This is a genomic window from Caproiciproducens lactatisolvens (genome assembly GCF_052443335.1).
Lineage (GTDB): Bacteria > Bacillota > Clostridia > Oscillospirales > Acutalibacteraceae > Caproiciproducens.
This window is the reverse complement of record NZ_CP195750.1, coordinates 980,418-1,036,073: the sequence shown is the minus strand read 5'-3', so window position 1 is coordinate 1,036,073 and position 55,656 is coordinate 980,418. Positions and strand designations below refer to the sequence as shown.

Annotated in this window: 60 protein-coding genes and 1 riboswitch (2 of these 61 running past the window's edge); of the genes, 14 read left to right on the top strand and 46 right to left on the bottom strand. The window is 53.7% G+C overall.

Annotated elements, in window-relative coordinates; all coding sequences use genetic code 11:
* On the top strand, positions 1-2,227 hold the 3' portion of the coding sequence (locus tag ACRQV7_RS05040; protein ID WP_444659687.1) for a transglutaminaseTgpA domain-containing protein. The gene continues 329 nt to the left of window position 1, outside the view; 2,227 of the gene's 2,556 nt are visible here — the last part of the coding sequence; the start codon falls outside the window, past its left edge; it ends in the stop codon at positions 2,225-2,227.
* A gap of 207 nt (positions 2,228-2,434) precedes the next feature.
* Here ACRQV7_RS05040 and htpG read toward each other — a convergent pair whose 3' ends face one another.
* The 39 genes from htpG to ACRQV7_RS04845 all read right to left on the bottom strand — a co-directional run bounded on the left by htpG (position 2,435) and on the right by ACRQV7_RS04845 (position 38,578).
* Complete coding sequence (gene htpG / locus ACRQV7_RS05035) at positions 2,435-4,318, bottom strand: molecular chaperone HtpG (protein ID WP_444659686.1); 1,884 nt, start codon at positions 4,316-4,318, stop codon at positions 2,435-2,437.
* 123 nt (positions 4,319-4,441) lie between these two features.
* Entirely contained in the window at positions 4,442-5,617 is a 1,176-nt protein-coding gene (locus ACRQV7_RS05030) for a cation diffusion facilitator family transporter (protein ID WP_444659685.1), read from the bottom strand.
* 2 nt (positions 5,618-5,619) lie between these two features.
* Complete coding sequence (locus tag ACRQV7_RS05025; protein ID WP_444659684.1) at positions 5,620-6,150, bottom strand: FumA C-terminus/TtdB family hydratase beta subunit; 531 nt, start codon at positions 6,148-6,150, stop codon at positions 5,620-5,622.
* Positions 6,151-6,242: 92 nt separating this feature from the next.
* A complete protein-coding gene (locus ACRQV7_RS05020) occupies positions 6,243-7,166 on the bottom strand; it encodes a magnesium transporter CorA family protein (protein ID WP_038323337.1) in 924 nt (307 codons plus the stop codon).
* Positions 7,167-7,472: 306 nt separating this feature from the next.
* Positions 7,473-8,564, bottom strand: coding sequence for a cell division protein FtsZ (ftsZ, locus tag ACRQV7_RS05015; RefSeq protein WP_444659683.1), 1,092 nt, complete (start codon positions 8,562-8,564; stop codon positions 7,473-7,475).
* Between the two features lie 174 nt (positions 8,565-8,738).
* Entirely contained in the window at positions 8,739-9,695 is a 957-nt protein-coding gene (locus ACRQV7_RS05010) for a cell division protein FtsQ/DivIB (RefSeq protein ID WP_444659682.1), read from the bottom strand.
* 23 nt (positions 9,696-9,718) lie between these two features.
* A complete protein-coding gene (gene murA, locus ACRQV7_RS05005; protein ID WP_444659681.1) occupies positions 9,719-10,972 on the bottom strand; it encodes a UDP-N-acetylglucosamine 1-carboxyvinyltransferase in 1,254 nt (417 codons plus the stop codon).
* 65 nt (positions 10,973-11,037) lie between these two features.
* Positions 11,038-12,159 (bottom strand): undecaprenyldiphospho-muramoylpentapeptide beta-N-acetylglucosaminyltransferase, encoded by a 1,122-nt coding sequence (gene murG, locus ACRQV7_RS05000; RefSeq protein WP_444659680.1) that lies wholly within the window; start codon positions 12,157-12,159, stop codon positions 11,038-11,040.
* Between the two features lie 38 nt (positions 12,160-12,197).
* Complete coding sequence (gene ftsW / locus ACRQV7_RS04995) at positions 12,198-13,301, bottom strand: putative lipid II flippase FtsW (protein WP_275713212.1); 1,104 nt, start codon at positions 13,299-13,301, stop codon at positions 12,198-12,200.
* Positions 13,302-13,537: 236 nt separating this feature from the next.
* A complete protein-coding gene (gene mraY / locus ACRQV7_RS04990; RefSeq protein WP_444659679.1) occupies positions 13,538-14,545 on the bottom strand; it encodes a phospho-N-acetylmuramoyl-pentapeptide-transferase in 1,008 nt (335 codons plus the stop codon).
* An 81-nt stretch (positions 14,546-14,626) separates the two neighbouring features.
* Entirely contained in the window at positions 14,627-15,127 is a 501-nt protein-coding gene (locus ACRQV7_RS04985) for a hypothetical protein (RefSeq protein ID WP_275712818.1), read from the bottom strand.
* Positions 15,128-15,153: 26 nt separating this feature from the next.
* Positions 15,154-17,373 (bottom strand): penicillin-binding transpeptidase domain-containing protein, encoded by a 2,220-nt coding sequence (locus tag ACRQV7_RS04980; protein WP_444659678.1) that lies wholly within the window; start codon positions 17,371-17,373, stop codon positions 15,154-15,156.
* A gap of 131 nt (positions 17,374-17,504) precedes the next feature.
* Positions 17,505-18,002 carry a hypothetical protein gene (locus tag ACRQV7_RS04975; RefSeq protein ID WP_275712820.1) on the bottom strand — a complete coding sequence of 166 codons (498 nt, stop codon included), beginning with the start codon at positions 18,000-18,002 and terminating at the stop codon, positions 17,505-17,507.
* Between the two features lie 41 nt (positions 18,003-18,043).
* The gene (gene rsmH, locus ACRQV7_RS04970) at positions 18,044-18,970 is read right to left on the bottom strand and encodes a 16S rRNA (cytosine(1402)-N(4))-methyltransferase RsmH (protein ID WP_444659677.1); all 927 of its coding nucleotides are present in this window, start codon (positions 18,968-18,970) and stop codon (positions 18,044-18,046) included.
* 15 nt (positions 18,971-18,985) lie between these two features.
* Positions 18,986-19,405: a division/cell wall cluster transcriptional repressor MraZ gene (gene mraZ, locus ACRQV7_RS04965; protein ID WP_275712823.1), complete on the bottom strand. Its 420-nt coding sequence runs from the start codon at positions 19,403-19,405 to the stop codon at positions 18,986-18,988.
* Between the two features lie 237 nt (positions 19,406-19,642).
* On the bottom strand, positions 19,643-20,116 hold the full coding sequence (locus tag ACRQV7_RS04960) for an ATP synthase F0 subunit B (protein WP_141827642.1): 474 nt from the start codon (positions 20,114-20,116) through the stop codon (positions 19,643-19,645).
* Positions 20,109-20,609, bottom strand: coding sequence for a pantetheine-phosphate adenylyltransferase (gene coaD, locus ACRQV7_RS04955; protein ID WP_275712826.1), 501 nt, complete (start codon positions 20,607-20,609; stop codon positions 20,109-20,111). Before coaD ends, ACRQV7_RS04960 begins: the two co-directional genes overlap by 8 nt.
* Positions 20,606-21,157, bottom strand: coding sequence for a 16S rRNA (guanine(966)-N(2))-methyltransferase RsmD (rsmD, locus tag ACRQV7_RS04950; RefSeq protein WP_444659676.1), 552 nt, complete (start codon positions 21,155-21,157; stop codon positions 20,606-20,608). The genes coaD and rsmD overlap by 4 nt, the downstream gene beginning before the upstream one ends.
* A 68-nt stretch (positions 21,158-21,225) precedes the next feature.
* Positions 21,226-23,082: an excinuclease ABC subunit UvrC gene (uvrC, locus tag ACRQV7_RS04945; protein WP_444659675.1), complete on the bottom strand. Its 1,857-nt coding sequence runs from the start codon at positions 23,080-23,082 to the stop codon at positions 21,226-21,228.
* A 95-nt stretch (positions 23,083-23,177) separates the two neighbouring features.
* Positions 23,178-23,441, bottom strand: a complete 264-nt coding sequence (locus tag ACRQV7_RS04940) for an HPr family phosphocarrier protein (RefSeq protein WP_038323319.1) — start codon at positions 23,439-23,441, stop codon at positions 23,178-23,180.
* A gap of 251 nt (positions 23,442-23,692) precedes the next feature.
* Positions 23,693-24,460 carry a tRNA (guanosine(37)-N1)-methyltransferase TrmD gene (trmD, locus tag ACRQV7_RS04935; RefSeq protein WP_444660221.1) on the bottom strand — a complete coding sequence of 256 codons (768 nt, stop codon included), beginning with the start codon at positions 24,458-24,460 and terminating at the stop codon, positions 23,693-23,695.
* Positions 24,450-24,965, bottom strand: a complete 516-nt coding sequence (gene rimM, locus ACRQV7_RS04930) for a ribosome maturation factor RimM (RefSeq protein ID WP_444659674.1) — start codon at positions 24,963-24,965, stop codon at positions 24,450-24,452. Before rimM ends, trmD begins: the two co-directional genes overlap by 11 nt.
* A 206-nt stretch (positions 24,966-25,171) precedes the next feature.
* A complete protein-coding gene (locus tag ACRQV7_RS04925; RefSeq protein ID WP_275712833.1) occupies positions 25,172-25,726 on the bottom strand; it encodes a folate family ECF transporter S component in 555 nt (184 codons plus the stop codon).
* A 65-nt stretch (positions 25,727-25,791) separates the two neighbouring features.
* Positions 25,792-25,888: riboswitch (THF riboswitch) on the bottom strand.
* Positions 25,889-25,978: 90 nt separating this feature from the next.
* The gene (locus ACRQV7_RS04920) at positions 25,979-26,212 is read right to left on the bottom strand and encodes a KH domain-containing protein (RefSeq protein WP_275712834.1); all 234 of its coding nucleotides are present in this window, start codon (positions 26,210-26,212) and stop codon (positions 25,979-25,981) included.
* A gap of 17 nt (positions 26,213-26,229) precedes the next feature.
* Positions 26,230-26,472 carry a 30S ribosomal protein S16 gene (gene rpsP, locus ACRQV7_RS04915; RefSeq protein ID WP_038323312.1) on the bottom strand — a complete coding sequence of 81 codons (243 nt, stop codon included), beginning with the start codon at positions 26,470-26,472 and terminating at the stop codon, positions 26,230-26,232.
* 67 nt (positions 26,473-26,539) lie between these two features.
* Entirely contained in the window at positions 26,540-27,865 is a 1,326-nt protein-coding gene (gene ffh / locus ACRQV7_RS04910) for a signal recognition particle protein (protein ID WP_275712835.1), read from the bottom strand.
* A gap of 15 nt (positions 27,866-27,880) precedes the next feature.
* Complete coding sequence (gene ylxM / locus ACRQV7_RS04905; protein WP_275712836.1) at positions 27,881-28,243, bottom strand: YlxM family DNA-binding protein; 363 nt, start codon at positions 28,241-28,243, stop codon at positions 27,881-27,883.
* Positions 28,244-28,370: 127 nt separating this feature from the next.
* Positions 28,371-28,997: a hypothetical protein gene (locus tag ACRQV7_RS04900; RefSeq protein WP_444659673.1), complete on the bottom strand. Its 627-nt coding sequence runs from the start codon at positions 28,995-28,997 to the stop codon at positions 28,371-28,373.
* A gap of 61 nt (positions 28,998-29,058) precedes the next feature.
* Positions 29,059-29,472 (bottom strand): EamA family transporter, encoded by a 414-nt coding sequence (locus ACRQV7_RS04895; RefSeq protein WP_275712839.1) that lies wholly within the window; start codon positions 29,470-29,472, stop codon positions 29,059-29,061.
* A 22-nt stretch (positions 29,473-29,494) separates the two neighbouring features.
* Positions 29,495-31,861: an endonuclease MutS2 gene (locus ACRQV7_RS04890; protein WP_444660219.1), complete on the bottom strand. Its 2,367-nt coding sequence runs from the start codon at positions 31,859-31,861 to the stop codon at positions 29,495-29,497.
* 214 nt (positions 31,862-32,075) lie between these two features.
* Positions 32,076-32,411, bottom strand: coding sequence for a branched-chain amino acid transporter permease (locus ACRQV7_RS04885; RefSeq protein WP_444659672.1), 336 nt, complete (start codon positions 32,409-32,411; stop codon positions 32,076-32,078).
* Positions 32,408-33,052 carry an AzlC family ABC transporter permease gene (locus ACRQV7_RS04880; protein ID WP_444660217.1) on the bottom strand — a complete coding sequence of 215 codons (645 nt, stop codon included), beginning with the start codon at positions 33,050-33,052 and terminating at the stop codon, positions 32,408-32,410. Before ACRQV7_RS04880 ends, ACRQV7_RS04885 begins: the two co-directional genes overlap by 4 nt.
* A gap of 71 nt (positions 33,053-33,123) precedes the next feature.
* Positions 33,124-33,891, bottom strand: coding sequence for a DNA repair protein RecO (gene recO / locus ACRQV7_RS04875; RefSeq protein ID WP_444659671.1), 768 nt, complete (start codon positions 33,889-33,891; stop codon positions 33,124-33,126).
* A 235-nt stretch (positions 33,892-34,126) separates the two neighbouring features.
* A complete protein-coding gene (era, locus tag ACRQV7_RS04870) occupies positions 34,127-35,050 on the bottom strand; it encodes a GTPase Era (RefSeq protein WP_444659670.1) in 924 nt (307 codons plus the stop codon).
* 12 nt (positions 35,051-35,062) lie between these two features.
* The gene (locus ACRQV7_RS04865) at positions 35,063-35,545 is read right to left on the bottom strand and encodes a diacylglycerol kinase family protein (RefSeq protein ID WP_444659669.1); all 483 of its coding nucleotides are present in this window, start codon (positions 35,543-35,545) and stop codon (positions 35,063-35,065) included.
* 2 nt (positions 35,546-35,547) lie between these two features.
* On the bottom strand, positions 35,548-36,057 hold the full coding sequence (gene ybeY, locus ACRQV7_RS04860) for an rRNA maturation RNase YbeY (protein ID WP_038323234.1): 510 nt from the start codon (positions 36,055-36,057) through the stop codon (positions 35,548-35,550).
* Positions 36,058-36,062: 5 nt separating this feature from the next.
* Complete coding sequence (locus ACRQV7_RS04855; RefSeq protein ID WP_444659668.1) at positions 36,063-37,022, bottom strand: PhoH family protein; 960 nt, start codon at positions 37,020-37,022, stop codon at positions 36,063-36,065.
* Positions 37,023-37,135: 113 nt separating this feature from the next.
* Positions 37,136-38,317, bottom strand: coding sequence for a sporulation protein YqfD (yqfD, locus tag ACRQV7_RS04850; protein WP_444659667.1), 1,182 nt, complete (start codon positions 38,315-38,317; stop codon positions 37,136-37,138).
* A gap of 9 nt (positions 38,318-38,326) precedes the next feature.
* Positions 38,327-38,578: a YabP/YqfC family sporulation protein gene (locus tag ACRQV7_RS04845; protein WP_444659666.1), complete on the bottom strand. Its 252-nt coding sequence runs from the start codon at positions 38,576-38,578 to the stop codon at positions 38,327-38,329.
* A gap of 106 nt (positions 38,579-38,684) precedes the next feature.
* Here ACRQV7_RS04845 and ACRQV7_RS04840 point away from each other — a divergent pair, with 106 nt between their 5' ends.
* Complete coding sequence (locus ACRQV7_RS04840) at positions 38,685-39,746, top strand: nucleoside recognition domain-containing protein (RefSeq protein ID WP_444659665.1); 1,062 nt, start codon at positions 38,685-38,687, stop codon at positions 39,744-39,746.
* A 94-nt stretch (positions 39,747-39,840) separates the two neighbouring features.
* Entirely contained in the window at positions 39,841-40,062 is a 222-nt protein-coding gene (locus ACRQV7_RS04835) for a hypothetical protein (protein ID WP_444659664.1), read from the top strand.
* A 65-nt stretch (positions 40,063-40,127) separates the two neighbouring features.
* Here the strand turns inward: ACRQV7_RS04835 and ACRQV7_RS04830 are convergent, their stop codons facing one another.
* The 3 genes from ACRQV7_RS04830 to ACRQV7_RS04820 all read right to left on the bottom strand — a co-directional run bounded on the left by ACRQV7_RS04830 (position 40,128) and on the right by ACRQV7_RS04820 (position 43,454).
* Positions 40,128-41,402 (bottom strand): MFS transporter, encoded by a 1,275-nt coding sequence (locus ACRQV7_RS04830; RefSeq protein WP_444659663.1) that lies wholly within the window; start codon positions 41,400-41,402, stop codon positions 40,128-40,130.
* Positions 41,392-41,958: a winged helix-turn-helix domain-containing protein gene (locus ACRQV7_RS04825; protein WP_444659662.1), complete on the bottom strand. Its 567-nt coding sequence runs from the start codon at positions 41,956-41,958 to the stop codon at positions 41,392-41,394. The genes ACRQV7_RS04830 and ACRQV7_RS04825 overlap by 11 nt, the downstream gene beginning before the upstream one ends.
* Before the next feature lie 161 nt (positions 41,959-42,119).
* A complete protein-coding gene (locus ACRQV7_RS04820; RefSeq protein ID WP_444659661.1) occupies positions 42,120-43,454 on the bottom strand; it encodes a DEAD/DEAH box helicase in 1,335 nt (444 codons plus the stop codon).
* Between the two features lie 209 nt (positions 43,455-43,663).
* On the opposite strand from ACRQV7_RS04820, the gene ACRQV7_RS04815 reads away from it, so the two are divergent.
* The 3 genes from ACRQV7_RS04815 to ACRQV7_RS04805 all read left to right on the top strand — a co-directional run bounded on the left by ACRQV7_RS04815 (position 43,664) and on the right by ACRQV7_RS04805 (position 45,525).
* Positions 43,664-43,858: a hypothetical protein gene (locus tag ACRQV7_RS04815; protein WP_275712861.1), complete on the top strand. Its 195-nt coding sequence runs from the start codon at positions 43,664-43,666 to the stop codon at positions 43,856-43,858.
* A gap of 27 nt (positions 43,859-43,885) precedes the next feature.
* Entirely contained in the window at positions 43,886-44,074 is a 189-nt protein-coding gene (locus tag ACRQV7_RS04810; RefSeq protein WP_275712862.1) for a hypothetical protein, read from the top strand.
* 587 nt (positions 44,075-44,661) lie between these two features.
* Positions 44,662-45,525, top strand: a complete 864-nt coding sequence (locus tag ACRQV7_RS04805; protein WP_444659660.1) for a patatin-like phospholipase family protein — start codon at positions 44,662-44,664, stop codon at positions 45,523-45,525.
* Positions 45,526-45,604: 79 nt separating this feature from the next.
* Here ACRQV7_RS04805 and ACRQV7_RS04800 read toward each other — a convergent pair whose 3' ends face one another.
* Positions 45,605-46,333: a LytR/AlgR family response regulator transcription factor gene (locus ACRQV7_RS04800; protein WP_275712866.1), complete on the bottom strand. Its 729-nt coding sequence runs from the start codon at positions 46,331-46,333 to the stop codon at positions 45,605-45,607.
* 360 nt (positions 46,334-46,693) lie between these two features.
* Between ACRQV7_RS04800 and ACRQV7_RS04795 the strand changes: the two genes are divergently transcribed.
* The 8 genes from ACRQV7_RS04795 (at position 46,694) to ACRQV7_RS04760 (ending at position 53,235) form a co-directional block, all read left to right on the top strand.
* Positions 46,694-47,932: a BTAD domain-containing putative transcriptional regulator gene (locus ACRQV7_RS04795; RefSeq protein WP_444659659.1), complete on the top strand. Its 1,239-nt coding sequence runs from the start codon at positions 46,694-46,696 to the stop codon at positions 47,930-47,932.
* Between the two features lie 213 nt (positions 47,933-48,145).
* Entirely contained in the window at positions 48,146-48,424 is a 279-nt protein-coding gene (locus ACRQV7_RS04790) for a hypothetical protein (protein ID WP_275712870.1), read from the top strand.
* 31 nt (positions 48,425-48,455) lie between these two features.
* Positions 48,456-48,974, top strand: a complete 519-nt coding sequence (locus ACRQV7_RS04785) for a hypothetical protein (protein WP_444659658.1) — start codon at positions 48,456-48,458, stop codon at positions 48,972-48,974.
* Between the two features lie 27 nt (positions 48,975-49,001).
* Positions 49,002-49,661, top strand: a complete 660-nt coding sequence (locus ACRQV7_RS04780) for a signal peptidase I (RefSeq protein ID WP_444659657.1) — start codon at positions 49,002-49,004, stop codon at positions 49,659-49,661.
* Positions 49,658-50,323, top strand: a complete 666-nt coding sequence (locus ACRQV7_RS04775; RefSeq protein ID WP_444659656.1) for a SipW-dependent-type signal peptide-containing protein — start codon at positions 49,658-49,660, stop codon at positions 50,321-50,323. The genes ACRQV7_RS04780 and ACRQV7_RS04775 overlap by 4 nt, the downstream gene beginning before the upstream one ends.
* A 64-nt stretch (positions 50,324-50,387) precedes the next feature.
* Positions 50,388-51,542 (top strand): TasA family protein, encoded by a 1,155-nt coding sequence (locus ACRQV7_RS04770; protein WP_275712878.1) that lies wholly within the window; start codon positions 50,388-50,390, stop codon positions 51,540-51,542.
* A gap of 110 nt (positions 51,543-51,652) precedes the next feature.
* Positions 51,653-52,339: a TasA family protein gene (locus ACRQV7_RS04765; protein ID WP_275712880.1), complete on the top strand. Its 687-nt coding sequence runs from the start codon at positions 51,653-51,655 to the stop codon at positions 52,337-52,339.
* A gap of 83 nt (positions 52,340-52,422) precedes the next feature.
* Positions 52,423-53,235: a hypothetical protein gene (locus tag ACRQV7_RS04760; protein WP_444659655.1), complete on the top strand. Its 813-nt coding sequence runs from the start codon at positions 52,423-52,425 to the stop codon at positions 53,233-53,235.
* A 171-nt stretch (positions 53,236-53,406) separates the two neighbouring features.
* On the opposite strand, the gene ACRQV7_RS04755 is transcribed toward ACRQV7_RS04760, so the two are convergent.
* The 3 genes from ACRQV7_RS04755 to murQ all read right to left on the bottom strand — a co-directional run.
* The gene (locus tag ACRQV7_RS04755; RefSeq protein ID WP_275712882.1) at positions 53,407-53,664 is read right to left on the bottom strand and encodes an HPr family phosphocarrier protein; all 258 of its coding nucleotides are present in this window, start codon (positions 53,662-53,664) and stop codon (positions 53,407-53,409) included.
* A gap of 68 nt (positions 53,665-53,732) precedes the next feature.
* Positions 53,733-54,797 (bottom strand): MupG family TIM beta-alpha barrel fold protein, encoded by a 1,065-nt coding sequence (locus ACRQV7_RS04750; protein WP_444659654.1) that lies wholly within the window; start codon positions 54,795-54,797, stop codon positions 53,733-53,735.
* Positions 54,794-55,656 carry the 3' portion of an N-acetylmuramic acid 6-phosphate etherase gene (murQ, locus tag ACRQV7_RS04745; protein WP_444659653.1) on the bottom strand. It continues 43 nt past the right edge of the window, so 863 of the gene's 906 nt are visible here — the last part of the coding sequence; its start codon lies off the right edge, out of view — the gene reads right to left on this strand; the stop codon is at positions 54,794-54,796. The genes ACRQV7_RS04750 and murQ overlap by 4 nt, the downstream gene beginning before the upstream one ends.

The window sequence follows — 55,656 nt, the reverse complement described above, 5'->3', positions numbered from 1 at the left end:
CATCACCATCAACCGGATGATGACCGCCTACGCGGAGCATTCCGACTTTGAATTCCCCATCTACCTTGTTTTGGCCCCGGCGGCGCAGTATTCCCAACTATGCACGCTGTTTGTGCTGTTTGTCCTGTTTCCCGTCACGGGCCTGATGAGCAACGCCGTCATCAAACGGAAGAGCTTCTGGCTGGCCTTTCTGTCCACTTTTCCCTTTTTGCTTGCGGCGCTGGCCTTTACGATCACGCCGTATTTCCCCGCCGTGCTTCTGCTGTTTCTCTGCTGGACGCTGCTGATACTGACGCGCCTGTCCGCCGAAAAGAAGAAGGGCTCCGCCAAGGCGAAAGGCTTTTCCGTCAGAAACGACGCGGTATCATCCCGAAGCGGCCTGCTGATGATTCCGGCGGTCCTACTGAGCTTCGCGCTGATTATGAGCACGTTTCCCCCGCAGAGCTACCGGCATCCCGAGGGGGCGGAAAAGCTGCGCACGGAGCTGATCGACACCGCGACGGACGGTACCTTTTTGAACGGCGGCAAAGCCTTTGCCGGAAACGTTTCCCATGTGGACCTGTCCGGCGCCGGGAAAGTGGAATTCACCGGAAAAACCGCCCTGCGCGTCAAGACGGACCGGCCGTATCCCCTCTACCTGAAAAGCTTTGCCGGAAGCGTCTATACCGGCTCAAGCTGGGAGCTGCCGCCGGATTCCGACTACACCGATATCAACCAAAAGCTGGACGGCTTAAACGTTCAGAACCTATCCGGGGCGTACGCCTCCCTGTCCCGCCGCGGGAATACCCCGGACTTTCAGCCGTTTGGGATTCAGGTTCAAAATGTCGCGGCGGCAAAGCAATGCATTTACGCGCCGTACAACCTGACCACTACCCCGCAGCAGATTTCGGGCGTGCGGTTTATCAACGATGCGTTTATCCGCTCCGGCGCTCTTTTCGGCACCGGTCAATACAATTTTTACGCATACGCCCTGTCGGAAGAGGCGACCCGGTCCACTCCGTGGAGTATCCTTTTATCGCTGGCCCCGAATTCCCTGCTCCGGACAAGGGGCGCGGCAGATTATTTAAACGCGCAGAGCAGACTGGACAGTCTGAATTCCACTAATATTGCGGATTATTACAAAAGCACGCTCCCCGACCAACTTCTGAACAGACTGGATGGGGAAACCAAAACCTTTGTCAGCAAAGAGCAGGAGTACCGCCTGTTTCTGTACGACAAATATACGCAGCTGCCGCAGGGTACAAGAGAAGAAATATTGAGCCTGATGAAGCAGGACGAGCGGCTGAACGGATTCTTTGTACAGGACTTAGCGAGTTCCTACTCTTATTCGTCCGTAGACAGCATTGCCAACGCAGTCAAGCGCTATCTGAGCGACCACTGCTACTATACCCTTTCGCCGAAAAAACCGCCGAAGGGCAGGGACTTCGCCGACTATTTCCTGTCGGAAAGCCACGAGGGCTACTGCGTCCATTTTGCCACCGCCGCCGCCGTCATGCTGCGGGCCATGGGTGTTCCGGCCCGCTATGCGGAGGGCTATATCGTCACGACCGGGGACTATCTGAACGCGGGAAGCGACGGCTGGGCGGATATCCCCGACAGCCGGGCGCACGCCTGGGTGGAGCTTTATTCCCCCGGGCTGGGCTGGCAGCCGTTCGACGTCACGCCCGGTTTCAATCCGGCCCGGAATCTGACGCAGGACAACAATCCGGTGAATCAGTCCCCGGTTCTTAGCGCAGAATCCGGCAATCCATCCGCGGAAAGCGCCGTGCAGAGCGAGCCGGAAACCGCTTCCTCCCAGCCCGCGCAAACCGAATCGTCTCCATCCGCGAGCTCCGCCCCCGGCGCGGGGCCGCAGGAAAACCCGGATCTGAGCAATTCCACTTTGCCGCTTGTCCTTATCATTGCTTTGATTGCCCTTCTGCTTGCCTGTACGGCGTTAAAGCGCAGAATCGCATTAGCACACCGTTTGAAATTATTTGAGCACACAGACGTCAACAGGGCCGCAATCGCGGTCTATGCCTATCTCACAAAACTCACGGAATACGGCGGAGAAATCAGTGAGGAAATCGGCGGTCTCGCGCTGAAAGCCCGGTTCAGCCGTCAGGGAATCACGGAGAAGGAACGAAAAAGGATGACGGACTATGCGGAACAAACGGCACGCGAATGCTATGGACGACTGCCGAGGGCAAAGCGCTTCGCATTCAAGTACCTGGACAATTTAATTTAGCCGCGCAAAACGGTCAAAAAGCACCGGGATTGGATGGATATTCCGCTCCCGGTGCTTTCGCTTGTAAAATAATAATTACAGCATTTCCAGTTGATTCTGCAACAAGATTACGTTTCTCCCCCGCCTTCGGCGGGAGAGAAACGTGTTTTGTCCCGCAATCTGATATGGAATTGCTGTAGCTATTTTTGTGATGATATTCGTCGGTGTTTATTTTGTCATCAGGCCGCAGATCTGATTGGAAAACGCGACCGGGTCGTCGATGCTGACGCCCTCGATCAGCAGCGCCTGCGTATACAGCAGGGAGGCGTATTCCTTTAAGGTGTCCTGATCCTTTTCGTAAAGCTCTCGGAGCTTCGCGAAAACCGGATGGTTCGCGTTGATTTCCAGCACCCGCTGCGCCGTGACCTTTTCATCCGTCGGCATGGCGTTGAGCACCTTTTCCATCTCGATGGAGATCGCGCCGTCGGTGGACAGGCATACCGGATGCGTTTTCAGCTTCTGCGACAGGATCACCTGTTTGACCTTGCCGTCAAGAGCATCCTTCATAAAGGTCAGCAGGTCCTTGTTCTCCTCCACCTGCTTTGCGGCTTCCTTCTTTTCCTCCTCGGTTTCCAGCCCCAGGTCGTCGGCGGAAACGGAACGGAACTCCTTGTCATCGTACTTTATCAGCATCCGCAGGGCGAACTCGTCCACATTGTCGGTCAGATAAAGGATTTCATAGCCCTTGTCCTTCAAAGCCTCGGTCTGCGGGAGCATATCCACCTTATCCGTGGTTTCGCCGCAGGCGTAATAAATATATTTCTGGTCCTCCTTCATACGGGAAACGTATTCCTTGAGCGTGACCAGCTTCTTTTCGCCGGAGGAGTAGAACAGCAGCAGGTCCTGCAGGACATCCTTATGCATGCCGTAATCCTGATAAATACCGTACTTCAGCTGCAGGCCGAAATTCTTGAAGAATTCCTCATATTTTTCGCGCTCGTTTTCCAGCATCGTTTCCAGTTCGGACTTGATTTTCTTTTCCAGACGTCCGGCGATGATTTTCAGCTGGCGGTCATGCTGCAGCATTTCGCGGGAAATATTCAGCGAAAGGTCCTGAGAGTCGACAAGGCCGCGTACAAAGCTGAAATAATCCGGCAGCAGGTCCGCGCACCTGTCCATAATCAGCACCCCGTTGGAGTAAAGCTGAAGGCCCTTTTCATAATCGCGGGTGTAGAAATTCATCGGCGCCTTGGCGGGAATGAACATCAGGGCGTTATAGGTTGCGGTGCCCTCGGTGCTGGAATGAATCACCCTGATCGGATTGACGTAGTCCATGAATTTGCTCTTGTAAAATTCATTGTACTCGTCTTCGGTGATCTCATTTTTATTTTTCCGCCAGATGGGGACCATGCTGTTCAGCGTTTCGTTTTCGGTATAGGTTTCGTATTCATCCTTGCTGCCCTCTTTCAGACGGCTTTTTTCTACGTCCATCTTAATGGGGTAGCGGATGTAATCGGAATATTTCTTGACAAGGTTCCGGATGGTATAGGAATCGAGATACTCGTCGTAATTGTTGTCGTCCGTATTCGGCATGATCTTCAGAATGATTTCGGTGCCGTGGCCTTCCTTTTCGCAGGGTTCCATCGTGTAACCCGCAGTGCCGCTGCTTTCCCAGCGGTAAGCCTCTTCCCCGCCGTACGGCTTGCTGACGACGGTTACCTTTTCGCTGACCATGAACGCGGAATAGAAGCCCACCCCGAATTGGCCGATGATTTCAATATCTTCCTTCTGCTCGTTTTCTTTTTTAAAATTCAGAGAGCCGCTCTTGGCAATGGTGCCGAGGTTGTTTTCCAGTTCCTCTTTCGTCATGCCGCAGCCGTTGTCGGTAATGGTCAGCGTGCGGTTTTCTTTATCCGGAATAATCTGAATGCAGAAATCATCCCGGTTCAGTCCGGTGTCGCCGTCGCTCAGCGTCCGGTAATAAAGCTTGTCAATGGCGTCGCTGGCATTGGAAATCAGCTCGCGCATAAAAATTTCGCGATGGGTATAAATGGAATGAATCATCAAATCCAAAAGGCGTTTGGATTCCGCTTTAAACTGTTTTACTGCCATAATCAACCTACCTCTGTCCATCAATTTTAGCACTCTCTTGTTTTAAGTGCTAAAAGTATTTTAATACAAGCCCCTAAAAAATGCAAGTAGGTGAATTGTTAATTTTTTGTTGCGGGCGGCGCATTATGGCTCCGGAACATAGCTGTGGTCGACGGTAAGGACCACAAAATAGGTCGGGTCGAGCTTACTGATCTCCTCCGTAATCCGCCGGGTCAGCTCGCTGTCGCTCATGGGGAACGCGAAGGAAACGCAGACGTCAAAAATCAGGTTGGAGTGGGTGGTGCCCCACACCACACGGAAATCATGCATGCTGATTTCCGGAGAAATCCCTTTGATGATCTCCATAACCTGCTTTTTCAGTTGGTTGGTGCGCTCGTCGTCCGTCACAATCGGGTCAAGGTGGATCACGAGGTGGATTCCCTTCTCGCTGAGAAAATCCCGTTCGATATTGTCGATGATATCATGGCTCACCATGATATCCTGTTCGGCGGAGACCTCGCAGTGAACGGAGGCAAAGCAGCGCATGGGGCCGTAATTGTGGACGTTCAGATCGTGAATCCCCAGAATCCCGTTGTAGCTCATGATTTTGGCGTAGATTTCGTCCACCAGTTCCTTGGTAGGGGCCATCCCCAGAAGCGGATTGCTGGTTTCGACAATCAGCCGGACGCCCGTAATCATGATGAGCAGGGCGACGATCACACCCATGTATCCGTCAAGGTTAAAGCCCGTAAAATAGGTGATGAGGATACCGGCCAGCACGGACAGGGTGGAAAACACGTCGTTCAGGCTGTCCGCCGCGTTGGCGGAAACGGTGGTGGAGCCGATGGTGCTGCCGACCTTTTTATAGAACAGGCACTGCCACAGCTTGATCAAAGCCGACAGAACCAGCACGCCGATGGAAACCAGACTGAATTCGGCGTCCTCCGGGTTCAGAATTTTATCGAAGGAACTCTGAACCAGCTGAAAGCCGACCATCAGAATGGCAAACGACACAATCAGGCCGGAAAGATATTCAATGCGCGCGTGGCCGTACGGATGCTCCTCGTCTGCGGGCTTTCCCGCCATCTTAAAGCCGACCAGAGTAACGATGGCCGAGCCGGAATCCGACAGGTTGTTGATGGCGTCCGCGGTGATCGCGATGCTGTGAAAAAGAATCCCCGTTGTGATCTTCATGAGAAACAGCAGGATATTCGTCACAATCCCGACCGCGCCGGAAAATTTCCCGTAGCGTTCCCGCACCTTGCTGTCATCCGTTTTCTGATAATCCTTCACAAACAAGCGAATTAAAAACTGAAACATAGCTACACCTCAAAAAGGCTGCCTCCACAGCAGTCGATTGCCGTAAACAGCGGAAAATCCTCTATCTGCAGCTCTTTCACGGATTCACAGCCAAGGTCCTCAAACGCAAGGACCTTGACGGAACGGACGCATTTCGCCGCAAGCGCCCCCGCGCCCCCGATCGCGCACAGATACACCGCCTGGTTGCGCCGGATAGCGTCTACTACCTCTGAAGAGCGTCCGCCCTTGCCGATCATGCATTTCAGGCCCAGATCCAGCAGGCGGGGCGCAAACACATCCATGCGCGAGGAAGTGGTCGGCCCGCACGCGCCGATCGGCAGGTGATCCGGCGCGGGTGTCGGTCCGGCGTAATAAATCGCGGCGTTTTTCAGCCCGAACGGGAGCGGCTCCCCCTTGTCAAGCATGGCGAACAGCCGCTTATGCGCGGCGTCGCGCGCCGTGTAGACCGTGCCGCTCAGCAGAATCCTGTCGCCCGCGCGCAGCGTTTTGGCGGCCTGTGCCATATCGTTCGTATGAATTTGCAGTCTGTCCATGCTAACCTCACAACTATCAGAATAGGGAACTGTATTACAGTTCCCTATCAATTTATTTTATTCTCATTTATTATAGCATATACCGGAATCAATTAAAACATATTTTTCTTTCTCAGTATCAAATAGGCAATCCCCATACAGACCAGGGAAAGCGATACCGGGAACCAAAAATTCGTCAGCGGAATCCCGCTCACATTCATGCCGTAAACACCCGAAATAACAGTCGGGATGGAAATCAGGAGGGTAAGGGAAGCCAGAACCTTCATGACGATGTTCAGGTTGTTCGAGATCACGGAAGCAAACGCGTCCATGGTACCGGACAGAATGTTGAGGTGGATATTCGACATTTCGATTGCCTGTTTTACTTCTATCAGCACATCCTCGACCAGATCCTGATCGTCGTCGTAAAGCTTGACGACGCGGCCGCGCATGATTTTTTCAATGGTAATTTCATTTGCTTTGAGCGAAGAAGAAAAATACACCAGGGATTTTTCAATATCCAGAAGCTGGATCAGCTCGGAATTCTTCATGGATTTGCGGAGCTCGCGCTCCACAAAGTTGCTGATCTTATCGATCTGTTTTAAGTATTGCAGATACCGTGACGCGACGCGCAGCATAAAAAGAAGGACAAAGCGGGTTTTCATGTTGGTCTGAACGCCCTTGACAACGTCCTCCGAAAATTCATTGATAATCGGGTTTTCTTTGGTGGAAACGGTGATCACGTTTTTTTCCGTCAGAATAATGCCGACCGGCGTGGTGGTATACGTAATATTTTTACCGGCCTTTTCAATCACCGGGATATCGATGATGATCAGCGTGCTCTCGTCCTCCTTGTCGATATGGGAGGATTCCTCTTCGTCCATGGCCGCGCGGAAGAAATCCGGTTCAATCTGAAAGTCGGCAATCAGACTGTTGATTTCCTCGTCGTCCGGCGCCACGCAGTTAATCCAGCACCCGGGTTCACAGGAAGGAATCGGCGAGATGTGACCGTTGATCGTCTTGTAATAGGATAGCATTGCGCTCATCTCCTTTATGAAATTGAATGAAGTGTCGACTTAAAGGGTCAGGTTTCACAATGCCACCCCCAGTATGTTCAAATTTGGATGTCTTTATTCCAAAAGCTATTATAGCACAATATCAGGAGATTACAAGAGCAATCGGGGTATTTTGAGCAATATTTGTTCAAATCTGTTCTAAAATGCTCTACATGGCTCATTTTGAATGAATTAGGGAAATTCTAACCGGATTTTATCGTGCATTTTTGATAGAAAGCAAAAACGGCGGATACGTTCCCGTATCCGCCGGAAGGCCGCTATGTACTGTTATTTGCGGTTGAAAATCGACATGATGTCGGTGAAGTCCTCGTCGTCGATCGGGGTGGGCTTGCTGACCGGCTTTGCGGGCTCGTCCCGTTTGGCGTCCTGCTCCGGTTTGTCCGAAGGGAAAGCCGTTCCGTTGGTGGTGGCAAAGCCCGTGGCGATGACCGTAACGCTCATTTCGTCGTCCATGTTTTCATCGAACGCCGCACCCCAGATAATGTTGGCGTCCTGATGCGCCTGCTCGGCAATCATGGAGGAGGCTGTCTCAATTTCATCCAGACCGATGTCCGGCGAAGAGGTAATATTGATAATGACGCCCTTGGCGCCGTTGATGGCGGTTTCGAGAAGCGGGCTGGAAATCGCCATATTGGCGGCGGTTTCCGCTTTATCCTTGCCGGAAGCCCTGCCCACGCCCATGTGCGCGTAACCGGCGTCCTTCATGACCGCGGTAACGTCCGCAAAGTCCAGGTTGACAAGACCGGGCAGCTTGATCAGATCCGAAATGCTCTGTACGCCCTGACGGAGAACATCGTCGGCAATGGAGAAAGCGTTGATAAGGGTGATGCGCTGTTCGCTGACCAGCTTCAGTCTTTCGTTCGGGATGACAACAAGGGAGTCCACATGCTCGCGCAGGGCGGTAATTCCGCTTTCGGCCTGCTCCATACGGCGCCGGCCTTCAAAATCAAAGGGTTTGGTCACAATTCCGACGGTCAGCACGCCCATGTCGCGCGCAATCTCCGCGACGATCGGCGCGGCGCCGGTGCCTGTCCCGCCGCCCATACCGGCGGTGATGAAAACCATATCGCTGCCCCTGATGGCGGCCGCGATGGCTTCGCGGCTTTCATCCGCGGCCTTCTGCCCCATTTCCGGCTTGGAACCCGCGCCCTTTCCGTGCGTGACTTTTTCCCCGATCTGTATTTTCTGTGTGGCCTTGGAACGGTAAAGCGCCTGTTTGTCCGTATTTACACTGATAAACTCAACGCCCTGGACACCCATAGTGACCATGCGGTCAATCGCGTTTCCGCCGCCGCCGCCCACACCGATTACTTTAATCTGCACAATGTTGTCAAAGTCATTGTCAATCTCGAAAGACATGTGCTGCATCCCCCTTAATATACGTAATCATTCGCGCCCGGCGGGCTGCCGCGGCTGCAAACATTCTATTTTTTTTATATAATATTAATTTAACACTTATCGGTCACAATTTCAATAAAATTCTATCTTGTTCAGTATAGTATAATTCGCGGATATTAATATTCATAAAAAGAACTATCCGCTGCTATTTTGTGAAGCCTGACTCGCTGCGGAAGAGGACGCGGGAGAGGGAACCGAATAGTTGGGATCAAAGAAGGCGTTGTTGTCTTCCACCGCTACGGAGAGATTCAGCGTGCCCCGTTCGTTGTCCTTGATTTTTCCCGCGTCGAAAATACTTTTTGCAAAACGGATTTTGTAATCAAAATCGGACGGCAGTCCAAGGTTCATAATAATGCGCCCGTCGTAGACAACCTGGATTTTGTATGGATTGCTGAAATCCATCTCCGTAATTTTTTCAAACTTGTTGCCGCTGACCGCGGCGCTGAGGCTCTGAAAGGTCTCTTTCTGAGAAGCGTCCGCGTAAACGACAGCTTTCCCGGCCTCGGCTTTGGAAAGCGAAAGCCCTTTGATGGAGGTGCAGTTTTCCGGCATCTTTTCCGCCAGCTCAAGCACCTTGCCGTTTGCGCCGACCACCGCGTATTTCCCCTTGTACTCGATCGCGCCGGAAACGGCTTCCTCCGTTACTTCGATCACGATCCTGGCAGGAAGGCGCCGGGAAACCTTCGCCGTGCCGATATACGGCAGTTTTTGCTGAATAGCGGCCGCCGCGCTTTTGGTATGGGCAAGGAAAAGATTTTCCCCTTTCCGGATTCCTCCCGCCTGTACAATCGCCTGCGCCGGATAGCGGGAGGTCCCGGCAACCTCTATGGTCTCTATTTTAAACAGGACGGTCAGGGAAACGGCCACCGCCCCCGCAATCACCGTGAGAAACAGGAAAACGTAAAACAGCAGAAGGAACCGCCGCCTGCGCCTTTTGCGGTTATCCGCCCTGCGCTTCGGCGAAGCGTATTTTGCGCCGCCGCGCGCGCCCGCGCCCTGTTCTTCCCATTCGGAGACAGGACGGTATTCCCCGCTTTTCTTGTCGTAGACGCGCGGGACGGCGTCCTTGCTGTTTCTTCGGTTCCTGTCCATTCGTAATTCCTCCGGTAGTGGGATTAAAGTCTTTTAATGTCCGCTCCCAGCATAGCCAGGCTCTTTTCAATGCTCTCGTAGCCGCGGTCCAGATGCTTCAAACCGGAAATCAGCGTGGTGCCCTGCGCCGCAAGCCCCGCTACCACCAGGGCGGCTCCGCCGCGCAGGTCCGCGGCCTCCACCGGCGCGCCGGACAGCCGGCTGACCCCCTCGACGATCGCGACGCGCCCCTCCACCTTGATGTTGGCTCCCAGGCGCATCAGCTCTCCGACATGCTTATAGCGGCTTTCAAAGATATTTTCAACAAAAATACTGGTGCCGTCCGCCAGCGTGGTCATTGCCATCACCGGCGCCTGCGCGTCGGTCGGGAACCCGGGGTAGGGCATCGTCCGGATGCTTTTGACTCTTCCCAGCCGTTTCGGCGCCGTTATTTTAATGTTGCGGCCCAGAATATCGATCTGGCACCCACACTCTTCAAAAGCGGGGATAACGGGTGAAATATGTTCGGGGATAACGCTGGCAATCGTGAGCGTGCTGCCGGTAATCGCAGCCGCCGTCAAATAAGTCGCCGCCGCGATGCGGTCGGGAATCACGCTGTGTTCACACCCGGTCAGGCCCGTGACTCCTTCAATAACGACGGTGCTTTCTCCGGCTCCCTGGATTTTAGCGCCGCAGGAATTCAAAAAATCGGCCAGATCCCAGATTTCGGGTTCGCGCGCCGCGTTGGTAATGACCGTAGTCCCCTTCGCGCGGCTGGCCGCGATGATGATGTTTTCCGTAGCCCCCACGCTTGGAAACGACAGATTGATACAGGCCCCCTGAATCCCGTTCGGCGCGCTGCATTTCAGACAGCCGTGGTCTTCGTTAATGATGACTCCCATTTTCCGCAGCGCCAGAAGGTGCAGGTCAATGGGTCTGGGGCCGAGCTCACAGCCGCCGGGGAAGGAAAGCTCCGCTTTGCCCATCCGGCTGACGATCGCTCCCAAAAAAATAATGGAGGAGCGCATTTCACGCATCAGAAGGTCCGGAATCTCATCTTCGTTTGCACTGCTCGGGTCAATGGTCACGTCGCTGCCGGAGCGTTCCACACGGCAGCCGAGGTACCGCAAAATCTTTAAGGATGTGTCCACATCCGACAAAATAGGACAATTATGTAGTATGCATTGGCCACTACAGAGTAAAGAAGCCGCCATAAGAGGCAATGTGCTGTTTTTTGCACCGTGAATATGGATTTCACCCTGTAATTTATTCGGTCCCTGTATTAAAAGCTCTGACATAACAACACCCCCACATAGTCTAATCACATACTATGCGGTCTTTTGTTCTGCTGTGAATTGCTTTCTCAGGCGCCTGCCAATACCTCTTTCATGATTTTGTAAATTCGTTCATTGGTATCAAGAATCGCCATACTGTGCGCGTTTTCCCCCAGCGACCGGATGGTTTCGGGCTGCCCGAAAAGGTCGTCCACCATTTTGCACAGGGCTGGGCCGGAAAGATCTTTTTCCTCTAAAATAGCGGCCGCTTTGCGGCTGACCATGGCCATGGCGTTGTGATACTGATGATTTTCCGCCACATTGGGCGACGGAATCAGAATAGCCGCTTTCCCCTGCGCCTGCAGCTCGCTGAGAGAAATCGCTCCCGCGCGGCAGATCACAAGGTCCGCGGCGGCAAGGCATTCGGGCATATTGCTGATATATTCCCGGATATCGATATTGGGATGCTCCGACAGATTCAGCCCCTTTTCTTTCAGCAGGTCGGGGAACCATCCGCCCCACTGGCCGTAGCCGTGAATATGCTGGAACCGGTCCGTCCGGGCGCTTTTGACAAGCAGGTCGGCGGCGGCCTCGTTGATTTTACGGGCGCCGAGGCTTCCGCCGAACGAAAGGATCATCGGACGCTCGTCCAGATGCAGCGCTTTACGGGATTCCTCCCGGTTCGCGCGGATGACGGCCTGTCTCACCGGGTTGCCGGTAAGGACGCATCTGGCCGCCGGTTCGAGATATTTCTGAGCGTCCAATACCGCGAGCATCGTTCTGTCCGCGTGTTTGGAGAGCATTTTATTGGTCACGCCCGGAAACGCGTTCTGCTCGTGGATGACCGACGGAATTTTCATCTTCATCGCTTCGCGCAGGACCGGCCCGGCCACATAGCCGCCGGTACCCACACAGAGATCGGGCTGAAACTCCCGAATGATTTTGCGGGCCTCCCGGCTCGAAGTGAAAACATGGACCACGGTCTTTACATTTTTTTTGATATTTTTCCAGTTCAGCTTACGCTGAAAGCCGGAAATGGTGATACTCTCAAAGTCGAAACCCGCGGCGGGAACCAGCCGTTCCTCCATCCCGCCCTTCGCGCCGACGTAAAGGATCTGTGCGTCCGGCTCCTTTTCACGAAGATACCCGGCAATGGCAAGCGCCGGGTTGATATGTCCCGCGGTGCCGCCGCCGGCAAATAGAACTTTCATGGCAATACCCCTTTTATATTGACCGCCAATGGCGGGTGCTAAGTTTTTTCAATCGCCGACGTTCGCGAAATGGAGAGCACGATTCCCATCTCCGCCAGCAGGATGACCAGCGACGTGCCCCCGTAGCTGAAGAACGGCAGGCTGATACCGGTGTTCGGAATGGTGTTGGTCACAACGGCGATATTCAGGACCACCTGAAGCCCGACCTGAACGACCAGCCCGATCCCGAGCAGCATGCCGAATTTGTCCTTGGCCTTGAGCGAAATGGTGATGCCGCGCCAGACCAGCATGGCAAACAGGATGATGATGATCAGCGCGCCGATGAAGCCCAGCTCCTCACAGACGATCGCAAAAATGAAATCGTTCTGCGGTTCGGGAAGATACAGATATTTCTGCCTCGACTGGCCGAGCCCCAGCCCGAGCAGGCCGCCGGAGCCGATTGCGTAAAGCGACTGCCGCGTCTGCCAGGTGTCCTCCATAATCGCCTTGCTCGCCGTGGAAAAAGGGTCCAGCCAGGCGACAATACGGTCATTGGCATAGCTGAACTTCTGCGTAAACAGAACCAGGTAAGCGACCGCCGCGCCGGCGCCGCCGAACGCAAGCCCGAACCAGCGCAGGCGGACCCCGCCGATAAACAGCATCACCCCGGCCAGAAGCACCATAATGACGGTGGCGGAAATATGGGGTTCCAGCACCAGCAGGCCGACTGTGGCGCCAAGAATCAAAATATACGGCAGAACGCCGTACCGAAAGGTATCCATCCGTTTGAAATTGAGGGAAATCAGGTGGGAAAACACCAGTATCACCGCGAATTTGGAGAGTTCGGACGGCTGGAACTGCCCCAGCGGGCCCAGATCGATCCAGCGGTGAACGCCGTTGATACGCGGCATAAAAAGCACAAGGGCCAACATCATAAAGGATAGAAGGAGAAAGGGAATGGCGAACTTGTGCAGATGGTGGTAATCGAAATACGAGATAAAAATCATGGCGGTAACGCCCAGAACCGCAAAGACAGCCTGACGGCTGATAAAGAAGTAGCTGCTTCCATGGCGATAGTACGCGTTGGCATAGCTCGCCGAAAAGAGCATCACCAGACCGATGACAAGCAGAGTGAGAATCAAAAACAAAAAGGGCATATCCATGCCTGAACGCACGGAAAAGATCCGGAACTTTTTCCGGATTCCGTTTGGTACCGACTCCCTGGTGTCCTCTTCTTTTTTCCGGGAACCGCGGGGGGCGGTATGGTCTTTTTCTTTTGTTCTCGTCATGGTATCCCCCTTTTTCCATCTCAGGGCATGCATTCCTGTCTATTTAAGCATATGGGAAATAAAATATTTGTCACAATTAAATACTGCGCACACACGGCGAAAATATTCGGTCAAAATCCATAATATACGAGAAGGGCGGAGCCGATGCCGAACAGCACCGTCACCAGACCGAACACGCGGCAGATTTTCAGCTCTCCCCATCCGCACATTTCAAAGTGATGATGAATCGGGCTCATTTTAAAGAGCCGCTTTCCGTGCGTTGCCTTAAAATAAGACACCTGAAGCACAACGGAAAGAATTTCGCAGATATAAATAATACCGAGCGGCAAAATCAAAATCGGAAGATTCAGCCCGAAGCCGAGAGCGCACACGATTCCGCCCAGAAAAAGCGAGCCGGTGTCCCCCATAAAGACCTTCGCCGGGTTCATGTTCCAGATCAGGAAGCCGAGGCACCCGCCCGCGGCGGCGGCGGCAAAAATACTGATCCCGTGAATGCCGATCATGCCGGCGATCAGCATGAAAAAAAGGCTTACGAAAAAAGTAACCGTAGCGTTCAGCCCGTCGATGCCGTCCGTGAAATTGACGGCGTTCACCATTCCGACAATGCCGAGCAGCGCGATGACCCAGTACCAGACGCCCAGATCGACGCTGCCCACAAACGGAATCAGCGTGGCGGAGGTGCTTCCGGCCAGGCGCAGCGAATAGAGATAGGCGGCCGCGATGATAAACTGCAGAACGAGCTTCTGCCGCACGTTCAGTCCCAGATTGCGCTTTTTGACAACCTTGATATAATCGTCGAAAAATCCGACCGCCCCAAAGCCGATTGCCATCAGCAGGCCGCCGAAAACTTTCGTCCTCATCATCATTTCCAAGGAATTCTTTTCGGTCACGCTGTAATAAAGCGGCACACAGACCAGAACGGCGGCGACAATCCCGATCATAAACATAAAGCCGCCCATCGTCGGGGTACCGTTTTTCTTCTGGTGCCACCTGGGACCGACCTCACGGATCGTCTGGCCAAAATTGATCTTATGCAGAAAAGGTACCATCCATCTGCCGAGCAGAGCGGTGATTCCAAAGGAAAGAATAACCGCGGAAATGATCCAAACCGAGTTCATATGTTCTGACTCCACCTTTTTATCGTTGTCGCCCGCACGCAAAGTACAAGCATTTTATTATACCATAATTCTTTTGTTTTTTTAATCCCCGATTTGAAGGCTGTTCAGCGCGTCGAGCACCTCGGCAAACGAAATCCCGCAGGCAATCGCCGCCGCGGCGGCGGCCAGCGCGGGACCGACCCAGTCCAGGCTGTCGGCCGCGAGCCTGACCCGGCCGATCACGCCGACCCCGATCATTTCAAAGGCGGCAAACCCTTCCGGAAGCTTCCGGATATTTCTCGCCGTAAAGTCCGCGCTGTCGCTGACCGTGGAATAAGTAAGCGGCTTCAGGGCGGCGATTTCAGGCATGGCGGAAAAGGCGTAGTCCGCCACGCAGACCGCAAATCCGTCGGCGGCCGGGCGCTGGGCGTCGCAGAGAAGCAGAACCGCAGGCTGCACATCTTCCGGAACACTTTCCCCCGCCGGCGCGAGCAAATAATTTTCGTGGCCGCAGAAAGCCAGAATATCGTTCAGCACCGAAATAGTATGCCCCTTTTTATCGCTTACAGCAATCAGCTTTTTCGCTGAATGAAAGTTTGCCAAAATTGTCATCCCCCTGCTCTAAATGATTACTCCACCTGATTCGGCTCTATAAATCCGACGGTTACCACCGTTCCGGGCGCCACCTTGGTGCCCTCGGCAATACTCTGTGAGTTGGAAACCGGGTTGGTCCCGTTGGTCAGCGCCGCACCGGAGATACTGATATTGATTCCCGCATCCGCGGCCTTCTTGTTGGCGGCGGAAAGGGAAAGCCCGGTCAGTTTCGGCACCGTGACCGTCTTGCTGGAACCCGAATCGTCCGTAAACAGCACCACCGTACCGTTCTGCGGAATGGTTTTGCCCGGTTCCGGAACCTGAGAAACAATTTTGTCCCCGTTTCCGTAAACCTTCGGCGTCAGCTTCATCCTGGCAAGATCCGCTTTGGCCGCCGGAATGGTCTTTCCCACAACGTCCGGAGCGTTTACGTCAAGCTTCGCCAGCTCCGAATCGGTATATTTGCGTTCCACGCCGAGGTACGGCAGGATTTCCTCCATCGTTCTGGAGAAAACAGGGCCGGCTACGGCGGCGCCGTAGTAGCTGTCGCCGTGCGGTTCGTCAAAGAACACCAGCATGGCTACCTGCGGATCGTCCGCGGGGGCAAAACCCAGATAGGACGCGATGTACTGCATGGTCCCGGTCTTCTGGAACACATCCATTTTCTGGGACGTACCGGTCTTTCCGCCGACGCGGTAGCCGGGCAGATAGCCGTTTTTCGCCGTGCCGATGGTGGCGTTGGTCTGCAGGATTTTGCACATGCGCTGGGAAATGTCGGTGGAAATCACCTGACGCTTCGGCGTTGTATCGGCGGATTTCACGATATTGCCGTCGGCGTCGATAATCTGGCTGACCACATGGGGCTGCACCATATAGCCGCCGTTGGCGACCGCAGAGGCCGCGGTAATCATCTGAATAGGCGTAATACTGAAGTTCTGCCCGAAGGATTCCGTGGCAAGCTCCACGGGGTTCAGCTGGGCGGCGGTATAATAGATGCTGCGCGACTCGCCGGGCAGATCAATGCCCGTCTTGGCCGTCAGGCCGAACGCGGTAAAGTACTTAAAGAAATTGTCGGGGCCCAGCCTTTCGCCGAGCTGTACGAAAACTGGATTGCAGGAATTGCAGAGTCCCTGCACAAAGGTTTCGCTGCCGTGGCCGTACGACCTCCAGCAGTGAATCGTTCTGTCCGACACCTTGATGGAGCCGCTGCAGAAGAAGGTCGAGTTTTCATTGACCACGCCCTCTTCCATCGCGGAGGAACCCGTCACCATTTTGAAAACGGAGCCCGGATAATAGGTATCGCTGACCGACTTGTTTCTCCACTGCTTTTCCTGCGCGGCTTTCAGCGCGGCGGTTTTCTCTTTTCCCTCGGGCATCGCGGCAATCTGGGCGGCCTCCGTCGGGTCCGCTACGACAAACGGATTGTTCGGGTCGAAATCCCCTTTGACCGCCATTCCTAAAATCGCGCCGGTCTTCACATTCATGACGATCGCGCAGGCGCGGTTGCCGACCTTGTTGGTGATAACGCCTTCCTCCAGATTTTTTTCAAGGAAGTGCTGGACCACCTCGTCGATAGTCAACACAAGGCTGGAACCGTTCTGGGCTTCCACCTTCTGCTCATACTGAAAGGGCATATCCGTACCGATGGCGTTTTTCGCGGTGACCAGCTTTCCCGGCACGCCGGTCAGATAGCTGTCGTACTGCTTTTCAATGCCGTAAAGGCCTTGGCTGTCCGTACCGGTAAAGCCCAGAACGGAAGCCGCGAACGCTCCGTACGGGTAATATCTTTTATAGTCCTCGATCAGCCGGATTCCGCTGCCGATGTCATTGTCCGCCTTGAACTTGAGGACCTCATCCTTTACATCCGTTTCCACCTTGCGCTTGAGCTCGTCGTAATATGTTTTTTTCTTGCTACGCTCGATGATTTCGTTTTTGTCCATGCCCAGAATCTTCGCCAGGCCGTCCGCGATTTTTTCCCGGTTCTTATCCGTGATAAACGCGGGCTCCAGCACTACCTTCCACACGGTGGCGCTCTGGGCGAGCGGCTTCATATTGCAGTCATAGATCGTACCGCGCTGGGCGCTGATGGAGGTATCCTTCAGCTGCTGGTCGACCGCGCGGGTCTGAAGGCTCTCCCCCTCCACCAGCTGCAGTCTGGCAAGACTGAAAATAATCGCGCCGAAGCCGACGGCGATCAGCACGACCAGCACAAAGATCGTACGGCGCCACATTCTGATTGTCGTCCCTTTTGCCATTGCTGTTCCTCCAAAAAGACTATGTTACAAAAATGAGAGTCAAGATTCGCTCTCAACTCTCCTTTTTTTGCATACCAAACCAAACATCTCAACAAATTTGGGTAGTAATACTTATTTATCAATTATTTTTTTTATGACAATAATTGCAGGATAGAGTTCCAAAGCGAAGTGAGCCAGTTTTCATCCCCGCTCTTCTGGACAACCTGCGTTTTATCCCCCTTGGAAAGAGAGATCGGCTCCACCTGATTCTGTTCAATTTTTTTCAGGCCGAGCTGATTGGTCGCATAGTTTTCCACGGTCTGCAGGGAAAGCTGGGAGTCGGATTTCATTTGAAGCTGCGTATAAACACTTTCGCTTTCGTTGAGCGTTTTTGTCGCGGCGTTCAGGTCCTCGGTCAGCTCGGTCAGCTGTACCTGTCCGTAAACCATGGTTCCCACAATGCCGACCATAATGGCAAAGGTCAGGAAAGTGGATACGGCGCGGAAGAAGCCGATCTTTGTCCTTCTGTTTTGCTCCAGTTTTTCCTTGGGAAGTTCTATAATATTGCTTTTTCTGGCGGGTCCCTGCTGCTGTCGTTTGGGTTCAAACAATGCAAAATCATACGCTTCGTTGCTGTTTGGAGAAGCCATATTTTCACTTCCTGTCATAAAATTTATTTTAAATGGATTTTTTACAATTTAATGCAGACGCGGAGCCTTGCGCTGCGGCTGCGGGGATTTTCTTTCAGCTCCGCCTCACCCGGTGCAAGCCCTTTTTTGTAGAGCAGCTCTGCTTTCGGCTTTTTGCCGCACACACAGACCGGAAAATCCGGCGGGCAGGTACAGCCCGTACACCAGGAAGCCATGCGCTGCTTTACGATTCTGTCCTCCAGCGAATGGAACGTAATGACCGCGAGTCTTCCGCCGGGCTTTAAGATGGAAAACGCGGCGTCCAGTCCTTCGGACAGCCTGTCCAGTTCCCCGTTGACCGCGATTCTGAGCGCCTGAAAGGTTTTCCTCGCGGGATGCCCCTGTTCGCGGCGGACCGCCGCGGGGACGGATTCCTTGATGATCTCCGCAAGCTCAAGGGTCGTCTGAATCGGTTTCTGTTCCCGGGCCTTTACGATTCCCTTTGCAATGCCGCGCGCATTCCTGTCTTCGCCGTAACGGCTGATGATCTGCGCAAGCTCCTGCCATGAGAGGCTGTTGACCAGCTCCGCGGCGGAAACGCCCGTCCGGCTCATGCGCATGTCAAGAGGCGCGTCCGAATGGTAGGAGAACCCGCGCTCCGGGTTGTCCAGCTGATAGGAGGACACCCCTATATCGAGTAAAACGCCGTCGGCGGGGACAAGCTTCAGGCTTGCCGCCACTTCGGCCATTTCGGAGAAATTCGCCTGATAAACAGTGGAACAGCGGTAGGATTTCAGCCTTTCGGTCACGGCTCTGACCGCGTCGGGGTCCTGGTCGATGGAAAGGAGCCTGCCCGTAGTCAGCCTGTCCGCAATGGCCTGCGAATGCCCTCCGCCGCCCGCGGTCCCGTCAATATAAACGCCGTCCGGATGAATATCGAGGCTTTCAATGGTTTCATCGAACAAAACCGGCTTATGAAGAAATTCCATACTGATACCGCCCGCTTAAAGCTCAAGCATATCCATTGCCTCGGCTATGCTTTCCTCTGTCAAATTGGAATTGAAGTCATTCCAGCGTTTGCTGTCCCAAATTTCCGCCCGGCTTGACGTACCGATGAAGGTTACGTCCTTTGTAAGCTGCGCGTGGTCGCGCAGGACCTGCGGAATGAGGATACGCCCCTGCTTGTCCGGTTCGACTTCCGCCGCGCCGGAAAAGAAAAAGCGCTGAAGGCCTCTCGCTTTGGAAATCGGCATTGCCTTTACCTTGTCCTGAAGCCTTGTCCACTCCTCGGGTGAAAGCACAAACAGACAGCCGTCCAGCCCCTTTGTGATGTAAAAATGCTCGCCCAGATCCTCACGGAATCTGGCCGGAACGATCACACGGCCTTTCGTGTCTATATTATGTTGGTACTCGCCGATCAACATTGCAAGCCACTTTTCGGGTAAAAGCACGTCTTGAAAACCACTTTGTGCTACTTACCCCCACCTTTCACCACTTGTGTTTTGATTATAGCGTATTTATTTTTAAAATGCAACTGTTATTTTTTTGATTATGTCAACCAAATTCCCTTGTTTTTGCATATAAAATCCTATATTGGTGCAGTAAAAAAACCACGATACAATATCTTGTACCGTGGTTTTTAAAAAATTGGAAAATTTTGTTTAATTTTGACCGGAGCGCTGGGACGCTTTAATATTCTGCCTGGTCTGGCGAAGCTCCGCAAGGTTGGCGGCGAGACCGTCGTCCGTGCGTTTCATCAGATCGTCTATGTAATCGTTGGAGGCCTTGCGCATTTCCCGGAATTTCGCCTGCGCCTGACTGAGCAGGTCGTTGGCCTTCTGCTGTGCCTGTTTGACGATTTCATCCTGGTTTACCATGGCCTTGGCACGTTCCTCCGCCACACGGACGACGGTCTCGGCCTCGCGCTTTGCGTCGCTGATGATCTGCGCGCGGTCCGCGCAGATTGCCTTTGCCTGCCGGATTTCCTGCGGAAGGCTTTCGCGGATTTCATCAAGGATCTGTTTTACCTCGTCGCCGTCCAGCACCGCGCGTCCGCGGCTGAGGGGAAGGCTCCAGGCCTTCTCTACCATATCGTACAGTTCGTCAATTAAATCTTCGGTGTTTAACTCACTCATCATGCGATTCCTCCCCTGCATTTAATCTTTCTTTGATGTCGCTCAAAATACACTCCGGCACGAAATTGGAAACGTCCCCGCCGAAACGGGCGATCTGTTTGACAATGCTGGAGCTTAAAAACATATTTTCGGCGCTTGTGGTCAGGAACATGGTTTCCAGATTGGGGTTCAGCTTTTTATTGGTAAGCGCCTGCTGAAATTCATATTCAAAGTCCGACAGGGCCCGCAGTCCCTTGACAATTGCCGTCACGCCGCGCTCGCGGGCGTAATCGGCAAGCAGCCCGTCGAAACCGACCACTTCCACGTCCTTCATCTCACAGGTACAGCGTTTCAGAAGCTCGATTCTTTCCTCCACCGTGAACAGTGTGTGCTTTTCCGGATTTACCAGAACGGCGACAATGGTCTTGTCAAAAACCTTGCGTGACCGGTTGATAATGTCCAGATGGCCTAAGGTAACCGGGTCGAAGCTGCCCGGGCAAATTGCAATTTTCATGATTCGGTCACGTCCTTATGTCTGTATAGGGTAAGCTGGATTTTGCCGTGGCGGTAGCTGCGGGCGCGGATAAAATCGCCCGCTGTTTCCGGCAGTTCCTCGTCGCGGGGATGCTCGCAGATAATGGTCCCGCCCGTGTTCATCACCTGTGCGGTCATCGGCAGCGCCCGCTGAAGCAGCCCGGTACGGTAGGGCGGGTCCAGAAACGCAAGATCAAAGCGCTCGCGGTTCTGCAGCAGAAAAGCGGCGAAATCCATTGTTTTGATCACCGCGTTTTCGGCAAGGCCCGTATGCTCCAGATTTTTCTCCACGACAGCAATGGAATTCCTGCTCGCATCGACAAAAACCGTCTGCTTTGCGCCGCGGCTCAGCGCCTCAATTCCAAGCTGGCCGGAACCGGCGAAAAGGTCCAGCACCCGTCTGCCCTCAATCTGGAACTGAATGGCGCTGAACAGCGCTTCCTTGACCCTTTCCGGCGTAGGGCGGACGCTTTCGCCCTCCAGTGTGGTCAGCCGCGAACCGCGGGCAGACCCGGTGATTACTCTCATATATGGATCTCCTTAAAAATTACAAAATAATCCTATAAACGTTATTATCCCATTATAAAGGCGCTGTGTCAACTTTTTTCCTCTTCCGGATGGAAATAACGGAACAGATTCTGCGCGGCCGGCTTCGTCATGCCCGGCGCGGCGGACAGTTCCGACAGATCCGCATTCCGGATCGCCCGGATGGTCTTGAAGTGCTTTAGCAGCGCTTTGGCGCGGGCCCGTCCCACACCCTCGATGGAGGTCAGTTCGGAGGAAATAGTTGTCTTTTTGCGCGCCTGCCTGTGGTATCCAATGGCAAAGCGGTGCACCTCGTCCTGAATGGAAGAAACCAGCGTAAAGGCCTTGCGGTTGGAATTGATGGCGATTTCTCCCCCGTCGGACGCAATGGCCCGGGTGCGGTGCTTGTCGTCCTTGACCATACCGAAAAGCGGAATCTTCAGCCCCGCGGCTTCCAGCACGGGCCGGACCGCACCGACATGTCCCTTGCCGCCGTCCAGCAGAATCAGGTCCGGCAGACGTCCGAAGCCGTCGGTAATATTTTTTCCCTGTGCGTCGAAATATTCATGAAAGCGGCGTTCAATTACTTCCTGCATGGAAGCGTAGTCGTCCTGCCCCTCCACCGATTTGATTTTGAATTTCCGGTAGGCGGATTTCAGCGGCCTTCCGTTTTCAAACACGATCATGCCAGCCACGTTCTCGCTGCCGGCAAGGTTCGAGATATCGTAGGATTCAATATAGAGAGGAGGCTGTTCCAGCCCCAGAAGCCGGCCGAGCTCGTCCAGGGCGGAGGCCTCCCGCACGGTCCGGCCCGTAGCCTGAGCCACCTGCTCCGCCGCGTTGTTGCGGCACATTTCCACAAGCCGGGCCTGCTCTCCCTTCTGCGGAACGGTGACCGTCACTTTTCTTCCCGCCTTCTGCGTCAGCCATTCCCCCAGAAGCTCCGTGTTTTCCGCGGAGCCGTCCAGACAGACGCGCGGCGGAATCCGGTCGCGCATGGTGTAATAGCGCTCTATAAATTCCCCGCGGGCAACCTTGGGATTTCCGGTTTCCCCCATTAAAAAAGTTTCGCGGTCGCAGAGGCGGCCGTTGAGAAAACGGAAAACTTCAAAGCAGCTTGTTTCGGCGCCCTGCGCCAGCGCGATAACATCCTGCTCCGGCACGCGCGCGGCCACCACCTTCTGCCGGTCGCTCATGCGCCTGATGGCCGTCAGACGGTCGCGGATGCGCGCGGCGCGTTCAAATTCCAGCGCCTCGGCGGCATCGTTCATCTTTTTTTCCAGCTGGTGCATGCTTTTGGCACTGCCGCCGCGCAGGAAATCGATGGCTTCCTCCACGTACTCGTTGTACTCCTCCTCGCCGATCCTCCCGCGGCACGGCGCGCAGCACTGCTTGATATAATAATTCAGGCACGGCCTCGCTTTGCCGATATCCTGCGGAAACCTGCGCGAGCAGGACGGCAGCCGGAAAATTTTCAGCGCCTCGTCGATGGCTTCCTTGGTCGCCCACGAACTGACATAAGGGCCGATGTAATTCGCGCCGTCGTCAAGGATCTGCTTCGCCTGTGAAATCCTTGGCCACGGCCCGGAGGTAATCTTAATATAATGATAGCCCTTGTCGTCCTTTAACAGGATGTTGTATTTCGGGGTGTGCTGCTTGATCAGGCTGCACTCCAGCACCAGGGCCTCGAATTCGCTGTCCGTCAGAATATACTCAAAATACTCCACGTTGGCGACCATGCGGCGCACTTTCTCGTCGTGGTTCTTTTCGGAACCGAAATACTGGCTGACACGGTTTTTCAGCGCCTTTGCCTTGCCGATATAAATGATCTTGCCCGACTTGTCGTGCATGATGTAGACGCCGGGGCTGAGCGGAAGGCGCATGGCGCGGCTTCGGAGCTCCCTGATATGTTTTTCATGGTCTGTCATGATACCCTCCTCTGCTGCGCAACCCGGAACAATCAGCACGGGTTGTAAATACAAAAAAGCACCGCCGGTTAAGCGGTGCTGTTTGGCAGAATAAATTACTCGGTAAAACCGGACTGAACCAATTCCACAAGGCTGTTTACCGCCTCTTCTTCATCCGTGCCGTCCGCAATAATGCGGATGGTGGTCCCTCCGACAATACCAAGGGACAAAACGCCCAGAAGGCTTTTCGCGTTCACGCGTCTTTCTTCTTTTTCCACCCAGATAGAGGATTTGTATTCATTCGCCTTTTGAATAAAAAATGTAGCGGGGCGCGCGTGAAGGCCCACTTGATTCTGAACCAGTACTTCTTTAACACACATTACTTCATTCACTCCTAAACAGAAAGTCGTTTCCGCATCATCATTAATAAATAAAAAATATCAGTTTCATTGTTATTTTTCTATGATTCACAGTTATTATATCACAATTCAGCATACCGTCAACTAAATAAAAAAACTTTGGATTGATGACCGAATCGGGTGGATTATGTTCGGCATTGCTTTGTGCAATGTGCCATAATTGTTGAAAACTTTTGTTTTCTCTGCTGTACTGTTCCCATTTTTCTTTCGGTTCATGCTTCGTTTCCGTTTTCCGTTTCGGTTTTTTTCGTCTCGGAAAGCAGTTTGGCTAAAAACTCCGTGTCCTCTTTTGTCAGATCGGCCTTTTCCAGCAGCTCCGGCCTTTTCTGCAAAGTACGCAGAACCGACTGCTGCCTACGCCATTTTCTCACATTTTCATGATGGCCCGTCATCAGTTCGTCCGGGACCCTGACCCCGCGCCACACCGCCGGACGGGTGTACTGCGGATACTCCAGAAGGGAATGAAAATGGCTCTCCTCCCGAAAGCATTCCTCGCTGGAAAGGACCCCGTCGACCATCCGGCAGACCGAATCCGCCAGCACCAGCGCCGGAAGCTCGCCGCCGGTAAGGACATAGTCCCCGATGGAGATCTCCTCATCCACGTACCGGTCGATAATGCGCTCGTCGATTCCCTCGTAATGGCCGCACAGAAGCGCAAGATTCGGGAGCTGCGCCAGCTCTTTCACACGCTGCTGTGTCAGGGTTTTCCCCTGTGGAGACAGGTACACCAGATGGGGCTTTTTCCCCAGCTTTTCAATTAAATCGTCAATACACAGGGCAATCGGCTCCGCCATGAGCAGCATGCCCATGCCGCCGCCGAACGGACAGTCGTCGACCCTGTTATGTTTATCATATGCAAAATCACGGATTTGGTGGCAGTACACCTCGATCGCGCCTTTTCTGCGTGCCCGCCCGATGATGCTTTCGGACATGACTGCCTCGCACATGTCGGGGAAAAGGGTGAGAAAATCAATCCGCATCATCAAAAATCCCCCTAAGCGGCCGTATCTGCATTTTACCATTCGTAATATTGATATCTATAATTACTTCCGGTATTGCCGGAATCAAATAGTTCTTCTTATTTTCCGACGTAATCTGATAAACATCGTTTGCGCCGGTGCGCATAATTTCCGTCAGGGTCCCGTAGTAGATGCAGGTATCGGCGTCAAAAACCTCCAGTCCGATCAAGTCCTGCATAAAATACCGGCCCTTGTCCAGCTTTACGTCGTCGCGGCTGATGTAGAGAATTTTGCCGCGCAGCACGTCCCCCTGCTCAATGGTGGAAATCCCCTCCAGCTTTAAAAGCAGCTGCGTTTTGTGGACGCGCGAAGAAGTGACTTCCAGCTTTTGAGCGCCTTTGTCCCAATAAAGCGTTTTGAACTGGGCCAGGAACTCGGCCGAATCGCACCAGGGATCCACGCGCAGTTCCCCCTGAAGGCCATGTGTCCCCACAATTTTGCCCGCCTCCAAAAACTGATTGACCATAATATCCTCCATGAATCAATAGGATTCCCCGCGGCGGCTTTTCTACACCTGCCCATTCGGCGTAACTGTCTGAGAGCATCGCCGCAGGCGTCCCGAAAGCGAGAACTCCCCGGTTTATTAGACCCCTCAGTCAGGCTTTGCCTGCCAGCTCCCTCACAGAGGGAGCCAAAAAGAAGTTGCTTTGCCTGACCGGCTGCCTGGAACGCTTAGTGTGTTTTTCTCAGGCGCAGGACGGGGATTTTCTGAACGAATTTCAGCAGCGTATAAAGCATGGCCACATTCACCGGGAGTAAAAGCAGATTTGTCACGACGCGTACGGAGAGAACCACAAGAAAGGCCTTGCCATACATGATGGAAAGCCACAGGGAATTCAGAAGGAAGTTCACCAGAACCATCACAATGGTATTGGCGGCCAGAACCCTCCATACCGTCACCGGTTTTTTGTAAAGAATGAGTCCGTAAACGAACCCGGAAAGAAAGGCGTTCAGGGTAAAGCCGGGAAAAAACGGACCCGCCGGGCGAAGCACGTAATTTACCACGTCCCCGATGGCCCCCACAATACCGCCGACAACCGGGCCGTACAAAAAGCCCGACGTTGCGATGGTCAGAAAGGAAAACCGTATCTGCAAAATGTCGGAAACGGGTACGGTAAAAATGCCCAGAACGGCATTTAAGGCGATCAACAGCCCGCACATTGCAATGGTTGTTACGTTCCTCAGCTCCTGAACGGATGATTTAACAGACTGAAAAGAAAAACTCAAAGAAATTTCCTCCTTTATGTTGTGTATTCATCTGCTACATAAAAGAGGGAATCCTCAGAGTATGCAGCAGCGGGATGCGAATTTTGTACCGCAAGTTTCCTTTTCGTCCGCCTGACAACTCCCCGTTCAGGCGGCACTTAACGCACAAAATTCTACTCTGCCATAATTATTTTCTGTTTGCCCCGTTACCCGGGGCGGCGCGTTTCTACAAAGCAGGGCCGCAACAGCACTGTTGCAGCCCTGCCTGAACGCTTAGTCAATCTCAACGGATACTTTCCCGTTGCTGCGGGTAGCGGCGGCGCGCATGACAATGCGAATCGCTTTGGCAATGCGGCCCTGCTTGCCGATCACCCTGCCCATGTCGTCTTCGGCAACGTGCAGGTGATAAACAACGGTTCCTTCCTCGTTGGGCTCGTCAACGTCCACGCGAACGGCGGACGGGTCTTCGACAAGTCCCTGTGCAATCGCAATCAGCAGTTCTTTCATTGTTTTATCCTCCGCGATTACAGTACGCCGTGTTTCTTGAACAGAGATTTCACGGTGTCTGTCGGCTGTGCGCCGTTAGCAATCCATTTCTTGGCCTTTTCAGCATCCACCTTCACGACGGACGGCTCCTCGAGCGGATTGTAATAGCCGATTTCTTCAATGAAACGGCCGTCGCGCGGAAAGCGGGAATCTGCAACAACTATACGATAGAAAGGAGCTTTTTTTGCACCCATTCTGCGTAATCTAATCTTTACTGACATGATGTTTCACCTCCACAAATTGATCAATATCTTCACCAAAAGGGAATTCCTTCTTGGATGAATTCAATTAAAACGGCATCCCCATGCCGGAAAAGCGCCGCTTTCCGCGGCCTTTCATCTGCTTCACCAGCTTCTGCATCTGCTCCAGCTGCTTGATCAGACGGTTGACGTCCTCCACCTTCATCCCGCTGCCCGCGGCCATGCGCCGCTTGCGCGAGGGGTTGATGACGGACGGCTTGCTCCGCTCCTCGGGGGTCATGGAAAGAATAATCGCCGCCACACGGTCCATCTGACGGTCGTCGATGTCCACGTCCTTGAGCTGTTTATCCATTCCGGGCATTTTGGAAAGCACATTCTTGAGCGGCCCCATTTTCCTTACCTGCACCAGCTGGTCGAGCAGGTCGTTGAAATCCAGCTTGTTCTGCATCAGCTTCTGGGCGGTCTTTTCCGCGGCATTGCGGTCAAGCCTGCTCTGCGCGTCCTCAATGAGGGTGAGCACGTCGCCCATGCCGAGGATACGCGAGGCCATGCGGTCCGGGTGGAAAACTTCAAGGTCCTGCAGCTTTTCGCCGGTACCGGCGAATTTGATCGGCTTGCCCGTCACCGCGCGCACGGAAAGCGCCGCGCCGCCGCGGGTGTCGCCGTCCAGCTTTGTCAGGATCACGCCGGTGATGTTCAGCAGCTCGTCAAAGGTTTTCGCGACATTGACGGCTTCCTGGCCGGTCATGGAGTCCACCACAAGCAGAATCTCGTGCGGGCCGATCTCGTTTTTGATGTTTTTCAGTTCGTTCATCAGGACTTCGTCGATCTGAAGACGGCCGGCGGTATCGATCAGGACCATGTCGTTGCCGTAGTCTCTGGCGTGCCTGACGGCGGCCCTGCAGATTTTCACGGGGTCTTCCCGCCCCATTTCAAAAACGGGAACACCGGCGTTTTCGCCGACGACCTGCAGCTGTTTGATGGCGGCGGGACGGTAAATGTCGCACGCGACCAGAAGGGGCCTGTGGCCCTTGTTTTTCAGCATCAGCCCCAGCTTTCCGGCGTGGGTGGTTTTACCGGCGCCCTGCAGGCCGCAGAGCATGATAATGGTCGGGGGGGACGGAGGGCTGGCGAGCTTCGCGTCGCTTCCGCCCATCAGAGCGGTCAGTTCCTCGTTTACAATTTTAATCACCATCTGCGCCGGGGTCAGGCTTTCCATCACCTCGGTGCCGACGGCACGCGCGCTCACGGTATTGGTAAAGTCTTTGGCGACCTTATAGTTTACGTCGGCTTCCAAAAGGGCAAGGCGGACTTCGCGCATTGCTTCCTTTACGTCGGCCTCATTCAGTTTTCCTTTTGATTTCAGCCGTTTAAATGCGGCCGACAGCTTATCGGCAAGACCTTCAAATGCCAACAGGGGCCCTCCTTCCTATTCGCAGAGCTTTTGGGAAATATCAAGAATCAGCTTCGCGTTGTTTTCAAGCTCATTGGAATATATGTAATGATCGTTGTATTCTTTAATCTGTTCGGCAGCGGAGCTGATGTGCTCCAGACCGCTTCTCATCTCACGGAAACGGCGGGCCAGGCCCAGGCGCTCCTCCATGTCCAGCAGCTGAAATTCGGCGCGCTTGATGGAATCGCGTACCCCCTGGCGGGTAATGCCCTGGTTGTCCGCGATTTCGGAAAGCGATAAATCCTCGTTGTAATAATATTCGATTACCTCGCGCTGTTTGTCGGTCAGCATATCCCCGTAAAAATCAAGCAATAACGATATTTCCAGATTTTTCGACATCCGATACCCCTCCATTCAGCCTGTAAAGTAATTAACTTTACAGTTACAAATTATACAATAAAACGCGGCGCTTGTCAATAGGAAAAAAGGCCGAAGCGCCGCGCTTTTTATTTTTCACCGGGATTGATTACAGAATCGATTTCAGCTGCTCTTTCAGGTAATCCTCCAGTTTAGCCATATCCACGGAAAAATTCAGCAGGAATTTCCTGTCGCGGACCTCCATCCCGCTGATGCTGCCCGGGGCGTCGTTCGGCATTTCATAGGTGCCGAACATCGGCGGCGGCAGGTACAGGATATTGCCCTCCCGCCCGGCGCCTTTCGGAAGGGAATCCATGGCATGGGAAAGCGCCCACGCGGGATCGACCGGCAAACGGCCGATTTTCACGGAGTTGACCGCGGCGCGGATCTCCTTTTTCGCGCTGTCCCAGCCGACCGTCAGGTTGGCGCTGACGCCCAGCTTCATCCCTTTGTAGGAAACGGGCAGATAGGCGTCAACGGTGTTGTCGCTGTTGACGGTAAGCCGCACTCCGGAAACGGCGCGCTGTCCGTTCTGCGCAAGCTTTTGGGTCATCAGCGCACCGACCTCTTCCCCGGTCAGCTCGGCCGGCTTTCCGGTGCCGGCGGCGACAAGGAGCTTTGCGGTCACCGCGGAAGAATCCGTTTCCCCGCCTGGCGCAAGGGGTGCGTTGGGGTCGTTCAGAGCCAGCGCAAACAGGATCCCGACGACCGCGAGCAGCAGAACAGGCACGGACACAAGAATGATCAGAGGCCCTTTTTTTCGGGTTTGCGTCGTTTTCAGAACAATTTCCCCCTCTTTACAGAATCAGGACGAACGTACCGGCAGTAATCAGAATTCCCCCGAGAATGGTCTTCATGTCTATTTTTTCATGCAGGAACAGAAACGCGAGGACAATTGTGATGACCACGCTGAATTTATCGATCGGAGCGACCTTGGAAACCGGGCCGATCTGGATCGCTTTGTAATAAAAAAGCCAAGAAAGGCCCGTTGTGATGCCGGACAGGACCAAAAACAGCAGGCTTCTCTGTGTAATGTTTTTGATTCCGGTATTCGCTCCGGTAAAAAAGACGATTCCCCACGCAAGAACCAGCACCACAACGGTTCTGACCGCTGTGGCGAGATTGGAATTGACATTCTCGATACCGATCTTTGCCAGAATCGACGTCAAAGCCGCAAACAGCGCGGACCCAACTGCGTAAACAACCCACATCACGCCGCCTCATCTCCGATCATTATTTTAATTCCACAATGGTAACGCCGGCTTCTCCCTCCCCGAACACGCCCAGCCGGTAGCTGCGCACGCTCGGGTGCCTTTTCAGGTGCTGCTGCACCGCTGCGCGCAGGGCCCCCGTTCCTTTGCCGTGGATAACGGTAAGCTGCTCAATACCGCTGAGCAGCGCCGAATCGATAAACCGGTCGACATTCATAATGGCTTCTTCCGTCGTCTGCCCGCGCAGGTCCAGTTCGGTCGTCACCTTTGCCTGCGCCCTGCCCGTGACATTTCTGGTAACCGTCCTGCGCTTTTCCTTCCCTTTTTTCTCCTGCACCAGCCGCAGATTGGAAAGCGGCACCCTCGTCTGGATGATGCCCGCCTGCACCAGAACGTTCCGGTTGTTTCCCTCCGGCAGCTGCAGCACCGTTCCCTGCTTGTCAATATCGTAAAGCAGGACGGTATCCCCCACCTGCAGCGGACGCGGCAGCACATACGGGCCCTCGTCCTTTCTGCCGTGAATGGGATCGGCCGTTTCCTCCAGAACGCGCAGCCCGGCTTTCAGCCTTGCCTTCTGCTCTGCGGAGAGCGTTTTGTTCTGCTGTTTTTTCAGTTCTTCCATTTCGTTCAGAAGGGCGTCGATCTGCCCGCGGGTACGGGAAACCAGTTCGGAAGCCTGCTGGCGCGCCTTCCCGATCTCTTTGTCCGCCTCGGCCTGGATGCTGCTGCGGATTTCCTGCGCTTCCTTCTGCGCCCGAACGGCTTCCAGATGTGCCTGCTCCGCTTTGGCGCGTTCGCCCTCCAGCTTCTGGCGGCTGGTTTCCAGGCTTTGGACCACGTCCTCAAACCGCGTGTTTTCACTGGATACCAGCTCTTTCGCGCGGTCGACGATCTCTTCGTCCATGCCAAGGCGCAAAGAGATGGCAAACGCGTTGGAGCGCCCCGGCACGCCGATCAGCAACCGGTAGGTCGGCCGCAGCGTCTGTACGTCGAACTCGCAGCACGCGTTTTCCACGCCGTCTGTCTGCAGCGCATAGGCTTTCAGCTCCGCGTAGTGGGTCGTAGCGGCCACCCGTGCGCCCTTTTTGCGCAGAGCCTCCAAAATCGCCATCGCGAGCGCCGCGCCCTCGACCGGGTCGGTCCCCGCCCCCAGCTCATCCAGCAGAATCAGGCTGTTCTCATCCGCCTGACCGATGATCCGGATGATATTCGTCATATGCGCCGAAAAAGTGGACAGAGACTGTTCGATGCTCTGCTCGTCGCCGATGTCGGCCAGCACCTGATGAAAAACGGAAATCTCGCTGTTTTCCGCCACCGGCAGCATCAGCCCGCACATGGCCATCAGCGTAAGCAGACCCACCGTTTTCAGCGACACCGTTTTTCCTCCCGTATTGGGGCCGGTAATCACCAAGGTGTCAAAATGAACGCCGAGTTCAATGTCCGTGGGGACGACCCGGTTCTTGTCAATCAGCGGATGGCGCGCCTTTTTCAGCAGGATTTTCCCCTTGTCGTTCACCGCCGGAAGGCTGGCCTTCATCTTATAGCCCAGGCTCGCCTTGGCGAAAATCAGGTTCAGCTCCACCGCGGCGCGGTACCCGCTGATGATCCCGCTGGAAAAGTTGCCGGTCTCCGCCGAAAGCTCGGCGAGGATCCGCTCTATTTCCGCCTGCTCCCGCGACTGCAGCACCCGCACCTCGTTGTTGGCCTCGACGACCCCCATCGGCTCCACAAACACGGTCGCGCCGCTTGCGGAGGTATCGTGCACCAGTCCGGCGATTTCTCCCCGGAACTCCGCCTTGACCGGCACGACGAACCGGCCGCCGCGCAGGGTGACGATCGGGTCCTGCAGATATTTCTGGTAGAGCGGGGAGCGGATCATTTTGTCGAGCTGTTCCCGGACGCGGGAGGACGCGGAACGGATTTTGCGGCGGATGGACGCGAGCTGAACGGACGCGTTGTCCGACATTTCCTCCTCGGAAAGAATCGCGCCGTAAATCCGGTCCTCCAGATATTTGTTGGGCATCAGCGAATCGAACCGCCAGTCCAGGCAGCTTTTTACCCCCGCGCTTTTCGCGCGCCAGTCCACAATCCCGCGCAGCGTGCGCAGAACGCCCGCGATGCGCAGCAGCTCGGCCATGTTGAGCGTGCCGCCCGCCTCCGCGCGACGCAGGGAATTGGTCATGTTGTACAGCCCGCCGAAGGACGGCGCGCCGAAGCGGGCCATCAGCGTAAAGGCCTCGTCCGTGTCGGCCAGGAGCCGCCGTACCTCGGAAAGGGAAACGGACGGGGTAAGCTGCAAAGCGAGCTCCGCCGCGTCCTCACACGCCGTTTCGGCCGCCAGCAGCTTTCGTATTTTATCGAGCTCCAAAGCCCTGTAATGTCTTTGCATCGTATCTTCCATAAGTTACCTCTACCTATTTCTATGAAAATGAAGTCTTCTTTATCCATGATATAAAGGCCGCCGAAACATCCTCACCCCCTGCCCCCTCCCATTTCAGGAAAACTGCCTATTTGCGCTTTTATAAAAAGGGGAAGGGTCAGGGGTGGGGGGAAACACTCGAAGAGAAAGCGCTCCGGTCTCACCGGCATCGCCGGCGGTTTTGCTACACAAAAACAAACTGAGTGAAAAACATGTAAAGGAGCGTTCCTCCCCCAATGCTCAGCAGCGTATTGTGCTTCCATTTGTGCAGAAAGACCACCGCCGCCACGGAAATCAGCTCCGGTGCGCCGAACGGCGCCGAAAAAACGGAGATCCCCTTCAGACAGTAGACGATCAGCATCCCCATCACCGCGCAGGGAAGCACCCTGCCCAGATAGCGGACAAACGCCGGCGTCTCCTTCCCCTGCGGGAACAGGAGAAACGGCAGGGCGCGGGTAAACAGCGTGATCAGCGCGATCACGAAAATCAGGATCAGGGCCTGACCGGACGTCAGCGTCATACGGTTCCCTCCCTTTCAGCGGCTTTCCCGAAAAGGCTGAGGACGGCGGCGATCAGCGCCATGGAGGGCAGGATAAAATTCCCCGGCCCGAACACGGCAAGGCACAAAACGGAACCGCCCAGTCCGACAAGGGCGGGAAAATGGTTCCTGTTATTTTCCCACTGATCCACAAAGATAACCGTAAAAAGCGCTGTCATTACAAAATCAATGCCCTTTGTATTGAAGGAGACCAGAGAGCCGATCAGGCCGCCCGCCGCCGCACCGGCGACCCAATAAAGCTGGTCAAGGAGGGAAACCCAGAACAGAAACCGGTTCTCGTCGACGCCTTCCGGCGCGCGGGCGCTGCACAGCAGGGAAAAGGTTTCATCCGTCAGCGAAAAAATCATGTAAGGCTTTTTCTTTCCCATGCTCCTGAACCTCTCCAGCATGGAAATTCCGTAAAAGGTATGTCGGGCGTTGACCATCAGGGTCATCAGCGCCGCCTGCAGCGGCAGAAACGGGCCGGACAAAAGTCCGATTGCCACAAACTGCATGGATCCCGCGTAGATAAACACGCTCATCAGCACCGCCCAGCCCCAGCCGTACCCTTTGCTGTTCAGCAGGATTCCGAAGGCGGCGCCTAAGAAAAGATAACCGAGCATCACCGGAATGGTGTGCGGGAAAGCCGCGCGCAGCGCGTTTTTATGCTTCAAAAGGTTTTCCCCCAATCATTCTAACCGTTCGTTGATTCGTCCTCTGTTTTCATCTGTCTGTAAAATTCCAGCGTATTAAAGCTGCGCTCCAAGGTGGATAAAACGTACTGCTCGCTCGCCGCGGAAAGCTCCTTCAGCCCCTGTTTCGACAGGCTGAAGGAAAAGAGCTTCTCAAAATCGGCGTAAATAATATGCCGCAGGCCGGTCAGCGCGCCGCGGCTCAGCCGGACGGCGGGTTCCGCAGAATCCGCAAAGCAGTCCCTGCAATCAATCAGTCCCTTGCGGGGAAGGAAGAACATCTCCTCCGCCTCATAGCACGAGCAGCCGGAGCAGCAGATCAGATTGGGCATATACCCCGCGAGCGAGAGCATTTTCATTTCCACGATCGCCTTGATCTGTGCGTTCGGCCTTAAGCCCTTGCACAGAAAGTGAAAGGAATTGAGCATTAAACGCAAAAAATCCCCGGCCTCGGCTTCCTGCGGCGCCAGCGCACCCGCCAGCTCACAAAAATATTGGGCAAGGGAAAGACGCTCAATATCCCTGCGAAGGTCAAAAAAAACTTCAATGGGCTGCGCGTCGTCAATTATGTATTTATCCCGCCCCTTGAAAATCGTGAGGCGGGAATAACTGAAAAGCTGCGTCGCGGAAAGTTTGCTGTTTTTTAATTTTTTAGCCTGCTGCGCAAAAGCGCGCACAACCCCTTCCCCGCTTGTAAGTACGGTGACAAGGCGGTCGCTTTCACCCACGGAATTCTCCCTGATGATCAGGCCTTTGGTCTCTATCTGCATCCGCGCCCTCCCGCATCTGCCTTTCTTCATTACTGTGTTTGCATTGGCTGTAGATCAGATAATCGCTGATATTTCCGGTATGTTGAAAACAATTCCAAGCTGTTTGTTCATCCATATTTTCCGCTCCCTTTTCATTTTCTGATTTAAGTATTTGCCTTAATTCAGCTTATATGAGCGGTAAATAAATGAATTAAACCCATAATCAGACAAATTTCACTGCAAAGATGTGCTTTGTCTAACCGTTGAAGGAATTGCTGTCAAACCCAAGGCTGCGCAAAACCGCGGTGCGGTTGCGCCAGTCCTCTTTTACCTTTACCCAGAGCTTCAGATTGATTTTACAGTCAAAAAAACGTTCCATATCGGCACGGGCCAGCGTACCGACTTTTTTCAGCATCGCCCCGTCCCTGCCGATGATAATCCCCTTATGGCTTTCCTTTTCGCAGAAAACCGTAGCCTCCATATCGGTGATGCCGCTTTTGTCCCCGCGCTCGTGCATGCTTTCCACCAGAACGGCAATGCCGTGCGGGACCTCTTTGCTGCACAGGCGCAGCAGCTTTTCCCGGATGATTTCCGCGGCCAGCACGCGCTCGGGCTGGTCGGTCAGCGTATCCTCCTCAAAGAAATGCCCGCCGGGCATCGCAAGCTTTTCCAGCTCTCCGGTAAGGTCCCTGACTCCGTTGCCGTCCATCGCCGAAACGGGGACCACGGCCTCAAAGTCGTAAAGCGCGGACAGTTCGGATATCTGCGCCATCAAAACGCTCTTGTCCTGCAGCAGGTCGATTTTGTTGATCGCCAGCACCGCCGGGATTTCGATCGACCTGAACCGTTCGATCAGTTCCTGGTCCGCCGGCGAGATTTTTTTGCCCGCTTCCACTACCAGAAGGCAGGCGTCCACCCCGGAAACGGACTCCGTAACGGAGCGCACCATGTACTCCCCAAGCTGATTATGCGGTTTCAAAAGACCGGGCGTATCAATAAAGACCAGCTGGTATTCCCCCCTGGTCAGAACGCCCATGATACGGGTACGCGTCGTCTGCGGTTTATTGGAAACGATAGCGACCTTCTGTCCGATCATCGCGTTCAAAAGGGACGATTTCCCCACATTCGGGCGGCCTACTATCGCAATAAAAGCGGATTTTTCCTGTTTCTGATCCACCATGGACTCTTCTCCTTATTTCTCTCGTTTTTTTCTGATATAATCGCGGATGCCGGTGGGTCCCATAACGATATAAACCATGCTTGCCGCAGTCACCGCAGCAAGCAGCAAAAGCATGGGCGGGCTGGAGGCAAAATACCGGAGGATCCTTCCGAAGGCCTCGGGCTGCCAGAAAACGCACACGCCGACCGCAGCCGCGAAAACGGCACAGACCAGAACCGCGCCCGCCGCCATATCCTTGATAATGCGCACCACGGGGTGAAAGCTCGCCGCCGTCAGGTCGCAGAGCTCCTCCGCGACGGTGTTGAACAGTTCGGCGGTCATCACCATGGCGGTTACAATCATAACGGCGGCATAGCTTGTCCGTGACATTTCAAAAAAGAACGAAAAGACAAATACATACAGTGCAGCCACCGTATGTATCCGCATATTCCGTTCATTATTGATGCAGTAGATGATTCCGCGAAAAGCATACCGAAAGCTTTTAAAAAACCGCAAGCTTATTCCTCATCCTCGTCCAATACATAGCTGCTTGTGCTGGGAAGGCCCAGCTGGGTCATGACCAGCTCTTCCTTCTCACGCATATGGACCCGCTGGATTCCGCCGTTTTCATGGTCGTATCCAAGCAGATGCAGCATGGAGTGCACGGAAAGGTAGCCCACCTCGCGCTCAAGGCTGTGGCCGTAGCGTTCCGCCTGTTCCACCGCCTTTTCCATGGAAATGACGATGTCGCCCAGAATTTTCGCACCGGTGGAATGGTTGATGTCGTACACGCCGTTTTCCCCCATGGGGAAGGAAAGCACATCGGTCGGGACGTCCTTTCCGCGGTACTGCCTGTTCAATTCATGAATCTGCTCGTTATTTACAAAGGTGACGCTGATTTCTGCGGGCGATCCGAATTTTTCCATACGCAGCACAGCGTTGCAGCAGCGCCGAACCAGCATGCGCAAACCCGTAGGAATTTTAACCTCTTTCTGCTTATTTTCAATGATAACTCTCACTTTTTCCATGGCCTTTAATGCCCGACCTCCTCGTTTTTCTCATATGCTTTGATAATGTCCTGCACCAGTTTATGGCGAACGACATCTTTTTCATTGAATCGTACCTGTGCGATATCGTCAATGTCGCGCAGAATCTTCACGACGTCCTTCAGGCCGGACCTGCGCCCGTCCGGAAGATCTATCTGGGTAATATCCCCTGTAATCACCATTTTGGAATTGAATCCCAAACGGGTGAGAAACATCTTCATCTGCTCCGGCGTCGTGTTCTGCGCCTCGTCCAGAATAATAAAGCTGTCGTCAAGCGTTCTTCCGCGCATATACGCCAGCGGGGCCACTTCAATATTGCCGCGCTCCACATACTTCTGATACGTTTCCGCGCCCAGCATGTCGAACAGCGCGTCGTACAGCGGGCGCAGGTACGGGTCCACCTTCTGCTGAAGGTCGCCCGGAAGGAAGCCCAGCTTCTCCCCCGCCTCCACGGCGGGACGGGTCAGGATAATGCGGTTGACCTCCTGCGCGCGGAACGCCGTGACGGCAAGGGCCACGGCCAGATAAGTCTTTCCGGTTCCCGCGGGGCCGACCCCGATGGTGATCGTGTGGTTTTTAATCGACGTACAGTACTTTTTCTGCCCGAGTGTTTTTGCCTTGACCGGCTTTCCTTTGGACGTTATACAAATGCAGTCCCCCGCAAGTGTTTCAATTTTATCTTCGCTGCCTTCATTCACAAGGGAAATACAGTAGCGGACGTTCTGTTCGCTTAAAGCCTCTCCCCGGTTGACGAGGGACAGCAGGCTGTCAATTGCGCGGACGGCCGGCGCAACATCTTCCGGATCGCCGGAAACCTTGATTTCACTTCCGCGTCCGACAATGCCCACATGGTACTCTTTTTCGATCAGCCTGATATTTTCATCAAAGTTGCCAAAAAGAGCGACCGCCTGTTCCATGCGGTCAATATTGATCCTTTGTTCAAACATTCTATCTCCTTTTGAAGATTTGCCCAGCGGTGGAAAACCTTCCCTCAGATAAATTAGGTCCATTATAACACAGTAAGCCTATTAAGTCACCATGATTAATGACAAAAATATCATTATTTTATTAATATTTCCGATTCCTGGGCAATATTTTCCTCACATTTTGCTTGGATTGTGTAAATCAGCCCGGAATCGGTAAATCTGGCGTCCTCGCTGGCGGAAATGATCTTCGCGTCCTTCAGTTCCTCCTTCTTTTTCTGTTCCATCTGCTCCTTTGCCTCGGCAAGCGCCTGCTCTTTTGTCAGCGTGATAGTTTCCGTTTTCTCCTCCGTCCATTTCTCCTCGTAAAAGCCCAGGGGCAAAACGGAATTCATCAGCTTCAGGTCGGTGTGGACGCCTTCCGTCCGGTAGTTTCCCTGCGGCTTTCCCGCAAAGGTGAGCGGCACGCGCGCGCCGAACAGGCACAGGCATCTGCGCGTGAGCGTTTTCCCCGTTGGCTTCACCTCGCTGCGCTTTAAATCGACTTCGGTCGAAAGGGTGCGGGAGGTTTCGGCAATGATTTTCCCGGCCGCGTGCCTGAGCGTGGAGTAGCCGAGGTTATCCTCGACAACACAGCTGATCAGCAGCTGCCCTTCCACAACGGCGTCGCCCTCGCTGACCTGCGCGGTGCCGGTATAAACGTCCATGGAAAGGATCTGGCCCGTACGGGCCGCCTTGATATTGCAGATCGTTTCGTGCTTATCGCCGACAATCAGCGGCCGGTCGACCTTTTCCTCCAGATGGACCTCTGCGGAGCATCCTCTGGTGTTGACCGAGAGCCACCCGATCCGGGGAAATTTCAGCATGAGCTTCTGCTGCAGCATCTGGGGCTGTACGCTTGATTTCAGCGCGCCGGGCGTGACGCCCAGGCGCACCAGCTCCGCCTCGATCTGTTCGGTCGGGATGGAGGTATTCCCTTTTACCTCGATGCTCCAGACATGGAGCGACAGCAGATGGACGATCACCATAAACAGAACGGCGCCCGCCAGAATTCCCCTGCGCCTGCGGATTCCCTTCGTAGCGAACGGAAAGCCGTGCCGCTCGCGGACTTTCAGCTTTGCGTTCGCTTTTCGCGCGCAGGGCCGCAGCGCGCGGTAGTTTTTTACGGCAACACAGGCTCCTCCCTCTTTTCCCGCCGCGATATCCCAAAGATAGATTCCGGCACGGGCACAGTTGTTCAGAAAGCGTTCCTTGCTGCCGCCGACAACGGAAAACCGGGCGTAGCCGAGGAGCCAGCGCGTCAAATGTAAAGAAATCATTCCGCCACCTCACACAAGAAACTCAATTCCTGTCAGGAATCCCGTTACCACCAGGGAATCCGCCGTCAGGCATTTGATGACCAGTCCGCGTCCCGTGAAGCGCACAATCAGTTTTCCCGTCTTGATTCTGACCGCTTCGGTGTCGTATTCCAGCACGCCGCTGCAGCCGTCGACAATCACTTCCTGATTTCCGTTTATCTCCATATGAGTGGGCATCTGCAGCGTTGACGTCAGCTTGCGGATATTGATTTTTTTCTCCAATTGAATCCCCGCCCTACATCGAATTTATCCTATAAAGCCTATGCGGCGGACGGCGTAAATATCCGCGCGGCGACATATATATAAGGTTATGAAAGGGTGGATCGTCATGAGAATAAAACAGGTCCTGCTGCTGACTGCGACATTTCTGGCCGCCTGCGCGCTGCTGATTTTTCCTGCGGCGGCGACGGCGGGGGCTAAAAACGGAATCGGATACTGCCTGCAGATTCTTGTTCCCTCGCTGTATCCGTTTATGGTACTTTCCGTTTTTGTGGTCAAAAGCGGGCTGTCGGAAAAAATCGGACGGGTGTTTGAGGTTCCGTGCCGCAGTGTTCTGAAGCTGCCGGGCAGTTCGGCCGCGACCATTCTGATGAGCGCGATCGGCGGATACCCGACCGGGGCGCGCGGTATCGCGGCGCTTTATGAAAACGGCTCCGTCAGCGAAAAGCAGGCTTCGCGCATGCTCTGCTTCTGCGTCAATTCCGGCCCCGCATTCGTCATTACCGCCGTTGGGGTCGGATTTCTGCACGACGAGCGCTCAGGGGTCATCCTGCTGATTTCACAGCTTGCCGCATCCCTGATTCTGGCTCTTGTGTGCAGCATCGGCGCAGAAAACGAAGCTCCCGCTCCCCGGGCGGGGAAAAAGCGAGTCAGGAACCGGGCCGCAGACGCCCTGATTCTGTCCGCTGCGGACGCGGCGCGCGCCATGATCAACATGTGCTGCTTTGTCATTCTGTTCGCGGCTTTCCTGAATTTGCTGCGCCAGTGGGCGGCGGGGCCGCGCGCCGCCGCGGCGCTTTCGGCTCTGCTGGAGGTAACGGGCGGCTGCTCCGACCTGGCGAAGCTTGGGGTGCCGCTGTGGGCGGTTTCGCTCGCGATCGGCTGGGGCGGAATCTGCGTCCATTTCCAAGTTCTGTCCGCCGTTTCCAATATCCGTGTGAACCTGCCCCGTTTTATGCTGTTCCGCCTGCTCCACGGCATTACCGCCGCGGCGCTCACCTGGGCTCTGCTGTGTATCTTTCCGGAGGATGTGGAAGTGTTCAGCACAACGTCCCAGCAGCTTACGGGGGACTTTTCCGGCTCCGTTCCCGCCGCCGCCGCGCTGATCGCGCTCTGTGCGGCGCTGATTTTCAGCCTGCCGCGTGAAAAGCTGGAAATGAAGGAAGAATAATGTTATAATAATATTGTCAAATTTTTTATGGAAAATGCAGGAATTTAAAAATCACCCGCTTACGGCGGGCGGGAAATCCTATAGGAGAATCAAAATGTTTGGGAAAAAGAAAGCAAAGCTTTTCGGCAATCACATAGAGACGGACTGCAGGCACTGTGCAAACGGCTCCGATTTCGACGGCGCAAGCGTGTGCAGGCTCGGAAGATACCTCGACCCCGACGGCGGCTGCGGCCGTTTTGTCTACGATCCCTTAAAACGCACTCCCGTGAGCATGCCGGCGCTCAAACCACACAGCGCGGAGGAATTCAAGCTGTAGGAAAAAGCCTGATACATACGGAAATCCGGCGCCTCATATGGCGCCGGATTTCTTTTTATGGAGAATCACTGGATCTGTTCTGTGAATACATCGCCGCCATCCCCATTCGAAAGCGCCTGCACTTTGGAGTCTTTTTTGTTAAGGAAATACATTCCCATCGAACCTGACGACACAATAGCAGCCACAAGCAGCCAGGAGAAACGGTAACCGGAAAAGGACAGAACCCTGCCCATAATAAGCGGACCCAGCGCGTTGGCGGTTCCCTGCAGGAACAAGCGGGCTGCGTTCATCCGGCCAAGATGGGCACTGGGAGAATGCTCCGCAATAAATTCCCCGATATTGATCACGATTAAAATCTCTCCAAAGGTGTACAGCGTTCCGGCAATCAAAAAGAGAGGAATATTCTTTGCGAAGGCAAACAGGACATAAGCCGCAAAGTAGAATATCCCTCCGCCGGTTACAACCGCGAGCGGATGGTATTTCATGGTCAGCTTCGTCAACAATGGGGTAAATGCGGTGCAGATGACGGGGTTTACGATGCTGATAAAGCTGTAAAAACGGGCTCCGTTCAATCCGTACAGTTCATTGAATTGCAGCGGCAACATAAAGCTCCATTGAATATAGGTAAAATCATAGATAAATAGAAATAAAAAGAAAAAGAGCAGCACCGGTGTTCTTTTCAATACCCCAAAAGAGAAAACATCCTTACCGGTATCCGCATGGTTAGACGTATCGGTATTCGCTTGCCGACCTTCTTCCGGCAGCCTGATATACAGGGCGATCAAGCCGGTTGACAGCAGGGTTGTTACCGCATCCAGAATAAATAAAAACGGCAGGTGTTTTTCAAACAGCAGCCCACCGATCAGCGGGCTGACTGCCATGCCGATATTGATTCCGAGATAGAGAAGGGAGTAGGAGGCCTTTCTGTTTTCCGGAACGGTGAGTCTTGCCACCATGGTCTGATACGCGGGAGAAGCGGCCACAAACAGATCGGCCGCAATCATAATAAACACCAGAATCGTGGTATGGTCTTTTGTAAATCCGCACATAAAATAGAAAAGAGAGCCAAGAGTCTGACAGAAAACCAGCATTTTTTTCTGGCCGACCGCGTCAATCAGCTTTCCGCCCAGAAGCAGACAAGGCCCCTGAGAGAGGAGTAAGAGGGCGGAAAAATTTCCGGTCTCTGTTTCTGACATGCCCAGCTTCCGGGAAAGAATCAACGTAAGAAGCGGAAGCACAAAGGAGCCGATGCTGGTGATGATACGGGCGGTAAATAACAGGTAAACTTCCTTTGGCAAACCGTTATAAGCCGAAAAGCTTTCTTTGATTTTAAATATCATTGCTGCTATCCCCGGTGCGCGCATAGAATAATGTGAATTCATAGGGTGCGGTTCCCTCAATTGGCTGTGCATGCGCGTCGCAGAAAGCAAGGAACTTGTTCAAAACGGCCATGTCTCGTTTGCTTAGATAGAGTGTTCCTGAAAAGAATTCTCCGGTCTCCGGAGAGGACGGTGCGCCGGATTCGTCAGAGGACTCAACCGTATCGGCCCAACGGTTAAAATTCTCGCTGACATGGTTCTGCAAAACCGCACGCCGGACACCCGCCGCCTCTTTGGGAATCTTTTTCAGACTGACGCTCACATTCGTCAGCCGGTAAAACTTCGCTGTAAAGCCGTGAATCTTTTCGGTGCGCGCAAGCTCCACAAGGCCGGCGGCTTTTAGCTCGGCAAGATGATGTCCCGCGCTGGACGGGGCAACTCCCAGCGCGTCCGCCAGCTGCTTTGCCGTCATTCCATTTTTGTTACGCCCCAAAAGGAACAAAATTCTTTGGCGCAGAGGATGCATATAGGTTCTCAGTTCCTTTTCCGTTGTAAGATAAAGGATTTTCCGTTCCATATCGGCCTCCAACATAACAATAGTTGTTATGTCCATGATTATACCATAATAATTATTGGTATGTCAAGATAAATCAAAGGAGGCAGGATTTTTCCTGCCTCCTTTTACCGGCCCGGAAATTTCGGGCCGTTTTTCGGAGTGGAAACCGAAGCAGACAAGCACTATCCCTTGCGGGGATACGTTTTCTTCCATTTCGGTTTCTCCGTATATTTTTTAGCGGGCGGCTTGCTTTTCGCACTTTCGGCAAAGCCGCTTTTTCCGGCTGTCTCTTTTTTGGCGGAGACCCTCTTTCTTGGTTCGGCGCCGGGCGCCGGGGTACGGCGGTGGCGGAGCTCCGACTTCGGGGTCGGGGTGGTAATCAGCATGGGGTAGGGATTGTCCTGCACCACCGGAATGGTTTTCCCGATCAGCTTCTGAATATTGCGCAGGTCGGGCTTTTCGTCGATGCAGCAGAAGGAAACGGCCGTACCGCTCATTCCAGCCCTGCCGGTCCGGCCGATACGGTGCACATAGGTCTCGGGGACCTCGGGGAGGTCGTAGTTGAACACGCAGGACAATTCCTCGATATCGATCCCCCTCGCCGCGATATCCGTGGCCACAAGCACGCGGATGCTGCCGTTTTTAAAGCTGTTCAGCGCCGTCTGGCGGGCATTCTGCGATTTGTTCCCGTGAATGGCCTGCGCGTTGATATGGGCCTTTTCCAGCTCCCTTACCACCCGGTCGGCGCCGTGCTTCGTTCTGGTAAACACCAGCGCGGAACGGATGGACTCATCCTCCAGAAGGGAGACCAGAAGCTTCCGTTTATTATCCTTGTCCACAAAATACAGGGACTGGTCGATCCGGTCGACCGTTGTTGCCGGGGGCGTAATTTCCACCTTTGCCGGGTCGGCCAGCATGGTGTCGACCATTTCTTCGATCTCTTTGGGCATGGTCGCCGAAAACAGAAGCGTCTGCCGCTTCTGCGGGATTTTGGCAATGATTTTTTTTACGTCCGCGATAAAGCCCATATCGAGCATGCGGTCGGCTTCATCCAGAACGAGGATTTCCACATTTTTCAGCTGAATATATCCCTGATTCATCAGGTCGTTCAGCCTGCCGGGCGTCGCGACCAGAATATCCACGCCGCGGCGCAGTTTTTCCACCTGCATTTTCTGGGATACGCCGCCGAACACCACACAGGTATGCAGCCGGGTGTAGCGGCCGTAGGAGCGAAAGCTTTCATAAATCTGAAGGGCAAGCTCCCTTGTGGGAGTCAGAACCAGGGAACGGATTTTCCTCGGCTCTTTCTGATCCGCCGGGCGGCCGCTTAAAAGCTGCAAAATCGGCACCGCAAAAGCCGCTGTTTTGCCGGTGCCGGTCTGTGCGCACCCAAGAAGGTCCCTGCCGGCGAGCACAAGCGGAATCGCCTGCTCCTGAATGGGCGTCGGTACGGCATAGTTTTCTTTTTCAAGTGCATCTAAAATTCTGTGACTGAGGTTAAGGTCTTTAAAATCCATATTTACTCCTAATTTATTATTTATAGATAACCTGGCGCTTTTTTGTTTTCAACCATGTTCTATATTTTCAATTTTTTAAAATTATAGCACAATTTTGTCCAATAGTCTAATGATCCCCGGAATGCATTCCCTTCATGTGGTCCGATACCGGACGGCGCGCATACTCTCCGCCCCGAAAACACATACTAACCGCGAAAGGAAGTGCTTTCATGAGCAAAGACATCAAAAAGGCGGTAATCAACGAACTCGACCGCCGGATTGCATTGCTGAAGGAACACCAGTCCGAGCGGATGATCACCACCGGCGATCAGTACGAAGAGCTGAACCAGGCCCTGTCAAAGGTGATCGGCGTACCGCTGACTGGGGAACTGGAAAGCATCAGGGAATTCGTTCAAACGCTGTGAAATATCGATAACTTGCGGAGGTAAATTATGTCTGATAATAAATTTGCGAAAAATCTGGAAAACAATCAGTATTTTCTCTCGCTGCCGAAATTTGTGCAGGAAAGCATCAAACAGACCAGCCCCGACGTGCGTTCGGAAGAGGATCTGCGCAAAATCGCCGAAAATCTGATCCGGGAAGCCGAGCCGGAGAAACCAAGCGGCACGCCCCGGTTCTGAGAAAAGCACACAGGCAGACGATAAAAATATCCCGTACCGGGGGCCTTCCGAAACTCATCGGATACCTCCGGTATTTTCATAGCCGGGCATTCCTTAACTTCATATTGACAAGCTGTTTGCTGTTTTCATAGTATATGACAGAACCGTCGAAAGGAGTTGAGGGTTAAAAATGTGTTGCAACTCTTGCTGGCGCTGGCGTCGGCGCAGATGGCGCTGGCGCCGCTGCCGTGGCTGTTTCTGATTCCGTAATTTCTGCCTCCTTAAAGTAACCGCGAACGTGTGGCGCCTGCTGTGACAGCGGGCGCCATTGCTTTTGCGCTCTTCCCTTCTCCCGCCATTTGGAGTATAATCGCAGACGAGGTGATATCGTTGAAAAAAGGAGTGTCTGTAGCGGGCTTCATTCTGGGCATTGTCATCACCGCCTGCGGTGCGGCCGTGACCGTTTTATGCTCTCTGGGATTTGCGAAAAAAGACTGATTTTCTCTCTTTTTAACTCTGATAACCGGCGGAAACCCGAACCGTTTTGCCGAGTCTCTAATATACTTTTATCAGGAAGGTCTGAATTTTTAGAGAGTCGGTGAAAAAAGATGTCATTTGGGCTTGCACTTTCAGGAGGAGGAACAAAAGGGGCTGCTCACGTAGGGGTCCTGCTTGCGCTGGAAGAAGCCGGGATGCGTCCCTCCTCCATTGCCGGAACCAGCGCCGGGGCTATCGTGGCCGGGCTTTACGCCACAGGGACGAATGCGCCGGCGCTGAAACAGATGGTTACGGATCTGTCCAAAACAGGGATATCCCTGTGTGATGCGGATTTTGTAAACCTTTTAAAGGCGGTGCCGCAGCTTTTGTTCCGCCATAAGATCGACATTACCGGGCTGTTCAAGGGAAACCGTCTGGAAAAGTTTCTTTGTGCGCAGACGGATAATAAAAATATTATGGACGCCAATATCAGAACCATTATTCCGGCGGTGGATATCAATTCGGGTGAAACCATTGTTTACACAAGCTCCCTGCGGAATGTCGCCGCTGTGGAAGGGGTAACGTGGAAAACGGATATCCCCATCTGTCAGGCGATCCGCGCAAGCATGGCGGTGCCTGCGGTTTTCCGGCCGAAGCTGATCGGCGATCTGTGCCTGGTCGACGGAGGCGTGACCAATACCCTGCCGGTGGACCTTTTGACCGCGGCGGGCGAATCCAACGTTTTGGCGGTCGACGTCACCAAGGAGTACGAGGTGCCCGCCAGAATGAATATTATTGATATTACAACGCATTCCCTGTCCATCATGAGCACCCGTTTAAAGGAGTTGAGCTCCCACGGGGAAAAATTGCTGCTGAAGCCACAGCTGCCAAAGGAATCGGGGCTGCTGACGTTTGAGCAGATGGAGCAGTGCATGGACGCGGGCTACGAAGCGGCGCAGATGAGTATGGCCGCAATCAAGGCAATATTCAAATAATCCCCGGAACAAAGACGATCTATGCAAAAGAAACGGTGCTCTCTTTCTTTAAGAGAGCACCGTTTCTTATACCCTTCTTTTAAATCATCTTTTCTTCTTCCAGATAGTTTTTCCACGCGCACAGCGCGTCCCGATATCTCCGGCGCGCAACCGGAATCACGCCGCCGTCCTCGAGCACGAATTCATTTCTGCGCAAACGCCTCACGCAGGAAAAATTGACGACATAACAGCGGTGGCAGGCATAGAACCGCCCCGCCGGAAGACGCCTGAAAAAATCGGTCAGCGGCCCGGCGGCGGTCAGAGTGCCGCCGTCTCTGCAATGCACCAGAATCATTTTGTTAAATACCTCAAGGTAAAAGATATCGCAAGCCGCCAGCACGGTGATCTCCCTTCCGGCGGTCTCCATCATACAGACAGAACTGTCTTCATACTGCCTGAACGCCCGGCAGAGCGCGGTATGCAGTTCCTGCTTCCGCACGGGCCTGAGCAAATAATGAACAGGCGCGGCGGCATAGGCGGCCAGAGCGGACTTTGCATCGGAGGAGATAAAAACGATCGGGGAAAGCAGCCCGGAATCCCGCAGTTTTCCGGCAAACGCCACGCCGTCCTTTCCATCCAGCACGGTATCCAGAAAAAGGATGTGATACTTCGTTCCGGGGCTCGCGACCGCCGACTCCAGCTGTTCGCAGGCGGTGTATCTGTCACAGGAAAAGGCCGTACGCCGGCCGGCCAGGATTTCTTCAATCATTTTCTGCAGCTGTGCGGCGCAGTCCGGGTCGTTTTCACAGACGGCAATATGGTAAACCATCCTCTTTTTTTCCCTCCGATTTGCACATCCGGATCCCTTTTCCGGCAAAATGCAATTTTTTCTTTCCCAGCATATCACCGTATCAGATTGTTGTCTATAGGAAAAATAGCCGAAAATATTTCGTAAAAATCTACCGTCCGCTCTTCATTATCAACCATTCGCGCAAAAGCATTTGTTATTTCAAAAGTTTTTGATTATTATTTATTTGAATTAATTTAAAGAATTATCATATCAGAAAAACTGTTCTTTGGAATATGGTCGTTTAAATATTCTCGGCTGGTTCCTTCGGTTCCGGCCCTCAAAACGGACACGGATGCAGGGACGCAATCGGGCAGGTGGCCAAAGGATGGAGGAAATCAAATGTCGGTGGAAGTATTTACTTTGGGAGGCTGGGACTTACAGAAGGACGGCAGGTCTCTTTTTACCGGAAGCAGGAGGTCCCATAAGAGTCTGGAACTGCTGAAATATTTTGTGGCGAACAGGGGGAAGCGCCTTTCTCCCGACAGCATTGTGGAGAATCTATGGGACGACGCGGATCTTGTCGATTCCAAAAACACTCTTCGGACTCAGATTTTCCGTCTGCGCCAGATGCTGCAGGAGGAAGAGCTGCTTGGAAAAAGCGGAAATGACGATTCGCCTTTCAACCTCGTCTGTGACGGCGGCTTTTATATTTTTACCCTTGGAAAAGGCTGCACGGTGGATACGGACCTTTTTGAGAAGGAAATCCGCGAGGCCGACGCAAAGCAGCACGGTGACCCAAATCTGGCGATCGGCCACTATGAGCGGGCCGTCCGGCTGTATAAGGGAGCCTATCTGGCGGAAATTCCCAACTGCGAATGGACCTTCCCCCTGCACACTCATTATTCCCGGCTCTATGTACAGTCTTTGCTCCGGCTTTTTAAGCTGCTGAAGGGACAGGGCCGCCACTCTGAAATCGTGGAGTATTTCGAGCAGGCCGTCTGCCATGAACCGCTGGAAGAATCTTTGCATCTTTGCTTCCTGGAAGCCCTTCTGGCCCTGAACGAATACAGCGTGGCGCTGAGCCACTACAATTATATTACCGAACGGATGTCCCGGGAGCTTGCCGTGAAACCTTCCGCGGCCATGAAAAGCATTTACAGACGAATCACCGCAGGGGAACAAAACGTCCATCGGGCCGATCTGTCGGACCTGAGCAGGAATTTCTCCCAGTGCGACGATCCGGACGGCGCACTGTACTGCGATCTGGAGTATTTCCGTATTATCTATAACCTTGAAGAACGCCGCCGGATGCGCGGGAGCAGAAACACCTTTCTCGGCCTTGCGACCATTTCCGGCGCGGGAAACGATCTTTTCCCCGCCCGGATGGAAATGGCCTGCAAAGGCTTGAAACGGATTCTGGAAGACTCCCTGCGCAGGGGAGACGTCTTTACACAGTGGAACCAGTACCAGATGATTCTGCTGCTGACGGACACCAAGCAGGAAGGGCTGATTCTGGTCGGTTCCAGAATCCAGAAGCGGTTTGAAAAGCAGGTCGGCAAAGGTTCCCTGACAGTCGTCATGGAATTCACACCGTTCAGCGATGTGCCGTCGCATTATCTGGAGCAAATCAACCGATAAAATTCAATTTTATTCGACAAATAACAACACTCTGTGAGGATTTTATCCTTTAACAGGGTGTTTTTTTGTTTCTGTAATTGAACTGTGCCTGAAATATAACTGGAAATAAATTCCTGTGTGCGGGAAATGAAATCCATTCAACCTCATAATGAAATCGGCGCCTGCTATAATGGGAACAAATCACAAAAGCAGAGAGAATACGGAGGATATATCATGAAAGCTTGTTCAGGGAAGAGTATGGTGCGAACGGCATCCGATACTTCCCCCACTTTTTTAATCAAGGTGGTACGTTCCGACCATTACAGCATACAGGGTTATATCCGCTGGCTGGAAAAAGATAAATATGTTCCGTTCCGGAGCAGCCTGGAGCTTTTTCATCTGCTTGAAGCCGGAATCTGTCAGAGCCGCGAAGAGCTGGCGCAGTTAAGATCGTGGGATTCTTGGGGGGAAAGTCGGGAAGAGGACTATCCCCAAAAGAAGATCATAGGGTAAAATGACAAAACAGTGCGAGGAGGAAGCGCGAATGCGCAGAGCAGGGCATTCATGGAGCAATCGGCGAAAAACGTGGAAACCGGATGAAACGGCTGCAAAACGGATTGGGGAAATTCTGTTGCTGGCCGTTCTCTGTATGGCTTTTCTGTTTTATACAATCCCCCATATGCAAACCGGCGCCCGTTTTACTGCTTCCGGCAGTGCCTCAGCCACCTTTGATTTTACCTCGGGAGGCAGAGGACCCCGCCTGAATTTAGAGGCCGTGCCGGAGGCTCAGCCCGGGGAAAGCTCCTCCGCAGCCGCCAAACCGGGCGCTGCGGAAAGCAAAGCCGAAAGTAACGCGGAAAGCACCGTCCAAAGCTCAGCCGCAAGCACGGCGGAAAGTACCGCGGAAAGCACGGCACCGCAGTCCGAAACGGAGTCCCACTCCGAAATACAAAGCACTCCGGCACAGGACGGGGATACAGCGAAAACGGAGAGTACAAACGCAGACGCTCCCGGCAACGTAACGGAAACCGGGCATTCCGCTCAGAGCGGAGCAGAATCTTAAAAGCGGGCATACGCCCGGGAGGTAATTATGGAGACGGAAACAGGAACGGTTGAAAGATCGGAGCCCAAAAAGGACTCTCCTAAAATTTTCCGAAAAATACTTAAGGCAGTCGGAAATGTGCTTTTTGCCTTATTGATGATCCTGATCGCTTTTATGCTGTTCTGCATGGTGCGCAGCAAAATTACCGGCGGCGCGCCGAAGATCGCGGGGCATTATATGCTGGTCGTGCTCAGCGGCAGTATGGCTCCTCAGTTTGACACCGGCAGTGTTGCCTTCGTCAAGCCGGTGGACGCCGCGGAGATCAAAAAGGGCGATATTATTACCTTCAAGGGTTTCGCGGGAAGCGATCAAATGACGACGCACAGGGTAGTTGGAATCAACCAAAAGTCAAACGGCCCGGAATTTCTGACCAAAGGCGACGCAAACCACGCCAACGACCCCGACCCCATACCGGGAGAAGACCTGATTGGCAGAGTCAGCTTCACCCTCCCCTATCTGGGTTATTTTATGAATTTCGCCCAGACCAGGAACGGGCTGCTGCTGCTGATTATCGTTCCCGGAGCGCTGCTGCTTTTCTTCGAGTGCCGCAGTTTATATCAAGCTTATTCGAATTCTAAAAAGCAGGTAAAGGAAGAAAGCAGTTCTCAGGAAATCCCCGCGCAAGCCGTTGGAAAGGAGGAACGATGATCAGAAAATCTGTTTTTATCAGCGTTCTCCTTGTCATTCTGACGGTCGGCATGCTGGGAGGGTCGACCAACGCCTATTTTACGGATACTCAGGTTCCCCCGGCTGAAATCAACACCGGCAATGCAGCCATCACAGTTGAGGTGACAGATCAGGGAAGCAAAGAAAAAGATGGCGGCCACAAAGGCAAATTCGAGGAGAAGCAATCCGATTCCCAGATTCGGTGTGAACCCGATTGCGACGATGATGACGATCAAAAGTATTACGTTGAATGGACCATTACCAATACAGGAACGACTCCGGTTACCCTGCAGGCAAAGCTTTCTGAAAAGTGGCTGTTTGTCGGCTCAAAAACAAAAGGCACGGAAACCGTGGAAAAGGGATGGCAACGTCCCTCACAACCGAAAATAGACCCTGAACCAATCAGCAAATGGTCTTATTCTTCTAAAAAAGCTACCTATTATTACAGATCTTACAAAAATAGAAAATCGCGCGACATTGTCGTAGAGCCCGGATCGAAAGCGACCTTTTATTTGGTATTTCAGGTAAAAGGCAATGCAGCTTCTTTAAAAAATTACAAACTGAATCTCAGCCTGAATGTCACGGCTACTCAAGTGATAAGAAACGCAGGCCATTCCACGATGGAAGCGGATGAAAGCACTTGATGAACAAGGGGTTAAAACAAATTCCACAAAGCTTAGACAAAATACAAGAAGGGTGGATCATTGTATGACAAAATCAAGAGTGAAACTTCTGACGGGAATAGTCGGCATCGTAACGGCCGTCGCCCTGGTCGGCGGCGGGACCATGGCCTGGTTTACTGACAAAAAGGAAGTCGAGGGCTCCAAATTCACCGCGGGCACGGTGGAAATCCAGGCGGGCCAGTCCGTAGTGGAGGATACCGACGAATCGGGCAAACCTCTTTACTACGAAGACGTGGCGCCGGTAAGTGTTGTCAGTGTAAAAAGAGGAACCTATAAAAACGGCGATCCTCTTCCGAAACCAGGCCCCAGCAACCGGAATGACCCGGATAAAGTTTTGATAAAAGCGGAAAAGAAAGCTGACTCCGAGATTTACAGCATGGGCTACGGCGGGGAGATCGTCGTTCAGTTTGACAATGATAAACCGCTCCGGAAAGGCGACGTGCTGGTAATAGAAGGTACGTGGGGAAACAGCGCGTCAAACTATGTTGAAACCGCCAAGGTTTATGTAAGCGACGACAACAACGATTGGACTTACGCGGGAACGGTTTCCAACCAAACAAATTCAAAAGGCGACTACCATAAGAGCATGGTGCCCAACCCGATCGATACGGCTTGCTATGTCAAGCTGGTGGACGCCACTCCAAAAACATTGTCGAATGGAGGAGACAACCAGAGCGACGACGGCTTTGACATCGATTACATCTGCGGCAGAAACATCATCGACGAAGCCAACTGGAACCCGGGCGACACAAACAAGCTCGCGTTCTACGTCACCAATTCCGGAACCAAGGACATTGACGTGCGGGTAAAGCTGGAAGGCCATTGGGAGACATTCCGGAATGATAAGTGGCAGAAGGATGAGAGCCTTACAAACGACGTGATCGACACCGTCGTCACGAACGGTACGAACTGGACGAAAAATGCTGCCGACGGTTTTTATTATTGCTCCAGCAATGATAAAGGCGGACTGAAAGGCACCTACGGCGGCGAATCTCCAAGCGCGACTGATACGATCGCCGTGCTTGATCTGACCGTTAAGCTCAGCGAAGATGCCGGCAACGAGTATCAAAACGCGAAGTATGTTCTGACCCCCACCTTCCAGGCGATTCAGCATTCTCACAGCGACGGCTGGGATTGGGAAAAATTTGATACGGAGTACAACATTGTTTCCAAACCGTAAACGCAGTTCATGACGCCCGCTCCCGATCACGCGCAGGAGCGGAACCAAATCCCCGCGGAACGCGGATGACAAGTAATCTTAATAAAATAATTTATATGGAGGAAAGAAAAATGAATTTTAAGACAAAAGTTTTGACGAGTGTTCTTGCAGTCGGGCTGACTGTGGCATTGATCGGCGGCTCCACAATGGCGTGGTTCACAGACTCTAAAGAAGTCAAGGGCGCTACGTTCCAGGCAGGTACGGTAACGCTCAGTGAAGATTCCGGCAAACTTGTTATCAGCGGGTTCGATAAGGAAAACATCAACCCCGGCGATGGATTTAATGCCAGTCTAAACATCGTTTACACAGGAACAAAACCCGTAAAGCTTAGAATTAAAGTTCCTGAAATTTCTTGGCTGGCTGCAGATGGAGAAACTGCATTGTCCACGGATAACGTCGACTATGGCTGGGACGCTATTAAATCAAATTGGCGTAGAGATGGAGATTATATCTATTATATCGGCTCGACTACTTATACAGGTACGGATGGGATAGAGCATACTCTTACTGACGGTATTCTTCCCGGTATTAAAGACGATGACAATGGAACAACAAAATACTTTGGCGCTGCTGCTGAAGCCGCAAGAACCATTCATTTCAGTCTGGATGGACTTTTCAACGGCGCAGAAACCGATAACCAATATCAAGGAGCAAAATTCACCCTTGGCGACTCTTCCGTCGAAGTCATTCAGGCGACCAACAGCGCGGCTTGGCCGGCAACTGGAACTGTCCCCCCGGCGATAGCTCCGGCAGCTTAAGGACTGCGAATTAAGCGAATTTCAACGTACAGCGCTTTAAAAAATCGTACCGGCAAGGTACGGGAAAAGGAGGGAAACCGACCATGCTGAAAGCTCCGAAAACAGTAAAATTTTTCATGGCGCTTCTGGCTGCCGCCCTCCTTGTCCCCGGGATGGTTCACGCGCAGGCGCAGAGTATTGCGACGGGGTACCAGAACGACGGCCAAAGCAGCGGTCTGAGCATTACCGCCCCGGACCCCGCGGCCGATGTCGGCAACCTGAACCCTGGCGACACAAAGTCCTCCCGCCTGCTGCTGAAAAACACCGGTGGGTATACGCTGACAGTATACATGAAAATGCTGATCGAATCGGAATCCGCGCCGAACGGCGGTTCTTTGGCGGACGGGATGACGCTGACCGTCAAAGACGGCGGCACTTACCTGACACAGGGAAAGCTTTTCCGCACGGCCGACGACGATTCCGTTCTGGTGGGCAAAATGGGTCCGGGCGCGAGCAAGACGCTGGATTTTAACGTCGACCTGCCCGGTCAGGGAACCGGAAACCAGTATCAGGGCGCTTCCATGCAAGTAAAATGGGTCTTTACCACCACCTATACGACCAGCAGCGGGGGTGGCGGAGGCGGAGGCGGGGGTGGCGGAGCAGAGGCCAACGTCACTACGCCCACGGAGATCATCGGCGCGGAAAGTGTCCCGACGGTCGGAACAACCCCCGGGGAAACAGTGACCGTGGCACAGGAAACCGTTCCAAAAGCCAGCCCCGCTACCGGAGAACGGTCCGTCAGACCGGTAGCCATTGCAGGGGCAGTCGCGGGAATGATTGCAGTCTGCGCGATCCTTTCCTTGAGGAAACGGTGGCAAAATCAAAACGTTTCATCGGATAACAATAAACACCCCTAATAGAAAAAAACAGGAACTGCCCGTTAAACGGTACAGTTCCTGTTTTTTCATTCTGCGGTCCGCTCCCTGCTGCAGTGTCACAGCGGCTGGGAGTTTTTCACAAAATCAATTTTATAAAACCCGCAATTTTGCAGTTGCACGATTTTATCGACAGCCTGAAAGCTGGTTATCTTATAAATTTTCTTTCAATACCTTCCCCAGCGCGGCGATTGCCGCGTCTTCGTCCGGCCCTTCCGCCGTGACCCTGACTTCCGTCCCCTGCTCGATTCCCATTCCGATCACCTGGAACAGTCTGGTCAGGTCCGCGCTTTTTCCTCCCGCGTGGATCATACAGGCAGACTGAAAGCTCTTTGCCTGCTTGACCAGCATGCCGGCCGGTCTGGCGTGTACGCCGATCTCGTCACGAATGACATAGGTAATACTTTTCATGGTTGATTCCCTTCCTTACAGCCGCCGGAACAGATATTCTTTTTCCGGCGGCCCTCACTGAAATTCCGTTATCCTTCCGGGCCGACAGCAAACCGGATTCCCAGGCCGTTCCTGAGATAAGGCAGATACGGCAGCGCTTCCTCTTTCACGCGCCCGATCACATTGATTCTGGGATCGGGCGGCAGCGGAACGCGCGCAATTTCCAACTCTCCCTCATAACGCAGGAAACCGGTGTTGGACAGCAAAATATCCCCCGCGCTGCATGCGGTCTCTTTTGCGGGCTGAAGCAGCCCGCGGTCCGGGACGGGAATTCTGCGTGACTCTACCGACCGGAAAACACAGTCGCTGGAATCCCGTCTGTCGTGATGGATCGTTTCCGCAAGATAACGATAGCGCCGGTCCAGTTCCACCGGCAAACTGACAAACCCCCGGCTGAGATCCGCCCAGGCGTCCCAGGATTTTTCCGAAAGGCTCACGTCCCCGACCAGCACCGTATCGCACGCCGCGTCAATAAAAAGTTCCAGCGCGTTTTGGATAATATCCTCGCGGCGGCGGTGCGCCTCAACGGTCGGCAGCCCCTCATACAGCGGCCCGCGCAGCATTCCGTCGCCCGGAATGAAAGCCATCGTCCGGAATCCGTATGTCTTGAGCTGCCGGTTAACCTGTGCGACATCCGCCAAAGGCAGCCCCGTCCAGGGCTTCGGGTAATAATTATGGCAGGCGGTAAAGCGGGTCAGGTCCGCTCCCGCTTTCCGCCAGCCGGTGATCTCCGCAAAGGAAACCGTAGAAGCGTTAAATACAATCTGAAAGGTATGGGAAAGCTCCGCCGCCTGCTGCGGGGAATAGCCGTCGTCCAGACGGATATGTGTGACGCCCCAGTTCTGAAGGTCGTACAGGGAACGGCAGCCGAGACGCTCCGCCGTGTCCGGCCCCACATCCATCACCAGGTCCATCCCGTATTTTTTACAGGAGGAAAGCAGCTTCTTCGCGGAAGACCGGAGGCCGTCCCGGCTTTCTTCCGGAATCTGCAGGGAAGTAAACGCGCATCGGATCTCCGCATCCGCCGCGCGTGCGATGATCTCCGCGTTTTTTTCCTCCGCAGTGCTACAATATAAGCAAACTCCCGTATTCATCGCAGTTTTCCGGCAAGTGCTTCGCGGACCCTGCCGTGCGCGTGGGCCAGTACCTGCTCTCCCCTCTCTGCGGAAACGTTCAGCAGCAGCATCACGATCGCGGTTTTGACCCTGCCGCCCGCCTCGCGCAGCGCGGTTTCGGCGGTCTCCCTGCCGCATGCGGTTGCCGCCATCACCATGTTCTGTGCGCGTACGGTCAGCTTTTCGTTGCTGGCCTGCATATTGACCATGAGATTTTCATACGCGTGTCCGATTTTCACCATACTCGCGGTGGAAATCATATTCAGGATCATCTTCTGCGCCGTGCCCGACTTGAGCCGTGTCGACCCCGTCAGCACTTCCGGGCCGACATTCGGCTCTATCGCCACATCCGCCTCTTTTCCGATGGCGGAGTCCCGGTTGCAGGCGATCGCCGCCGTACGGCACCCCAGCCGCTTCGCGTAGCGCAGGCCGTACAGTACATAGGGAGTTCGGCCGCTGGCGGCCAGCCCGATCACGGTGTCGCACGGCTTCAGCCCGATCCGCTCCAGATCCTCCCTGCCCAGCGTACAGCTGTCCTCCGCGCCTTCAACGGCCTCAATCAGAGCGCCCTTCCCGCCGGCGATCAATCCGACGACAGTGTCCATGGATACGCCGAATGTCGGCGGGCACTCGGAAGCGTCCAGAACGCCAAGCCTTCCGGAGGTTCCCGCACCCATATAAATGATTCTTCCGCCGGACCGCAGGCTGGCCACGGTATATTCGACCGTCTTTGCAACCTGCGGCAGAACGGCGCGCACGCCCGCAATCACCTTTTCATCCTCGCGGTTCATCACAGAGACAATTTCCATGGCGGACATGCAGTCCAGATCCCTCGTTT

What these genes read in the sequence shown, in the direction of transcription:
- htpG (WP_444659686.1), bottom strand. Translation starts at nt 4,318, where the DNA reads ATGGCAGTAAAACAGTTTAAAGCGGAATCCAAACGCCTTTTGGATTTG.
- ACRQV7_RS05030 (WP_444659685.1), bottom strand. Translation starts at nt 5,617, where the DNA reads ATGTTTCAGTTTTTAATTCGCTTGTTTGTGAAGGATTATCAGAAAACG.
- ACRQV7_RS05025 (WP_444659684.1), bottom strand. Translation starts at nt 6,150, where the DNA reads ATGGACAGACTGCAAATTCATACGAACGATATGGCACAGGCCGCCAAA.
- ACRQV7_RS05020 (WP_038323337.1), bottom strand. Translation starts at nt 7,166, where the DNA reads ATGCTATCCTATTACAAGACGATCAACGGTCACATCTCGCCGATTCCT.
- ftsZ (WP_444659683.1), bottom strand. Translation starts at nt 8,564, where the DNA reads ATGTCTTTCGAGATTGACAATGACTTTGACAACATTGTGCAGATTAAA.
- ACRQV7_RS05010 (WP_444659682.1), bottom strand. Translation starts at nt 9,695, where the DNA reads ATGGACAGGAACCGAAGAAACAGCAAGGACGCCGTCCCGCGCGTCTAC.
- murA (WP_444659681.1), bottom strand. Translation starts at nt 10,972, where the DNA reads ATGTCAGAGCTTTTAATACAGGGACCGAATAAATTACAGGGTGAAATC.
- murG (WP_444659680.1), bottom strand. Translation starts at nt 12,159, where the DNA reads ATGAAAGTTCTATTTGCCGGCGGCGGCACCGCGGGACATATCAACCCG.
- ftsW (WP_275713212.1), bottom strand. Translation starts at nt 13,301, where the DNA reads ATGGATATGCCCTTTTTGTTTTTGATTCTCACTCTGCTTGTCATCGGT.
- mraY (WP_444659679.1), bottom strand. Translation starts at nt 14,545, where the DNA reads ATGAACTCGGTTTGGATCATTTCCGCGGTTATTCTTTCCTTTGGAATC.
- ACRQV7_RS04980 (WP_444659678.1), bottom strand. Translation starts at nt 17,373, where the DNA reads ATGGCAAAAGGGACGACAATCAGAATGTGGCGCCGTACGATCTTTGTG.
- ACRQV7_RS04975 (WP_275712820.1), bottom strand. Translation starts at nt 18,002, where the DNA reads ATGGCTTCTCCAAACAGCAACGAAGCGTATGATTTTGCATTGTTTGAA.
- rsmH (WP_444659677.1), bottom strand. Translation starts at nt 18,970, where the DNA reads ATGGAATTTCTTCATAAGCCGGTTTTGTTCGATGAAACCATTGAAAGC.
- mraZ (WP_275712823.1), bottom strand. Translation starts at nt 19,405, where the DNA reads ATGTTGATCGGCGAGTACCAACATAATATAGACACGAAAGGCCGTGTG.
- ACRQV7_RS04960 (WP_141827642.1), bottom strand. Translation starts at nt 20,116, where the DNA reads ATGAGTGAGTTAAACACCGAAGATTTAATTGACGAACTGTACGATATG.
- coaD (WP_275712826.1), bottom strand. Translation starts at nt 20,609, where the DNA reads ATGAAAATTGCAATTTGCCCGGGCAGCTTCGACCCGGTTACCTTAGGC.
- rsmD (WP_444659676.1), bottom strand. Translation starts at nt 21,157, where the DNA reads ATGAGAGTAATCACCGGGTCTGCCCGCGGTTCGCGGCTGACCACACTG.
- uvrC (WP_444659675.1), bottom strand. Translation starts at nt 23,082, where the DNA reads ATGACAGACCATGAAAAACATATCAGGGAGCTCCGAAGCCGCGCCATG.
- ACRQV7_RS04940 (WP_038323319.1), bottom strand. Translation starts at nt 23,441, where the DNA reads ATGTGTGTTAAAGAAGTACTGGTTCAGAATCAAGTGGGCCTTCACGCG.
- trmD (WP_444660221.1), bottom strand. Translation starts at nt 24,460, where the DNA reads ATGCGGATTGATTTTCTCACCCTTTTCCCCGACATGTGCGAGGCAGTC.
- rimM (WP_444659674.1), bottom strand. Translation starts at nt 24,965, where the DNA reads ATGGTCAATCAGTTTTTGGAGGCGGGCAAAATTGTGGGGACACATGGC.
- ACRQV7_RS04920 (WP_275712834.1), bottom strand. Translation starts at nt 26,212, where the DNA reads ATGAAAGAACTGCTGATTGCGATTGCACAGGGACTTGTCGAAGACCCG.
- rpsP (WP_038323312.1), bottom strand. Translation starts at nt 26,472, where the DNA reads ATGTCAGTAAAGATTAGATTACGCAGAATGGGTGCAAAAAAAGCTCCT.
- ylxM (WP_275712836.1), bottom strand. Translation starts at nt 28,243, where the DNA reads ATGTCGAAAAATCTGGAAATATCGTTATTGCTTGATTTTTACGGGGAT.
- ACRQV7_RS04895 (WP_275712839.1), bottom strand. Translation starts at nt 29,472, where the DNA reads ATGTGGGTTGTTTACGCAGTTGGGTCCGCGCTGTTTGCGGCTTTGACG.
- ACRQV7_RS04890 (WP_444660219.1), bottom strand. Translation starts at nt 31,861, where the DNA reads ATGCAAAGACATTACAGGGCTTTGGAGCTCGATAAAATACGAAAGCTG.
- ACRQV7_RS04885 (WP_444659672.1), bottom strand. Translation starts at nt 32,411, where the DNA reads ATGACGCTGACGTCCGGTCAGGCCCTGATCCTGATTTTCGTGATCGCG.
- ACRQV7_RS04880 (WP_444660217.1), bottom strand. Translation starts at nt 33,052, where the DNA reads ATGCTCGGTTATCTTTTCTTAGGCGCCGCCTTCGGAATCCTGCTGAAC.
- recO (WP_444659671.1), bottom strand. Translation starts at nt 33,891, where the DNA reads ATGCAGATAGAGACCAAAGGCCTGATCATCAGGGAGAATTCCGTGGGT.
- era (WP_444659670.1), bottom strand. Translation starts at nt 35,050, where the DNA reads ATGGTGGATCAGAAACAGGAAAAATCCGCTTTTATTGCGATAGTAGGC.
- ybeY (WP_038323234.1), bottom strand. Translation starts at nt 36,057, where the DNA reads ATGGAAAAAGTGAGAGTTATCATTGAAAATAAGCAGAAAGAGGTTAAA.
- ACRQV7_RS04855 (WP_444659668.1), bottom strand. Translation starts at nt 37,022, where the DNA reads ATGTTTGAACAAAGGATCAATATTGACCGCATGGAACAGGCGGTCGCT.
- yqfD (WP_444659667.1), bottom strand. Translation starts at nt 38,317, where the DNA reads ATGATTTCTTTACATTTGACGCGCTGGCTCCTCGGCTACGCCCGGTTT.
- ACRQV7_RS04840 (WP_444659665.1), top strand. Translation starts at nt 38,685, where the DNA reads ATGAGAATAAAACAGGTCCTGCTGCTGACTGCGACATTTCTGGCCGCC.
- ACRQV7_RS04835 (WP_444659664.1), top strand. Translation starts at nt 39,841, where the DNA reads ATGTTTGGGAAAAAGAAAGCAAAGCTTTTCGGCAATCACATAGAGACG.
- ACRQV7_RS04830 (WP_444659663.1), bottom strand. Translation starts at nt 41,402, where the DNA reads ATGATATTTAAAATCAAAGAAAGCTTTTCGGCTTATAACGGTTTGCCA.
- ACRQV7_RS04825 (WP_444659662.1), bottom strand. Translation starts at nt 41,958, where the DNA reads ATGGAACGGAAAATCCTTTATCTTACAACGGAAAAGGAACTGAGAACC.
- ACRQV7_RS04820 (WP_444659661.1), bottom strand. Translation starts at nt 43,454, where the DNA reads ATGGATTTTAAAGACCTTAACCTCAGTCACAGAATTTTAGATGCACTT.
- ACRQV7_RS04815 (WP_275712861.1), top strand. Translation starts at nt 43,664, where the DNA reads ATGAGCAAAGACATCAAAAAGGCGGTAATCAACGAACTCGACCGCCGG.
- ACRQV7_RS04810 (WP_275712862.1), top strand. Translation starts at nt 43,886, where the DNA reads ATGTCTGATAATAAATTTGCGAAAAATCTGGAAAACAATCAGTATTTT.
- ACRQV7_RS04805 (WP_444659660.1), top strand. Translation starts at nt 44,662, where the DNA reads ATGTCATTTGGGCTTGCACTTTCAGGAGGAGGAACAAAAGGGGCTGCT.
- ACRQV7_RS04800 (WP_275712866.1), bottom strand. Translation starts at nt 46,333, where the DNA reads ATGGTTTACCATATTGCCGTCTGTGAAAACGACCCGGACTGCGCCGCA.
- ACRQV7_RS04795 (WP_444659659.1), top strand. Translation starts at nt 46,694, where the DNA reads ATGTCGGTGGAAGTATTTACTTTGGGAGGCTGGGACTTACAGAAGGAC.
- ACRQV7_RS04790 (WP_275712870.1), top strand. Translation starts at nt 48,146, where the DNA reads ATGAAAGCTTGTTCAGGGAAGAGTATGGTGCGAACGGCATCCGATACT.
- ACRQV7_RS04785 (WP_444659658.1), top strand. Translation starts at nt 48,456, where the DNA reads ATGCGCAGAGCAGGGCATTCATGGAGCAATCGGCGAAAAACGTGGAAA.
- ACRQV7_RS04780 (WP_444659657.1), top strand. Translation starts at nt 49,002, where the DNA reads ATGGAGACGGAAACAGGAACGGTTGAAAGATCGGAGCCCAAAAAGGAC.
- ACRQV7_RS04775 (WP_444659656.1), top strand. Translation starts at nt 49,658, where the DNA reads ATGATCAGAAAATCTGTTTTTATCAGCGTTCTCCTTGTCATTCTGACG.
- ACRQV7_RS04770 (WP_275712878.1), top strand. Translation starts at nt 50,388, where the DNA reads ATGACAAAATCAAGAGTGAAACTTCTGACGGGAATAGTCGGCATCGTA.
- ACRQV7_RS04765 (WP_275712880.1), top strand. Translation starts at nt 51,653, where the DNA reads ATGAATTTTAAGACAAAAGTTTTGACGAGTGTTCTTGCAGTCGGGCTG.
- ACRQV7_RS04760 (WP_444659655.1), top strand. Translation starts at nt 52,423, where the DNA reads ATGCTGAAAGCTCCGAAAACAGTAAAATTTTTCATGGCGCTTCTGGCT.
- ACRQV7_RS04755 (WP_275712882.1), bottom strand. Translation starts at nt 53,664, where the DNA reads ATGAAAAGTATTACCTATGTCATTCGTGACGAGATCGGCGTACACGCC.
- ACRQV7_RS04750 (WP_444659654.1), bottom strand. Translation starts at nt 54,797, where the DNA reads ATGAATACGGGAGTTTGCTTATATTGTAGCACTGCGGAGGAAAAAAAC.